Annotated in this window: 49 protein-coding genes, 1 pseudogene and 1 riboswitch; of the genes and pseudogenes, 35 read left to right on the top strand and 15 right to left on the bottom strand. The window is 40.4% G+C overall.

What is annotated here, in order from left to right; genetic code table 11:
• Window positions 1-89: 89 nt before the first annotated feature.
• Entirely contained in the window at window positions 90-467 is a 378-nt protein-coding gene (locus tag ACEE44_RS08560) for an HIT family protein (protein ID WP_449171931.1), read from the bottom strand.
• Between the two features lie 56 nt (window positions 468-523).
• Entirely contained in the window at window positions 524-1,780 is a 1,257-nt protein-coding gene (tyrS, locus tag ACEE44_RS08555) for a tyrosine--tRNA ligase (RefSeq protein WP_449171930.1), read from the bottom strand.
• A 123-nt stretch (window positions 1,781-1,903) separates the two neighbouring features.
• On the opposite strand from tyrS, the gene pbp1b reads away from it, so the two are divergent.
• The 4 genes from pbp1b to ACEE44_RS08535 all read left to right on the top strand — a co-directional run bounded on the left by pbp1b (window position 1,904) and on the right by ACEE44_RS08535 (window position 12,885).
• Window positions 1,904-4,312 (top strand): penicillin-binding protein PBP1B, encoded by a 2,409-nt coding sequence (pbp1b, locus tag ACEE44_RS08550; RefSeq protein ID WP_449171929.1) that lies wholly within the window; start codon window positions 1,904-1,906, stop codon window positions 4,310-4,312.
• Between the two features lie 661 nt (window positions 4,313-4,973).
• The gene (gene rpoB / locus ACEE44_RS08545; RefSeq protein WP_449171928.1) at window positions 4,974-8,546 is read left to right on the top strand and encodes a DNA-directed RNA polymerase subunit beta; all 3,573 of its coding nucleotides are present in this window, start codon (window positions 4,974-4,976) and stop codon (window positions 8,544-8,546) included.
• Window positions 8,547-8,723: 177 nt separating this feature from the next.
• Window positions 8,724-12,371, top strand: coding sequence for a DNA-directed RNA polymerase subunit beta' (gene rpoC, locus ACEE44_RS08540; protein WP_449171927.1), 3,648 nt, complete (start codon window positions 8,724-8,726; stop codon window positions 12,369-12,371).
• 148 nt (window positions 12,372-12,519) lie between these two features.
• Window positions 12,520-12,885, top strand: a complete 366-nt coding sequence (locus ACEE44_RS08535) for a DUF1033 family protein (protein WP_449171926.1) — start codon at window positions 12,520-12,522, stop codon at window positions 12,883-12,885.
• A gap of 34 nt (window positions 12,886-12,919) precedes the next feature.
• Here the strand turns inward: ACEE44_RS08535 and ACEE44_RS08530 are convergent, their stop codons facing one another.
• Complete coding sequence (locus ACEE44_RS08530) at window positions 12,920-13,870, bottom strand: S66 family peptidase (RefSeq protein WP_449171925.1); 951 nt, start codon at window positions 13,868-13,870, stop codon at window positions 12,920-12,922.
• A gap of 85 nt (window positions 13,871-13,955) precedes the next feature.
• On the opposite strand from ACEE44_RS08530, the gene comGA reads away from it, so the two are divergent.
• The 11 genes from comGA (at window position 13,956) to ACEE44_RS08475 (ending at window position 22,244) form a co-directional block, all read left to right on the top strand.
• Window positions 13,956-14,906, top strand: a complete 951-nt coding sequence (gene comGA / locus ACEE44_RS08525) for a competence type IV pilus ATPase ComGA (RefSeq protein WP_449171924.1) — start codon at window positions 13,956-13,958, stop codon at window positions 14,904-14,906.
• Window positions 14,818-15,855 carry a competence type IV pilus assembly protein ComGB gene (comGB, locus tag ACEE44_RS08520; RefSeq protein ID WP_449171923.1) on the top strand — a complete coding sequence of 346 codons (1,038 nt, stop codon included), beginning with the start codon at window positions 14,818-14,820 and terminating at the stop codon, window positions 15,853-15,855. Before comGA ends, comGB begins: the two co-directional genes overlap by 89 nt.
• Window positions 15,856-15,857: 2 nt before the next feature.
• Window positions 15,858-16,139, top strand: a complete 282-nt coding sequence (comGC, locus tag ACEE44_RS08515) for a competence type IV pilus major pilin ComGC (RefSeq protein ID WP_449171922.1) — start codon at window positions 15,858-15,860, stop codon at window positions 16,137-16,139.
• Entirely contained in the window at window positions 16,120-16,527 is a 408-nt protein-coding gene (gene comGD / locus ACEE44_RS08510; protein WP_449171921.1) for a competence type IV pilus minor pilin ComGD, read from the top strand. Before comGC ends, comGD begins: the two co-directional genes overlap by 20 nt.
• A complete protein-coding gene (comGE, locus tag ACEE44_RS08505) occupies window positions 16,499-16,792 on the top strand; it encodes a competence type IV pilus minor pilin ComGE (RefSeq protein ID WP_449171920.1) in 294 nt (97 codons plus the stop codon). Before comGD ends, comGE begins: the two co-directional genes overlap by 29 nt.
• Window positions 16,779-17,213, top strand: coding sequence for a competence type IV pilus minor pilin ComGF (comGF, locus tag ACEE44_RS08500; RefSeq protein WP_449171919.1), 435 nt, complete (start codon window positions 16,779-16,781; stop codon window positions 17,211-17,213). The genes comGE and comGF overlap by 14 nt, the downstream gene beginning before the upstream one ends.
• Window positions 17,191-17,709, top strand: a complete 519-nt coding sequence (comGG, locus tag ACEE44_RS08495) for a competence type IV pilus minor pilin ComGG (protein ID WP_449171918.1) — start codon at window positions 17,191-17,193, stop codon at window positions 17,707-17,709. Before comGF ends, comGG begins: the two co-directional genes overlap by 23 nt.
• A 53-nt stretch (window positions 17,710-17,762) precedes the next feature.
• Window positions 17,763-18,740, top strand: a complete 978-nt coding sequence (locus ACEE44_RS08490; protein ID WP_449171917.1) for a class I SAM-dependent methyltransferase — start codon at window positions 17,763-17,765, stop codon at window positions 18,738-18,740.
• A 25-nt stretch (window positions 18,741-18,765) separates the two neighbouring features.
• Window positions 18,766-19,953, top strand: coding sequence for an acetate kinase (locus ACEE44_RS08485; protein ID WP_449171916.1), 1,188 nt, complete (start codon window positions 18,766-18,768; stop codon window positions 19,951-19,953).
• Window positions 19,954-20,192: 239 nt separating this feature from the next.
• Window positions 20,193-20,337, top strand: a riboswitch (THF riboswitch).
• A gap of 44 nt (window positions 20,338-20,381) precedes the next feature.
• Window positions 20,382-20,933 (top strand): folate family ECF transporter S component, encoded by a 552-nt coding sequence (locus ACEE44_RS08480; protein ID WP_449171915.1) that lies wholly within the window; start codon window positions 20,382-20,384, stop codon window positions 20,931-20,933.
• Window positions 20,934-20,987: 54 nt separating this feature from the next.
• The gene (locus tag ACEE44_RS08475) at window positions 20,988-22,244 is read left to right on the top strand and encodes a bifunctional folylpolyglutamate synthase/dihydrofolate synthase (RefSeq protein ID WP_449171914.1); all 1,257 of its coding nucleotides are present in this window, start codon (window positions 20,988-20,990) and stop codon (window positions 22,242-22,244) included.
• Window positions 22,245-22,288: 44 nt separating this feature from the next.
• On the opposite strand, the gene pepA is transcribed toward ACEE44_RS08475, so the two are convergent.
• Window positions 22,289-23,350 (bottom strand): glutamyl aminopeptidase, encoded by a 1,062-nt coding sequence (pepA, locus tag ACEE44_RS08470; RefSeq protein ID WP_449171913.1) that lies wholly within the window; start codon window positions 23,348-23,350, stop codon window positions 22,289-22,291.
• Window positions 23,351-23,496: 146 nt separating this feature from the next.
• Here pepA and ACEE44_RS08465 point away from each other — a divergent pair, with 146 nt between their 5' ends.
• The 4 genes from ACEE44_RS08465 to ytpR are packed head-to-tail and all read left to right on the top strand — an operon-like array spanning window position 23,497 to window position 25,747.
• Window positions 23,497-23,781, top strand: coding sequence for a DUF4651 domain-containing protein (locus ACEE44_RS08465; RefSeq protein ID WP_449171912.1), 285 nt, complete (start codon window positions 23,497-23,499; stop codon window positions 23,779-23,781).
• Complete coding sequence (locus ACEE44_RS08460) at window positions 23,778-24,098, top strand: thioredoxin family protein (protein WP_449171911.1); 321 nt, start codon at window positions 23,778-23,780, stop codon at window positions 24,096-24,098. The genes ACEE44_RS08465 and ACEE44_RS08460 overlap by 4 nt, the downstream gene beginning before the upstream one ends.
• A gap of 44 nt (window positions 24,099-24,142) precedes the next feature.
• A complete protein-coding gene (locus tag ACEE44_RS08455; protein ID WP_449171910.1) occupies window positions 24,143-25,105 on the top strand; it encodes a DUF1002 domain-containing protein in 963 nt (320 codons plus the stop codon).
• An 18-nt stretch (window positions 25,106-25,123) separates the two neighbouring features.
• Window positions 25,124-25,747 carry a YtpR family tRNA-binding protein gene (gene ytpR, locus ACEE44_RS08450; RefSeq protein ID WP_449171909.1) on the top strand — a complete coding sequence of 208 codons (624 nt, stop codon included), beginning with the start codon at window positions 25,124-25,126 and terminating at the stop codon, window positions 25,745-25,747.
• A 34-nt stretch (window positions 25,748-25,781) separates the two neighbouring features.
• Here ytpR and ACEE44_RS08445 read toward each other — a convergent pair whose 3' ends face one another.
• Window positions 25,782-26,561, bottom strand: coding sequence for a DUF2785 domain-containing protein (locus tag ACEE44_RS08445; RefSeq protein ID WP_449171908.1), 780 nt, complete (start codon window positions 26,559-26,561; stop codon window positions 25,782-25,784).
• A gap of 54 nt (window positions 26,562-26,615) precedes the next feature.
• Here ACEE44_RS08445 and ACEE44_RS08440 point away from each other — a divergent pair, with 54 nt between their 5' ends.
• Complete coding sequence (locus tag ACEE44_RS08440) at window positions 26,616-27,011, top strand: single-stranded DNA-binding protein (RefSeq protein WP_024383180.1); 396 nt, start codon at window positions 26,616-26,618, stop codon at window positions 27,009-27,011.
• 159 nt (window positions 27,012-27,170) lie between these two features.
• Here ACEE44_RS08440 and ACEE44_RS08435 read toward each other — a convergent pair whose 3' ends face one another.
• The 6 genes from ACEE44_RS08435 to ACEE44_RS08410 form a co-directional block, all read right to left on the bottom strand.
• Window positions 27,171-28,805, bottom strand: coding sequence for a recombinase family protein (locus tag ACEE44_RS08435; RefSeq protein WP_449171907.1), 1,635 nt, complete (start codon window positions 28,803-28,805; stop codon window positions 27,171-27,173).
• Window positions 28,806-28,868: 63 nt separating this feature from the next.
• Window positions 28,869-29,021 carry a hypothetical protein gene (locus ACEE44_RS08430; protein WP_003454418.1) on the bottom strand — a complete coding sequence of 51 codons (153 nt, stop codon included), beginning with the start codon at window positions 29,019-29,021 and terminating at the stop codon, window positions 28,869-28,871.
• Between the two features lie 5 nt (window positions 29,022-29,026).
• Window positions 29,027-29,950, bottom strand: coding sequence for a phage major capsid protein (locus tag ACEE44_RS08425; protein ID WP_003454223.1), 924 nt, complete (start codon window positions 29,948-29,950; stop codon window positions 29,027-29,029).
• A 12-nt stretch (window positions 29,951-29,962) separates the two neighbouring features.
• Window positions 29,963-30,268 carry a hypothetical protein gene (locus ACEE44_RS08420; RefSeq protein ID WP_449171906.1) on the bottom strand — a complete coding sequence of 102 codons (306 nt, stop codon included), beginning with the start codon at window positions 30,266-30,268 and terminating at the stop codon, window positions 29,963-29,965.
• A gap of 12 nt (window positions 30,269-30,280) precedes the next feature.
• A complete protein-coding gene (locus ACEE44_RS08415) occupies window positions 30,281-30,517 on the bottom strand; it encodes a hypothetical protein (RefSeq protein WP_042260410.1) in 237 nt (78 codons plus the stop codon).
• Window positions 30,518-30,748: 231 nt separating this feature from the next.
• Window positions 30,749-33,019 (bottom strand): phage/plasmid primase, P4 family, encoded by a 2,271-nt coding sequence (locus tag ACEE44_RS08410; protein ID WP_003454426.1) that lies wholly within the window; start codon window positions 33,017-33,019, stop codon window positions 30,749-30,751.
• Between the two features lie 444 nt (window positions 33,020-33,463).
• On the opposite strand from ACEE44_RS08410, the gene ACEE44_RS08405 reads away from it, so the two are divergent.
• From ACEE44_RS08405 to tet(44), 3 genes are read left to right on the top strand one after another with little or no spacing between them, the layout of a single operon-like run.
• The gene (locus ACEE44_RS08405) at window positions 33,464-33,703 is read left to right on the top strand and encodes a VOC family protein (RefSeq protein WP_449171905.1); all 240 of its coding nucleotides are present in this window, start codon (window positions 33,464-33,466) and stop codon (window positions 33,701-33,703) included.
• Between the two features lie 12 nt (window positions 33,704-33,715).
• On the top strand, window positions 33,716-34,243 hold the full coding sequence (locus ACEE44_RS08400) for a PadR family transcriptional regulator (protein WP_118549566.1): 528 nt from the start codon (window positions 33,716-33,718) through the stop codon (window positions 34,241-34,243).
• 49 nt (window positions 34,244-34,292) lie between these two features.
• Window positions 34,293-36,215 carry a tetracycline resistance ribosomal protection protein Tet(44) gene (gene tet(44), locus ACEE44_RS08395; protein ID WP_449171904.1) on the top strand — a complete coding sequence of 641 codons (1,923 nt, stop codon included), beginning with the start codon at window positions 34,293-34,295 and terminating at the stop codon, window positions 36,213-36,215.
• Window positions 36,216-36,668: 453 nt separating this feature from the next.
• On the opposite strand, the pseudogene ACEE44_RS08390 reads toward tet(44), so the two are convergent.
• Window positions 36,669-37,761 (bottom strand): annotated as a pseudogene (locus ACEE44_RS08390) (IS30 family transposase).
• A 133-nt stretch (window positions 37,762-37,894) separates the two neighbouring features.
• Between ACEE44_RS08390 and ACEE44_RS08385 the strand changes: the two are divergent.
• The gene (locus tag ACEE44_RS08385) at window positions 37,895-38,458 is read left to right on the top strand and encodes a restriction endonuclease subunit S (protein ID WP_164810278.1); all 564 of its coding nucleotides are present in this window, start codon (window positions 37,895-37,897) and stop codon (window positions 38,456-38,458) included.
• Window positions 38,379-38,951, top strand: coding sequence for a restriction endonuclease subunit S (locus ACEE44_RS08380; protein WP_164810277.1), 573 nt, complete (start codon window positions 38,379-38,381; stop codon window positions 38,949-38,951). Before ACEE44_RS08385 ends, ACEE44_RS08380 begins: the two co-directional genes overlap by 80 nt.
• 68 nt (window positions 38,952-39,019) lie before the next feature.
• On the opposite strand, the gene ACEE44_RS08375 is transcribed toward ACEE44_RS08380, so the two are convergent.
• Window positions 39,020-39,310: a hypothetical protein gene (locus ACEE44_RS08375; RefSeq protein WP_044776026.1), complete on the bottom strand. Its 291-nt coding sequence runs from the start codon at window positions 39,308-39,310 to the stop codon at window positions 39,020-39,022.
• Between the two features lie 614 nt (window positions 39,311-39,924).
• Here ACEE44_RS08375 and groES point away from each other — a divergent pair.
• From groES to fusA, 5 genes are all read left to right on the top strand, one after another.
• Complete coding sequence (gene groES, locus ACEE44_RS08370; RefSeq protein ID WP_014637330.1) at window positions 39,925-40,206, top strand: co-chaperone GroES; 282 nt, start codon at window positions 39,925-39,927, stop codon at window positions 40,204-40,206.
• Between the two features lie 91 nt (window positions 40,207-40,297).
• Window positions 40,298-41,920 carry a chaperonin GroEL gene (gene groL, locus ACEE44_RS08365; protein WP_172019940.1) on the top strand — a complete coding sequence of 541 codons (1,623 nt, stop codon included), beginning with the start codon at window positions 40,298-40,300 and terminating at the stop codon, window positions 41,918-41,920.
• Window positions 41,921-42,150: 230 nt separating this feature from the next.
• Window positions 42,151-42,564: a 30S ribosomal protein S12 gene (gene rpsL, locus ACEE44_RS08360; RefSeq protein WP_002940030.1), complete on the top strand. Its 414-nt coding sequence runs from the start codon at window positions 42,151-42,153 to the stop codon at window positions 42,562-42,564.
• A gap of 16 nt (window positions 42,565-42,580) precedes the next feature.
• Window positions 42,581-43,051, top strand: coding sequence for a 30S ribosomal protein S7 (gene rpsG / locus ACEE44_RS08355; RefSeq protein WP_002940031.1), 471 nt, complete (start codon window positions 42,581-42,583; stop codon window positions 43,049-43,051).
• Between the two features lie 321 nt (window positions 43,052-43,372).
• Complete coding sequence (gene fusA, locus ACEE44_RS08350; RefSeq protein ID WP_032510536.1) at window positions 43,373-45,454, top strand: elongation factor G; 2,082 nt, start codon at window positions 43,373-43,375, stop codon at window positions 45,452-45,454.
• Here fusA and ACEE44_RS08345 read toward each other — a convergent pair.
• Both ACEE44_RS08345 and ACEE44_RS08340 read right to left on the bottom strand, forming a co-directional pair.
• Window positions 45,451-45,573 (bottom strand): hypothetical protein, encoded by a 123-nt coding sequence (locus tag ACEE44_RS08345; protein WP_449171903.1) that lies wholly within the window; start codon window positions 45,571-45,573, stop codon window positions 45,451-45,453. The genes fusA and ACEE44_RS08345 overlap by 4 nt on opposite strands.
• A gap of 112 nt (window positions 45,574-45,685) precedes the next feature.
• The gene (locus ACEE44_RS08340; protein ID WP_449171902.1) at window positions 45,686-46,849 is read right to left on the bottom strand and encodes a glycerophosphodiester phosphodiesterase family protein; all 1,164 of its coding nucleotides are present in this window, start codon (window positions 46,847-46,849) and stop codon (window positions 45,686-45,688) included.
• Window positions 46,850-47,120: 271 nt separating this feature from the next.
• Here ACEE44_RS08340 and gap point away from each other — a divergent pair, with 271 nt between their 5' ends.
• From gap to ACEE44_RS08315, 5 genes are all read left to right on the top strand, one after another.
• Window positions 47,121-48,131, top strand: a complete 1,011-nt coding sequence (gene gap / locus ACEE44_RS08335; protein ID WP_449171901.1) for a type I glyceraldehyde-3-phosphate dehydrogenase — start codon at window positions 47,121-47,123, stop codon at window positions 48,129-48,131.
• Between the two features lie 151 nt (window positions 48,132-48,282).
• Entirely contained in the window at window positions 48,283-49,404 is a 1,122-nt protein-coding gene (locus ACEE44_RS08330) for a hypothetical protein (RefSeq protein WP_449171900.1), read from the top strand.
• 7 nt (window positions 49,405-49,411) lie between these two features.
• Window positions 49,412-49,999, top strand: coding sequence for a hypothetical protein (locus ACEE44_RS08325; protein ID WP_449171899.1), 588 nt, complete (start codon window positions 49,412-49,414; stop codon window positions 49,997-49,999).
• A gap of 2 nt (window positions 50,000-50,001) precedes the next feature.
• Window positions 50,002-50,352 carry a hypothetical protein gene (locus ACEE44_RS08320; RefSeq protein ID WP_332413235.1) on the top strand — a complete coding sequence of 117 codons (351 nt, stop codon included), beginning with the start codon at window positions 50,002-50,004 and terminating at the stop codon, window positions 50,350-50,352.
• Between the two features lie 192 nt (window positions 50,353-50,544).
• Entirely contained in the window at window positions 50,545-51,744 is a 1,200-nt protein-coding gene (locus tag ACEE44_RS08315; protein WP_002938510.1) for a phosphoglycerate kinase, read from the top strand.
• Window positions 51,745-51,845: the final 101 nt, after the last annotated feature.

Here is a 51,845-nt window from a genome sequence, read left to right as displayed (position 1 = left end):
TTATCTTCATAACTTAATTTCATAAGAAAAACACCCCAATCGTTAGATTTTGTGTCTAACTTTTGGGGTGCAGTTCATCGGGCTGCTTTTTATAATGCTTTGAGGAGTTTGTTCAGGTCCAGCTGGGCTTGCGTAAGCCTAATCTGGTCCCAGAAGCCATCTGATTGAAAGCGTGGGATGAGATGAACATGGAAATGGGTACCAGCGTCAAACAAGCGGTCATTGCAAGCCATGGTCACGCCATCAATCGCTAATTCCTGACAGAGTTTTTCAGTCAAAAAAACTTCCAAGTCCGATAATTCATAGCGAACAGCAGGAGGAACTTGGCTGAGTGTATCATAGTGGTTTTTGCTGATAATCAACAGATGCCCAGTTTGAATAGGGTCAATGTCCCAGACGACCTTGAAATGCTCTGTCTGATAGAGAATGTCATTTTCGTTGAGTTGATGGCAAAAAATACAGCTCATCGCTACCTCCTTTTGATAGAGCAAAAGGAAATCACATAGGATTTCCTTGAAAAATACTAATAAGTCAACACAGAATACTTCTTCTTCCCACGACGGATAACGGTTAACTCGCCGTCGATTTTGTCGCTGTCAGAAAGAGTATAATCCAAGTCCTGCACACGCTCACCGTTGACATAAATGGCACCATTTTGCACATCTTCACGAGCTTGGCGTTTTGAGCTGACAATACCAGAGGTGACTAGAAGTTCCACGATGTTAAGGTTGTCTTCAGCCTGTACAGCGTAGTTTGGAACGTTGCTGAGACCCTGCTTGAGCTCTCTTGCGGACAGGTTTTTGATGTTGCCAGCGAACAATTGCTCGGTGATGTTAAGGGCTTGCTTATAGGCTTCTTCACCGTGGACCAATGTCACCACTTCCTTAGCCAAAATCTTTTGAGCCAAGCGTTCATGACGAGCTGCGTCAAATTGTTTCTCGATTTCAGCGATCTCATCCAAGGACAAGAAAGTGAAGATTTTCAAGAAACGAACAGCATCGTCATCCATGACATTGAGCCAGAATTGGTACATTTCATATGGAGAGGTCTTGTCGGCATCCAACCAAACGGCGTTACCTTCCGATTTGCCGAATTTCTTACCTGTCGAGTCGGTGATAAGTGGTACAGTCATAACGTGACCAGATTTGTCAGCCTTGCGGCGAAGCAACTCGGTACCTGCAGTCATGTTGCCCCACTGGTCAGAACCACCGATTTGTAGGGTCACATTGTGCTTGTCGTTGAGTTCGTAGAAGTCATAGCCCTGCATGATTTGGTAGGCAAACTCGGTGTAGGAAATCCCTGTTTCAATCCGTTTTTTCACAGAGTCCTTACTCATCATGTAGTTGACTGTGTAGTATTTACCAACATCACGGAGGAAGTCGATAAAGCTGATGCCTGAGAACCAGTCGTAGTTGTTGACCATTTCAGCCTTATTGTCGCCGTTTTCAAAATCCAAGAAGCGAGAGAGCTGACCTTGGATTTTTGTTACCCAGCCGTCCACGGTGTCTTTGGTTTGCAAGCTGCGCTCCGCATCCTTGAAGGAAGGGTCACCAATCAGACCAGTCGCACCACCAACTAGGGCGTAAGGCTTGTGACCAGCCAACTGCAAACGACGGCTGGTTAGAATTGCAACCAAGTGACCTAAATGTAAGCTATCTGCTGTTGGATCATAGCCGGTGTAATAAGAAACCTGCCCTTCTGTCAGTGCTTTTACCAAGGCTTCTTCGTCTGTCGTTTGAAAGACCAAGCCACGTGCTTTTAGTTCTTCAAAAATGTTCATGCGTTTCTCCTTAAATAGAATGTGATAAAAACCACATCTAACCAATAAAAATTCTCCCTTATTATACCATGAAATTGTGGAAAATAAACAAAATTTGGTATAATGGTAAGATAAGGAGTTACTATGACGACTAAATCAGATAAGCAAAAACATAAAGATAAATCAAATGCTCAAGGGCTCGGAGATACGTTTGGTGTTTTCCTTCGCACCTTGAAATTGTTGCTCAATTCCATTGCTGTCTTGTTGTTCCTATTTGTTCTTTTTGGTGTAGGTATAGGAGTTGGTTTTGTTGCGAGTTTGTTTGACAAGGTTGAGGTGCCTAAGACCGAGGAACTGCTGACACAGGTTTCAGAAGTAAGTCGGATTTCCAAAGTAGTCTATTCTGACGGCAGCCTAGTAGCAGAGGTTAATTCGGACTTGCTTCGTGTACCAGTTGGGGCTGGTGATGTATCGGACTACCTCAAGCAAGCAGTTATTGCGACAGAGGATGAAACTTTTGAAAGTCATAACGGAGTTGTGCCAAAAGCTGTTTTGCGTGCGGCATTGGGCTCGGTTGGTCTTGGGTCATCCAGTGGTGGTTCTACCTTGACCCAGCAGCTCATTAAGCAGCAGTTGGTCGGAGATGCACCGACTTTTACTCGAAAGGCGAATGAAATTATTTCAGCTTTGGCCCTGGAACGCAATATGACCAAGGAAGAGATTTTGACCATCTATTTGAACGTTTCACCGTTTGGGCGGAACAATCAAGGTCGAAATATTGCGGGAGCAGAAGCTGCCGCTCAAGGAATTTTTGGCAAACCTGCCAGTGAGTTGACAGTTCCACAGGCAGCCTTTATTGCAGGTCTACCGCAAAGTCCAATTGTCTATTCTCCATATGCTTCCGATGGTACTCGTAAGTCGGATGAGGATATGGTTTACGGTATCGAACGTTACCAAGATGTTCTTTTCAATATGTATCGTGCTTCGTTCTTGACCAAGGAAGAATATGAAACCTATAAGGCTTACGATATTAAGCAGGACTTCATTGCCCCAGCGCCTGTGACAGCTGATACTAAGGATTATCTCTATTATGAGGTGATGGAAGAGGCTCAGCAAGTCATGTTTGACTACTTGGTGAAACGTGATAAGGTTTCTGAGAATGATTTGAAGAACGATGTGACAAGGAGCTCTTATGAGGACTTGGCTAAGCAGGAGCTTAGTCAAGGTGGCTATACCATTAAGAGTACAGTTGATAAGGGTATTTATGATACCATGCAGTCAGTTGTTGCCAATTACGGCTCGGTGTTGGATAATGGAAATGTGTACGTTGAAACAGGCAGTGTGCTGATTGACAATTCCACAGGAGCTATTCTAGGTTTTGTTGGTGGTCGGGATTATGCGACTAACCAAAACAACCATGCCTTTGATACCCTGCGTTCGCCTGCTTCGACCATTAAACCTTTATTGGCTTATGGTATCGCCATTGACCAAGGTTTAATCGGTTCAGCAAGTATTTTGTCAGATTATCCAACCAATTTCTCAAGTGGGCAACCAATCATGTATGGAACCAGTCGAGGTTCGGGCATGATGAACTTGCAGACGGCAATCGATAGATCTGTGAACATTCCGGCATTCTGGACTTATAAGATGATTCAAAATGCAGGAGTTGATGCCAAGGCATACATGGAGAAGATGAACTATCATATTCCTATGTATGATATTGAAAGTGTGCCACTCGGTGGTGGCGTTGAAATTTCGGTTTTGACCAATACCAATGCCTATCAGACCTTAGCTAATGGTGGTGTCTATCACAAACACTATATTGTTGAGAATATTACGGCTGCGGATGGAACGGTTGTTTACCAGCATGAAGCAGCTCCTGTTCAAGTCTATTCCAAGGCCACCGCAAGCATCATGAACCAACTCTTGCGCCAAGTAGTGAATTCGGGCTATACAACGACCTTCAAGAATCGGTTGAGCGGCTTAAATCCTCAGGCAGCAGCTTCGGACTTTGTCGGTAAAACGGGAACAAGTAACGAGGTAAATGACGTCTGGCTCATGTTATCAACTCCAAAAGTAACTCTGGGGACTTGGGCTGGAAATGATGATAACTCAGAAATGTATGTTTGGACAGGCTATCACAACAATTCGCAATATGTCGCTCATATGGTTAATGCGCTCTATAATGTGAATGCAGATATGTTTGCAGGTCGCTTTGAGTTGGATGGTAGCGTGATTGCTTCGAATGTTGTTGCTTCTACAGGTCAACGTGCAGGAGCAACGCAAGTAAACGGACGCCAGATCATGATTGGTGGTGCGACGACTACCAGTTATTGGGCTAAGAATGGCGCTCCTGTTACGAGCTACAACTTTATGGTTGGTGGTACAGACAGTGATCGGGCACAGGCTTGGAATAGCGTAGTTGGTTCAGCTACGAATTCAAATCAATCTAGCAACTCTACTCGTCCAAGTTCTTCTAGTTCCTCAGCTACCAATACTAGTCCATCGTCTGAAACTCAGCCAACAACAAGTCAACAAGAGAATAATAATTAGCCTTGCTTTTTGGAAGAAGTTGTGGTATAATTTTGTAAATAATTTGTCGTGTGTCTTGTTTGAAATATTGTCCAAACAAGGCTTGCAGCAGTTAAATCAAACTTTTTGAAGGAAGATTTAGCTGCTCTTTTTGTGTCTATGAGGGATTATATTGAGAATTGTTACTTATTCTTAAAAATTCTAAATATTCAGAAAAGGGATAAATATTGGTCAATTGATGGCTATTTATAATTGAACTCGGACTAAATTCGTCGGAAAAAAGCTTTGTTAATGAATTTTTGTTTTGTTAGCTGCTTATAATGTCGTAAACGTCTGGCCTTTCTTCGACCTTCAGTCTAGAAAGTCCTAGTCGTTCTGACGAGGGTGCGTCAACGAAATCAAAGATTTCGGACTTACCGCTTATTTTTCTCTCGAATTTTACGTCCTCGTATCTTTTAATTGAACTCGCCTACAACTCTGTGAAAAAAGGTAAGGTTTGTAGATCTTTGTTTTTGTTTACTTCGTGGCGTCGTAAACGACTGAACTTTCTTCGACTATTGGTCAAGAAAGTCCTAGTCGTTCTGACGAGGGTGCGTCTACAAAATCAAAGATTTTGGACTTACCGCTTATTTTTCTTTGAGTTGTTTACGGCTTAGTATCTTATATACAAAGGAGAAAACTTTTGGCAGGACATGAAGTTCAGTACGGTAAACACCGTACCCGTCGTAGTTTTTCAAGAATCAAGGAAGTTCTTGATTTACCAAATTTGATTGAAATCCAAACGGATTCATTTAAAGATTTTCTTGATTATGGTTTGAAAGAGGTCTTTGAAGATGTACTTCCAGTTTCAAACTTTACGGATACCATGGAATTGGAATTCGTTGGTTATGAATTGAAAGAGCCTAAATACACATTGGAAGAGGCGCGTGCACACGATGCTAACTACTCAGCTCCAATCTATGTAACTTTCCGTCTTGTGAATAAGGAAACTGGCGAGATTAAAACTCAAGAAGTTTTCTTCGGTGAGTTCCCAATCATGACTGAAATGGGTACCTTCATCATCAACGGTGCAGAGCGTATCATCGTTTCTCAGTTGGTTCGTTCACCAGGTGTTTATTTCAACGATAAAGTCGATAAGAACGGTAAGGTTGGTTATGGTTCAACGGTTATTCCTAACCGTGGAGCATGGTTGGAATTGGAAACAGATTCAAAAGACATTGCCTACACTCGTATAGATCGTACACGTAAGATTCCATTTACAACGCTTGTACGTGCACTTGGTTTCTCAGGTGATGATGAAATCTTTGATATCTTTGGTGATAGCGAATTGGTTCGCAACACTATTGAGAAAGATATTCATAAAAATCCAGCGGATTCTCGTACAGATGAAGCCCTCAAGGAAATCTATGAGCGTCTTCGTCCAGGTGAACCAAAGACAGCTGAAAGTTCTCGTAGCCTTTTGACAGCTCGTTTCTTTGACCCACGTCGTTACGATTTGGCACCTGTTGGTCGTTATAAAATCAATAAAAAGCTCAACCTTCGTACTCGCTTGCTCAACCAAACGCTTGCAGAACATGTGATTAACGGTGAGACAGGCGAAATCGTCTTGGAAGCTGGTACTGTCTTGAGCCGTGATGTGCTTGAAAAAGTAGAAGCACAATTCGATGAGCTCAACTTGGTAGAATACATTCCAAATGACAATGCCGTTCTCCTTGAGCCAGTTCTCTTGCAGAAATTCAAGATTGTAGCTCCTAAGGATCCAGATCGTGTAGTCACTGTGATTGGTAATGCTAATCCGGCGGAAAACGTACGTACAGTAACGCCTGCGGATATCTTGGCAGAGATGAGCTACTTCCTCAACTTGGCTGAGGGTCTTGGTCGCGTAGACGATATCGACCACTTGGGTAACCGTCGTATTCGTGCCGTTGGTGAATTGCTTGCCAACCAAGTCCGTATCGGTTTGACCCGTATGGAGCGTAACTTGCGTGAGCGTATGTCTGTTCAAGACAATGAAGTATTGACGCCACAACAAATCATCAATATCCGTCCTGTTACAGCCGCAATCAAAGAATTCTTTGGTTCATCCCAGTTGTCACAGTTCATGGACCAACACAACCCACTTTCTGAGTTGTCTCACAAACGCCGTTTGTCAGCCTTGGGACCTGGTGGTTTGACTCGTGACCGTGCTGGTTATGAGGTTCGAGACGTTCACTACACTCACTATGGTCGTATGTGTCCGATTGAAACGCCTGAGGGACCAAACATCGGTTTGATCAACAACTTGTCTTCTTATGGTCACCTCAACAAGTATGGTTTCATCCAAACACCATACCGCAAGATCGACCGTGCAACTGGTACAGTAACGAACGAAATCGTTTGGTTGACAGCAGATGAAGAAGATGCCTATATCGTAGCTCAATCGACTTCACCACTTGATGAACACAACCGTTTCGTTGATAAGATTGTTATGGGACGTCATCAAGGTAACAACCAGGAATTCCCAGCAGATTCAGCGGACTTCATGGACGTTTCACCGAAACAGGTAGTTGCCGTTGCGACAGCATGTATTCCTTTCTTGGAAAACGATGACTCCAACCGTGCCCTCATGGGTGCCAACATGCAACGTCAGGCTGTTCCATTGATTGATCCAAAAGCACCTTACGTTGGTACTGGTATGGAGTATCAGGCTGCTCATGACTCAGGTGCGGCAGTTATTGCTCAACATGATGGTAAGGTAACTTATGCAGATGCGGACAAGGTAGAAGTACGCCGTGAAGATGGTTCCTTGGATGTTTATAGCATTCAAAAATTCCGCCGTTCAAACTCTGGTACAGCCTATAACCAACGTACCCTTGTAAAAGTAGGCGATGTCGTTGAAAAAGGCGACTTTATCGCAGATGGTCCTTCTATGGAACGTGGGGAAATGGCCCTCGGTCAAAACCCAATCGTTGCCTACATGACGTGGGAAGGTTATAACTTCGAGGATGCGGTTATCATGTCTGAGCGTCTGGTGAAAGAAGATGTCTATACATCTGTTCACTTGGAAGAATACGAATCAGAAACCCGCGATACCAAGTTAGGCCCTGAAGAAATCACACGCGAAATTCCAAACGTTGGTGAGGATGCCCTTCGTCAGTTGGATGAAATGGGTATCATACGTATCGGTGCGGAAGTTAAAGAAGGCGATATTCTTGTTGGTAAGGTCACACCTAAGGGTGAAAAAGATCTTTCTGCTGAAGAGCGCCTCTTGCATGCAATCTTCGGTGACAAGTCACGTGAAGTGCGTGACACCTCTCTTCGTGTACCTCACGGTGCCGATGGTGTCGTTCGTGATGTGAAAATCTTTACTCGTGCCAACGGTGATGAATTGCAATCAGGTGTTAACATGCTGGTTCGTGTCTACATCGCTCAAAAACGTAAGATCAAGGTCGGAGATAAGATGGCCGGTCGTCACGGTAACAAGGGTGTCGTTTCACGTATTGTACCGGTTGAAGATATGCCATATCTTCCAGATGGAACGCCAGTTGATATCATGTTGAACCCACTCGGGGTGCCATCTCGTATGAACATCGGTCAGGTTATGGAACTTCACTTGGGTATGGCGGCTCGTAACTTGGGTATCCACATTGCAACACCAGTTTTTGATGGTGCAAGTTCAGAAGACCTTTGGTCAACCGTTAAAGAAGCGGGTATGGATTCAGATGCCAAGACCATTCTTTACGATGGACGTACCGGTGAGCCATTTGATAACCGTGTATCTGTCGGTGTCATGTACATGATCAAGCTTCACCACATGGTTGATGATAAACTTCATGCCCGCTCAGTCGGACCATACTCACTCGTTACCCAACAGCCACTCGGAGGTAAGGCTCAGTTTGGTGGTCAGCGTTTCGGTGAGATGGAGGTTTGGGCCCTTGAAGCCTACGGTGCTTCAAACGTCCTACAAGAAATCTTGACCTACAAGTCAGATGATGTGACAGGTCGTCTGAAAGCCTATGAAGCCATCACAAAAGGTAAACCAATTCCAAAACCAGGTGTTCCAGAATCATTCCGCGTTCTTGTCAAAGAATTGCAATCACTTGGTTTGGATATGCGTGTCCTTGATGAAGATGATAACGAAGTAGAATTGCGTGACCTTGATGAAGGTGAAGATGATGATATCATCCACGTAGATGATCTTGAAAAAGCACGTGCAAAAGCAGCAGCTGACGCAGCGGCAGCCTTTGCAGCAGAAGAAGCAGAAGACAAAGAATAATGAGAATGGATGGAACAAGTTGGTCCAAATCTCAGAACTGAAAGAGATAAGTACCAACAGTCTTCCACCGTCTGATTTATAGAAAAATAGCTTACCAGCTATCCATTCTGCTGATTATTGTTCAAGAATTTGAGGTGTGGAAATCCAGCCTCTCACAAGAAAAGAAAGGGATTATTAGTGGTTGACGTAAATCGATTTAAAAGTATGCAAATCACGTTAGCTTCACCAAGTAAGGTCCGTTCATGGTCTTACGGTGAGGTTAAAAAACCTGAAACAATCAACTATCGTACACTTAAACCAGAACGTGATGGACTCTTTGACGAAGTCATCTTTGGTCCAACAAAAGACTGGGAGTGTTCATGTGGTAAATACAAGCGTATCCGTTATAAAGGGATTACTTGTGACCGCTGTGGTGTTGAAGTAACTCGTGCAAAAGTCCGTCGTGAACGTATGGGACACATTGAGTTGAAAGCACCAATTTCACACATTTGGTATTTCAAAGGTATTCCAAGTCGTATGGGCTTGACCTTAGATATGAGCCCACGTGCGCTTGAAGAAGTTATCTACTTCGCAGCTTACGTGGTGATTGATCCGAAAGATACACCGCTTGAGCACAAGTCAATCATGACAGAACGCGAATACCGTGAGCGTTTGCGTGAATATGGCTATGGTTCATTCGTTGCCAAAATGGGTGCAGAAGCCATTCAAGACCTCTTGAAGCAAGTGGATCTTCCAAAAGAAATCGCAGCTCTTAAAGAAGAATTGAAAACAGCTTCTGGTCAAAAACGCATTAAAGCAGTTCGCCGTTTGGATGTACTCGATGCCTTCTATAAATCTGGTAACAAGCCTGAGTGGATGATTCTCAACATCCTTCCAGTTATTCCACCAGATTTGCGTCCAATGGTTCAGTTGGATGGTGGTCGTTTTGCCGCGTCTGACTTGAACGAACTCTACCGCCGTGTTATTAACCGGAACAACCGTTTGGCTCGCCTCTTGGAACTTAACGCTCCAGGTATCATTGTACAAAACGAAAAACGGATGCTTCAAGAAGCTGTGGATGCTTTGATTGACAACGGTCGCCGAGGTCGTCCAATTACAGGACCAGGTAGCCGTCCACTTAAATCACTCAGCCACATGCTTAAGGGTAAGCAAGGACGTTTCCGTCAAAACTTGCTTGGTAAGCGTGTTGACTTCTCAGGACGTTCCGTTATCGCCGTTGGTCCAACGCTTAAAATGTACCAATGTGGTGTGCCCCGCGAAATGGCGATCGAGCTCTTCAAACCGTTTGTCATGCGCGAAATCGTTGCCCGTGATATTGCTGGTAACGTCAAAGCTGCAAAACGTTTGATTGAACGTGGGGATGATCGTATCTGGGATATCTTGGAAGAAGTGATCAAAGAACACCCAGTTCTTTTGAACCGCGCCCCTACCCTTCACCGTTTGGGTATCCAGGCCTTTGAGCCAGTTCTAATTGACGGTAAAGCCCTTCGTTTGCACCCGCTTGTCTGTGAAGCCTACAACGCCGACTTCGACGGTGACCAGATGGCCATTCACGTTCCATTGTCAGAAGAAGCACAAGCAGAAGCACGTATCCTTATGCTTGCGGCAGAACACATCCTTAACCCTAAAGATGGTAAGCCAGTTGTAACACCGTCTCAGGATATGGTTTTGGGTAACTACTACTTGACCATGGAAGATGCTGGTCGTGAAGGTGAAGGTATGGTCTTCAAGGATGCGGATGAGGCTGTTATGGCTTACCGCAATGGCTATGTTCACTTGCATACTCGTGTAGGTATTGCAACGGATAGCCTCGATAAACCTTGGAAAGACAACCAAAAACACAAGATTATGATGACAACTGTCGGAAAAATCTTGTTTAACGCGATTATGCCTGAAGGACTTCCTTACTTGCAAGAGCCAAACAACGCTAACTTGACAGAAGGAACTCCTGATAAATACTTCTTGGAACCAGGTGCAGATATCAAGGCTGCCATTGCAGAATTGCCAATCAACCCACCGTTCAAGAAGAAAAATCTCGGTAACATCATCGCTGAAATCTTCAAGCGTTTCCGTACAACTGAAACATCAGCCCTTCTTGACCGTTTGAAAGACTTGGGTTACTATCACTCAACACTTGCTGGTTTGACAGTGGGTATTGCCGATATCCCTGTTATCGACAACAAGGCTGAAATTATTGAAGAATCTCACGAACGTGTAGAACAAATCAAGAAACAATTCCGTCGTGGTATGATTACAGACGACGAGCGTTACACAGCGGTTACAGATGAGTGGCGTTCAGCTAAGGAAAAATTGGAAAAACGCCTGGTTGAAAAACAAGATCCGAAGAACCCAATCGTTATGATGATGGACTCTGGTGCCCGTGGTAACATTTCCAACTTCTCCCAGTTGGCCGGTATGCGTGGTCTGATGTCTGCTCCGAACGGACGTATCATGGAATTGCCGATCTTGTCTAACTTCCGTGAAGGTCTTTCTGTATTGGAAATGTTCTTCTCAACTCACGGAGCCCGTAAGGGTATGACGGATACGGCCTTGAAGACAGCCGACTCAGGTTACTTGACTCGTCGTTTGGTTGACGTTGCCCAAGACGTTATTATCCGTGAAGACGACTGTGGAACAGACCGTGGTCTTGATATCCGTTCGATCACAGATGGCAAGGAAATGATCGAGCCACTTGAAGAGCGTTTACAAGGTCGTTACACTAAGAAAACTGTTAAACATCCTGAAACGGGTGCCGTTATCATTGGTCCAAATCAATTGATTACGGAAGATATTGCCCGTGAAATTGTCAATGCAGGTGTTGAACAAGTAACCATCCGTAGCGTATTTACATGTAATACTCGTCACGGTGTCTGCCGTCATTGTTACGGTATCAACTTGGCAACAGGTGATGCGGTTGAAGTGGGTGAAGCAGTTGGTACAATTGCAGCCCAATCAATCGGTGAACCTGGTACACAGCTTACAATGCGTACCTTCCACACGGGTGGTGTAGCCTCAAACAGCGATATTACGCAGGGTCTTCCTCGTGTCCAAGAGATCTTTGAAGCCCGTAATCCGAAAGGGGAAGCGGTTATCACTGAGGTTAAAGGTGAAGTTACAGCGATCGAAGAAGATGCTTCTACTCGTACCAAGAAAGTCTTTGTTAAAGGTGTGACTGGCGAAGGCGAATATGTGGTTCCATTTACAGCCCGTATGAAGGTTGAAGTTGGTGACCAAGTTGCGCGTGGCGCAGCCCTTACCGAAGGTTCTATCCAACCAAAACGCTTGCTCGAAGTCCGTGATGTCTTGGCGGTTGAAACTTACCTTCTTTCTGAAGTTCAAAAAGTTTACCGTAGTCAGGGTGTAGAAATCGGCGACAAGCACATTGAGGTAATGGTTCGTCAAATGCTTCGTAAAGTTCGTGTCATGGATCCAGGTGACACAGATCTTCTCATGGGTACCCTCATGGATATCACAGACTTTACAGATGCCAATGCTGAAGTAGTTATTGCTGGTGGCATTCCGGCAACAGCTCGTCCAGTTCTTATGGGTATCACTAAGGCTTCCCTTGAAACCAACTCATTCTTGTCTGCCGCATCCTTCCAGGAAACAACACGTGTCCTTACAGATGCAGCCATTCGTGGTAAACGTGATAACCTTCTCGGTTTGAAAGAGAATGTTATTATCGGTAAGATTATCCCAGCAGGTACAGGTATGGCCCGCTACCGTAATCTTGAACCACAAGCCATCAATGAAGTTGAAATCATTGAAGACACAGTAGCTGAAGAGCTTGCTGCAGAAGCAAATCTCGAAGCTGTAACTGAATAAGATTTGAGACACATCTCTTTCTGAGGGATGTGTTTTCTTTTGTTCAAAAGTAAAACGCTTACGCAATTTGATCAGGAATTAACAAGCAGAATGTTTTCTTAAATCAGACGAATTCGGTATAATGTGTACGAAAAAGGAAGTATGTGTTATGTATCAAGTAATTAAAATGTATGGAGATTTTGAGCCCTGGTGGTTTTTAGATGGTTGGGAAGAAGATATTGTTAGTAAGGTAGCCTTTGATCGCTATGAAGATGCCTTAAAAGCATTTCAGAAGGAATGGGTACGATTGTCAGAAAAGTTCCCTAAAAAGCAGAGTAAAAATGGCACAATGGTGGCTTTTTGGGATGAGTCAGAACAGCATTGGTGTGAGGAATGTGATGAATACTTACAACGGTATCATTCGTTGATGTTGGTAGAAGCGAGGGAAAATTTACCGGCTGGTTTTATTAAGCAACCTACGCAACCTCGTATGCGCCCCTGCAAATTAAAACAAACTAATTGCGTAAATGAATAATAAAAGAGGATTGACCTTTGCGAGTCAATCCTTTTTAGCTGAATGTGATAGAAAATGCTTCCGCATCAAGCTCAACATGCCCGCCAATCCGAATGGTAAAGAGTGGCTGGGTATGGGCAAAGTCCAAATCGTAGAGCACAGGAACTTTTTTGAGAATAGGGTGCTTGTCCAAAATTGCTAACAAAATCTTCTCGGTCATCTTGGTTTCCTTAGGAAAACGCCCGAAGACAAGAGCTTGTGGATTTGGATAGGCTTGTAGAAGAGCTGTTAAATGACGAGCGATAATCAGGTAATCATCGTCTTCCGCCTCCTCTAAAAATAGGATATACTTGTCCGGTTTGGGAGCAAACTCGGTCCCAGTCAGCAGGTTGAGGGTTGAGATGTTTCCGCCGATGGCAATGCCAGAGGTCTGACCTGGATTGTAGACTTTCCATTCTGTTGGGTAAAAGGTGCGAGGGGCGTCTGGTAGGTACCAAGCATCACTAGACCATTCAGGGCTCGGAGTCAGGTCAAAGGAATCTTGTGTCACAGCTTTGAGCCAGGCTTCTGTCTGATACTCTTGGGCTTGCACCATTTTGAAACTTGAATAAGCTGGCCCCATGTAGGTTGGTATGCCTGTCTTGGCGTAGATGGCATTGAGTAAGGCGGTCGTATCCGAATAACCACAGAAAATTTTCGGATTTTGTACAATCAAATCAAAATCCAGATAAGGCAGCAGTTCGTTAGAGTTGAAACCGCCAATTGTTGTCAAAATGGCATCGACCGACTCATCCGCAAAAGCCGCCTCCAAGTCCGCAACACGACTGGTAATCGGAGCTGAATCGAAGATGTCGTTTTCAAAATAATGCTCAGAAAAGGAGAGTTTGAAGCCAAGTTCCTCTAGTCTTTCCTTGGCAGCAAGATTGGCCTCGAATCCACCAATTCTTTCAATAGACGAAGAAGGGCTGACTACGCGTATGTGGTCGCCTTTTTTTAAATTTTTCATAGGAACCTCCAAGATTTTTTATTATTTTAACAAAAAAGAATGGAAAATCAAGTTTCCTTGCGAATAGATAGGGTGAGGAGGTTTTATGATACAAGAAAAAGCAAGAAAGTTGATTGAAAAGGCGGTGGCGGATAGGGTCAGTGACATTTATCTGGTTCCTCGTGGTCAGGACTACCAAGTCTACCATCGCATCATGGACGAGCGGGAATTTGTGCAAGACTTGGCTGAGGAGGAAGTAACAGCCATCATCAGCCATTTCAAGTTTTTAGCAGGATTAAATGTTGGTGAAAAACGCCGTAGCCAGCAGGGTTCCTGTGACTATGAATATGGTAGCGGAGAGATTTCACTTCGCTTATCAACTGTCGGAGATTATCGTGGCAAGGAAAGTCTGGTTATCCGCCTGCTCTATGACAATGACAAGGAACTCAAGTTCTGGTTTGAGGCGGCCGAGAGGCTTGCAGAAGAAATCAAGGGACGAGGGCTCTACCTTTTTTCGGGTCCAGTCGGCTCTGGTAAGACCACGCTTATGTACCATCTTGCCAGGCTGAAATTCCCAGACAAGCAGATTTTGACCATCGAAGATCCAGTCGAAATCAAACAGGAGGACATGCTGCAACTCCAGCTCAATGAAGCCATCGGAGCCACCTACGATAATCTGATCAAACTGTCCCTCCGTCATCGACCGGACCTGCTCATCATCGGTGAGATTCGGGATGCGGAAACGGCACGGGCGGTCATTAGGGCCAGTCTGACAGGAGCGACGGTCTTCTCAACGGTACACGCAAGGTCTATTTCGGGTGTCTATGCCCGTATGTTGGAATTGGGGGTCAGTCCTGAGGAACTAAACAATGCCCTTCAAGGGATTGCCTATCAACGATTGATTGGGGGAGGAGGTGTAGTGGATTTTGCAAAAGGAAATTACAAAAACCATTCCGCAGACCAGTGGAATGAACAAATTGATCGCCTTTTTGCAGCAGGACATATCAGTCTTCGGCAGGCAGAAACAGAAAAAATTACCCTTGGCGCGCCAGCGTAAGGTCATTGAGCTGTTTAACAATCTCTTTGCAAGTGGTTTTCATCTGGGGGAGATTGTTGATTTCCTCAAGCGTAGTCAGCTTTTGGCAGATCCTTACACCCAGGTCTTATCGGATGGCCTTCTTGCAGGAAAGCCATTTTCAAGCTTATTAGCGGATTTGCGATTTTCAGATGCGGTGGTCACACAGGTGGCTTTGGCAGAAGTTCACGGCAATACCAGTTTGAGTTTGAGCCATATCCAGTCCTATCTGGATAACGTCAGCAAGGTTCGTAAAAAACTGATTGAGGTGGCAACCTATCCAGTTATCTTGCTTGGTTTTCTGCTTTTGATTATGCTGGGTTTGAAAAATTACCTTCTGCCCCAGTTGGAGGAAGGCAATGCTGCGACCATGCTGATTAATCATCTACCAACCATCTTTTTATCCCTAAGTGGACTTAGTTTGGTAGCGGTCTTGGCTGGTATGGTTTGGTTTCGCAAAACTAGCAAAATCAAGGCATTTTCCCGCTTGGCAGCTCTGCCATTTTTCGGAAAACTCATCCAAACCTATCTGACGGCCTATTACGCTAGGGAGTGGGGAAGTTTGATTGGGCAAGGTTTGGACCTGCCGCAGATTGTGGGATTGATGCAAGAGCAGCAGTCGCAGCTCTTTCGGGAGATTGGGCAGGACCTGGAGCAGTCGCTCTCAAATGGTCGTAGTTTTGACGAACACATCAAGACCTACGCCTTTTTTAAGCGGGAGTTGAGTTTGATTGTCGAGTACGGTCAGGTCAAGTCCAAGTTGGGGAGCGAACTGACAGTCTATGCAGCTGAGTGTTGGGAGGAATTTTTCTCTCGGGTCAATAGAGCCATGCAGCTAATCCAACCGCTGGTCTTTCTCTTTGTGGCCTTAATGGTCGTTCTTATCTACGCAGCCATGTTGCTGCCAATTTATCAAAATATGGAGTTATAAAAATGAAAAAATTGTTGAAATTAAAAAAGAAAGCTTTCACTCTGGTGGAAATGTTAGTCGTTTTGGGCATTATTAGTCTGCTCTTGCTTCTATTTGTGCCAAATTTGAGCCAGCAGAAGGATGCCATTCAGAAGAAAGGGGATGCAGCTGTCGTCAAGGTAGTGGAAAGCCAGATGGAGCTCTATGAACTGGAACATGACAAGGAAGCAACGGTGGCAGACTTGCAGGCAGCTGGCTATATTACTGAAAAACAAGCGGAGCAGTATGCTAAGGCGAAAAAATAAGGCTTTCACGCTTTTGGAAAGTCTACTGACCTTATTTGTTATCAGTTTTTTATCAGTTTCTTTTTCGGGAACGGTGCAAACGGCCTTTCAGTCAGTTCAGGAAGAAATTTTTCTCTGGGAATTTGAGGCTATCTATAAAGACAGCCAGAAATTGGCTGCTAGTTCTCACCAGTCAGTTAGCCTGACTATCGGCGAGCAAGAAGTGGCAAATGGTCATCAGATGGTGAAATTACCTAGAAGTGTAGAAGTATTAGAAGGGAAGACCATCACATTTGAAGAAAATGGAGGAAATTCCTCGCTGTCTAAAATTCGATTTAGGCTTAGTCGAAAGACTGTCACGTATCAATTATATATAGGGAGTGGTCGCTATAAGAAAACAGAAGAATAAGGCTTATATTTTGCTAGAAAGTCTGGTTGCCCTTGCGACTCTAGTGACCATTTGCAGCTTGATTTTATCAGCGGTGGATGCAGGTCGCAGGCGACAGGCTTGGGAATTGGAACAACAGGAAGTTCTCAATCTAGCACAGATGGCCGTGCAGGCCGAGCAAGATAAGCTAGCCTTAAACGGAGTTGCAGTTCAAGTTCAGCGAACAGTGGATAAGATTGTTGTTTTCCACGAGGGAAAGGAGGTTCTGTCGATTGTTAAAAAGTAAGGTTCTTGCTTTTACCCTATTGGAATGCTTGGTGGCTTTAATCATCCTATCAGGCAGCCTCTTGATTTTTGAAGGCTTATCCAAATTACTGGTCCAAGAAGCACATTACCAAGGTCAGACCGTTCAAAAGGAATGGTTGGTCTTTTCTAGCCAGTTGCGGTCGGAATTGGACCAGTCGGAATTGGTCAAGGTTGAAAATGGCAAGGTCTATGTCAATAAGGATGGGCAAGCGTTAGCCTTTGGCAAGTCACGTTCGGATGATTTTCGGAAAACAAATGACAGGGGACAGGGCTACCAGCCCATGCTCTATCAGCTGGATAGCGCAGCCATTTCCCAAGAAAACCAGCTAGTGCGCATCGACTTTAGCTTTAAAAATGGAGAGGAGCGGACCTTTATCTATGCTTTTAAAGAAAAAAGTTAAGGCTGGCATCCTACTCTATGCCCTTTTGATGCTGGCGGTTTTTAGTCTCTTGCTTCAGTTTTATCTCCACCGCCAAGAGGCTGAGAGTCGCTTGGTACAGGTGGCAAGGCAAGAAACGACTGCCTACATCATGGCTCAGATGGTCTTGGACAAGGTCGAAGAGGAATTGCAAGAGCGTGAAGCGATTGCCAAGAAGGTAGCAAGTCAAACAGATGAAATGAAGGAAGATGCCATGGCTGCTAGCCAAACTGTCGATGAAAAGGAGAAAAAGGAGGAACAACCAACTAGAGGAAGTCAAGAAACGGCTGAAAAACCAGCTCAAACTAGTTCTGAGCAAAGTAAACCAATAGAAGATAAGGGGACGGTCACTTTTCAGGAGGGTCAGGCAAACTATCATGTTAAAGACAAGCAAGTAAGGATTATCGTAGCATTAGGGAATGGAGGATCCTATCACTATCAATTTCCGGTCAAAATTGTACCCGAGGGGAGTGGCTAACTACTACTTCCCTTTTGAGTGCAAAGTTGGTGAATTTTTGATAAGATAAGAGTATGAATTTTGAGAAGATTGAACAGGCTTACGACCTGCTATTAGAAAACGTACAGACTATTCAAAACCAACTAGGCACCAATATCTATGATGCCATGATTGAGCAAAACGCAGCCTATCTGGCTGGTCAGCACGACACGGATTTGATTGTCCGCAACAATCAGACTTTGAAAAATCTAGATCTGACCAAGGAAGAATGGCGTCGAGCCTTTCAATTCCTGCTCATCAAGGCCAATCAGACTGAGCCTATGCAGTACAATCACCAGTTTACACCGGATTCTATTGGTTTTATTTTATCATTCTTGGTCGATCAACTAGTATCTACTCCTAAAGTAACAGTCTTGGAGATTGGCTCAGGAACAGGCAATTTGGCGCAGACCATTCTCAATGCCAGTCAGAAAGACTTGGACTATCTGGGGATTGAAGTAGACGATCTCTTGATTGATTTATCAGCTAGCATGGCAGATGTTATGCAGGCAGAGATTTCTTTTGCCCAGGGCGATGCGGTACGTCCGCAGATTTTGAAGGAAAGTCAAGTCATTGTAGCGGATCTGCCAATCGGGTACTATCCAGACGACCAGATTGCCAGTCGTTATCAGGTGGCTAGCCAGACAGAACATACCTACTCCCACCATCTGCTCATGGAACAGTCCCTCAAATATCTGGAAAAAGATGGCTTTGCTATTCTCTTGGCTCCAAATGATTTGTTGACTAGTCCGCAAAGCGATTTACTGAAAGCCTGGTTACAGGAGCAAGCCAATATTGTTGCCATGATTGCCCTGCCACCAAATCTCTTTGGGAAGGCTGCTATGGCCAAGTCTATTTTTGTTTTGCAAAAGAAAGCAGCTAGACCTTTAGCGCCGTTTGTTTATCCCTTACAAAGTCTTCAAGAACCAGAAGCTATTCAGAAGTTCATGCTCAATTTCAAAAATTGGAAGCAAGAAAATGCAATTTATGTAAAAATCTGTTATACTAAATAGGAAAACGCTTTTAAAGGGGAATACTATGTCAAAAACAATTGCGATTAATGCAGGTAGCTCAAGTTTAAAATGGCAATTATATCAGATGCCAGAAGAAACTGTCTTAGCAAAAGGGATTGTTGAGCGTATCGGCTTGAAGGATTCAATTGTCACAGTAAAATTTGGTGATCAGAAAGCTGAACAGGTTTTGGATATTGCTGATCATGTTCAAGCAGTAAAAATCTTGTTGGAAGACTTGCTCAAACACAATATTATTGCCGATTTCTCAGAAATTACAGGTGTCGGTCACCGCGTGGTTGCTGGTGGTGAAATTTTCAAGGATTCTGTTGTAATTACGGATGAAGTCTTGAAGCAGATTGAAGATCTTTCTAGCCTTGCTCCACTTCACAACCCAGCCAATGCTGCTGGTATTCGTGCCTTCAAGGACATCTTGCCTGAAGTGACAAGTGTGGCTGTCTTTGATACGGCCTTCCATTCGACAATGCCAGAGGTAGCTTACCGTTACCCAATCGCAAACAAGTACTATGAGGAAAACCAAGTTCGTAAGTACGGAGCTCACGGAACATCACACTTCTATGTTTCACGTGAAGCAGCCAAATTATTGGGCAAACCATTGGAAGAAACAAAAGTGATTACTGCTCACATCGGAAATGGTATTTCAATTTCAGCAATTGAAGGTGGCAAATCTGTTGATACCTCAATGGGCTTCACACCGCTTGCAGGTCCAATGATGGGAACTCGTTCAGGTGATATTGATCCAGCCATCATCCCTTACTTGATTGAAAATGTAGAGGAATTAAAAGATGCTGCAGATGTGATCAATGTCTTAAACAAGCAGTCTGGTATTCTTGGGATTGCAGAGAAATCAAGCGATATGCGTGATATTGAAGCTGGAGTGGCTGCAGGTGATGAAAAATGTACCTTGGCCTTCAATATGCTTGTCAACCGTCTACAAAAATTCATTGGTCAATACTTCGCAGTTTTGAATGGTGCAGATGCTCTTGTCTTTACAGCAGGTATCGGAGAGAACTCTGTCAAGGTTCGTGAGGCAGTTGTCGCGGGCTTGACATGGTTCGGTATGGAATTGGATCCAGAGAAGAATGTTTTTGGCAATAGCGGCGACATTTCAACAGCAGACTCACGAGTAAAAGTCTTAGTGATTCCAACAGATGAAGAGTTGGTTATCGCGCGTGATGTAGAACGTTTGAAATAATCAGAAATGAAAAGGTCAGTACTGAGTGCTGGCCTTTTATAGTTGAATGAAGTAGCCTTTAGACAAGTAATTGAGGCCAGGTTGCTAAAACAGCCAAGAGTTTGACAAGCCGAAAATAACGATGGATATAAGTTAAATTTAATGACGATACCTATAATTTTTTCAAATAATCTGCCATAGGTAGAAGCGATTGGTCAGTCTAGAAGAATTATGGTACAATAGTCAGGCAAAGAAATTTGCACAGAGTAGATGGTTTGCGTCAAGTGTATGTGGATGGGATGTTGCCACATAACGAAGCTGATCTTTGCTTGCATCTGATGTCTCCTAGAGTAGGAACATTGGTCCTGGCTGAGAGTAGCGCGGTAAATCATTGCATCCGCTGTCGAATACACACGACAGCTCCATTTTTTGAAAAAGGAGCATTTTTTATGGAAAAGAAAATTCCAAAACTAACGGTGCAGTTGTTGGCTGCTATTGCGATGACCCTTGCCTTGGTCATGATTGTGGAGAACTATTTCTCTATTCGGATTTCTGATACTTTACAGGTTCAGTTTACCTTCATTCCCAATACTATTTTGGGAGCTATTGCCGGTCCTGTTTGGGCGGCTGTCTTTGCGGCTATTTCAGACCCAATATTTGTCTTGTTTAGTGGGCAAACTGTCCTCTTCACTTGGATTTTGATTGAGGCAGTATCGGCTTTTATCTACGGCTGGTTTTTTTATCGAAAACCGCTAGACACCAAGAACAAGGCTGATTGGCTCTATGTTGCAGGGGTTGTTGTCTTGATTCAGGTTGTGATTTCCTTTATCATGACACCGATTGCCCTCCATTTCCATTTTGGAACACCTTGGATTGTTCTGTATAGCAGTCGTTTCATAAAAGCTATTTTTGAAATTCCATTACGCATTGTCGTGACTATGCTTGTCTTACCAATTTTACAAAAAATACCTGAATTGGCTAAGTTAATGGGCCTTAAATAAAACAGTATCAAGCAACAGGTCATCCCTCCTGTTGCTTTTTATAGAGAGGGAATCATGAATTATCAAGAAATTCGCCGGTGGCTATCTAGTCGTCCTGCATCAGATTTAGAAAATGGCGTTGCACGTGTCAACTGGATTTTGGAACGCTTGGACAATCCCCAGCTTCAAATTCCGACTATTCACTTCGTAGGTACAAATGGCAAGGGCTCGACCCTCAACGCCTTACAGTCTATCTTACGGTCTTCGGATTACACCGTCGGTCGCTTTACATCACCGTCTATCATTGATTTTCGAGAGCAGATTGTCTACCAGCAGGAGATGATTTCGGAGGAGGATTTTGCGAGGATTGTGACAGATTTGCAGCCTTTGATTGAAGACTTGGACCAGACGGCTGGACTGGATGCCATCTCGGAGTTTGAGATTGTAGTAGTTGCTATGTTTGTCTACTTTGCCCACTACCAGCGTCCTGATATTCTCTTGGTGGAGGCAGGCATGGGCGGTTTGCAGGATGCGACTAACGTTCTTTCTCCTTTAGCGGTAGTTTGCCCCTCCATCGGCTTGGACCATCAGGCATTTTTGGGAGAGACTCACGCTGCCATAGCTCGTCACAAGGTCGCCGTCTTGCGTGAGGGGGTTCCGCTCGTCTATGCGACCGATTTGCAAGAAGTGGTGGCAGTTTTTGAGGAGCAGGCTCGTCAGCTTCAGAGTCAGACCTATGCGGTGGGGCGGGAGATTCTTTTGGAAAATAGCAGAGCAGGTTTTGCGGTTTCAAGCACCTTCGGCCGTGTTGAGGATTTAAGGCTACAGATGCAGGGACGTCACCAGGAGGTCAATGCAGCCTTGGCAGTGACAACAGCTCAGCTCATTAAACCTCATTTTCCAAAGATTACCAATGAAACCATCCGCCAGGGCTTGTCCCAAGCCATCTGGCCGGGCCGCTTAGAGTTGATTAGACCTAATCTCATGATTGACGGAGCCCACAATAATGAAAGTATCGCTGTCCTGACCCAGCTCTTGGAAGAAAAGTATGCTGACAGGGATATTGAAATCCTCTTTGCAGCCATCAATACCAAGCCTGTGGACCAGATGTTGTCTCAACTTAGCAAATTTGGACCTGTTAGCGTTACGACTTTTGACGATTTTCGGGCGGTGAAGCTGGAGGACTATCCAGCATGTTATGAACGAGTTCAGACCTATCAGGAGTGGTTGGAGCGGGCGGACTTGGACAATTCCAAAAAACTCTACCTGATTACGGGGTCGCTTTACTTTATTACCTATGTGAGGAAGTACATTTTAGAGGAAATTTTATAGAAAAAAGGCTTTGCCGGGCATTCTACCTAGCAAAGTCTTTTGTTTTAATAGTTTTTAATCAAATCAACTGTTGAGCGGTCTAGTTTTTTAACGATAGCCTGCAGGAAGGCTTGAGCTTCTAAAAAGTCATCCATATTGTAGAGGGTTTGGTGAGAATGGATGTAGCGAGCGCAGACACCGATGGTTGTTGATGGAACACCATGATTTTTCAAATGGGCTGCACCGGCATCTGTTCCACCTTTACCGCAGTAGTATTGATATTTAATACCAGCTTCCTCAGCAGTTGTGAGGAGGAAGTCTTTCATATTTTTTAACATGATATGTCCAGGATCGTAGAAACGAAGCAGAGTACCGTCTCCGATTTTTCCTTGGTCGCCATAAATATCTCCAGCTGGCGAGCAATCAACAGCGAGGAAAATGTCTGGATTGAACTTGGTTGTAGAGGCATGAGCACCACGAAGACCAACCTCTTCTTGCACATTGGCCCCAGCAATCAACTGATTTGGCAATGCTTGACCGGATAGGCTTTCCAGTAATTCAGTCACCATAAGGACACCGAAGCGGTTGTCCCAAGCCTTAGAAATAACATTTTTTCCGTTGGCTGTTAGAATGGTTTCATTTTTGGGAACGAGGACATCCCCCGGACGAACACCGAAAGCCCAGGCTTCGTCATAATTTGCAAAACCAGCATCGAAAATAATATCAGCTATGGCAGGCATGCTAGGAGCGTTAGCCCCCCGTGAAAGGTGAGGTGGTACTGAGCCTGAGATGGCTGGAATGGTACGACCGTCCTGCAACTGAAGGGTGAAGGCTTGGCTAGAAACAACCAGAGGATTCCAGCCACCTAGCTCAACAACACGGAAAGTACCGTCAGGTTTGATTTGGCTAATCATAAAGCCAACTTCATCCATATGTGCGGCCACTAGGATACGAGGAGCATTTTCAACAGCCGTATCCTTGATGCCAAAAATTCCACCTAGTCCATCTGTATCGATGCGGTCTACATACGGTGTGATTTTTTGGCGGATATGGTTGCGGACTTGTCCTTCAAATCCTGGTAAACTTTGCAATTCAGTTACTTCTTTAATTTTTTCAAAAAGAGTCATTCTTCTTCCTCCATGACATGATTACTACTATTTTATCACGAAGAGCTAGACTTGTCCTACTATTATGTCAAAAGGATCTTCTCAGCTGTCACAAGTCCAATGGCATTTTTGGGAAAAATCCGGGGAAATATGATAAAATAGTCAACATGAAAAAGAAAAAGACAGCCTTGCTAGCAGGCTTATTGGGGGTAGGTGTGCTCACCGCTAGTGCTCAATTTTACCGTAAAATCCAGGAAGACCGTAAAAAAGCACAGGCCTTGCAGGAGGTGCGTGACTTTTTCGCTGATTTAGGAGAGATTGCCACGGTCTATGTGGATGAAACAGCCTCAAATCAAGACACTCTCATTGGAGGAGTTGTGATGGAGGCAGGACAGGTGTTTTTATTTGAAAATACCAAAGGCTCTATTCAATACAGGGAGGAAGAAAGATGATTTTTCCAACAAATCTTGAAGAAGTGGCTGCCTTGATTGAAGATGGCAAGCCAACCGTTTTTCTATATGTGACGACTTGGTGTGGAGACTGCCACTATATCAAACCGCATTTGCCAGCTATCGAAGAGGCTTTTCCGGATTTCCGTTTTGTGCAACTGGATCGAGATGACTTTATGCCTTTGGCGCAGGAATGGGCTATTTTAGGCATTCCAAGTCTGGTTGTTTTGGAAAATGGTAAGGAAATCGGTCGCTTTGTCGATAAGAATCGCAAGACCAAGGAAGAAATCATGAACTTCTTATCTGGACTGGGTAGATAAATTAGCAGAGAAGCTCTGCCATTTCCCAAAAGAAAGGAAAGAACATGAAGAAATCACTAGGAAAAATCCTGCTAGCACCTGTGGTGCTGGGCTTGAGTTTGAATTTGAATTTAGCTCAGCAGGTTCAAGCAGAAATTCAGACAGATGTCATCAATGAAAAATGGGGGAAGCCAACACTGGTTTATGGTGGCGGTTTGTCAGATACGCAGGCGACGGAGGTCAACAGTTTATTTGGTATTTCGGATATCGCTAATGTCAGTCGTCAGGTTGTTGTCGGTGCCGATATGGATCAGTTTTTAGGTACATCTGGAGCGGACACAGCCTCCCTCTATTCATCTGTCTTGGTGCAAAAGCAGGACGCTGGCAAAGGGGTTGTGGTGGATATTAAGACGCCACAGAACATCACCTTGATTACCGAAACGCAGTATGCCAATGCGGCTATTACAGCTGGTGCGACAGATGTCTTGATTGATGTAGCTTCTCCAATTCAGGTAACGGGGGAGTCTGCTCTGACAGGTGTTTACAAGGCTCTTGCAGCCAATGGTGAAACAGTTGACCCAGCCCGAACTGAAGTAGCTCAACAAGAATTAACAACTGTCAATGAAGTAGCGACAGCCCATGCGGGTGACGCCAATTTTGATAGTTCAGCCTTGGATAAGGCAGTAGCAGAAATCAAGACAGCTCTTTCGGATTACAAGCAATCCAATGGTCAGGTGGCTTCAGAGGCTGACATCAACACCATCATCAATGATGTTTTGGCCCAAAACGGTTTGGGAAATGTCATCACAGCAGATGAAATTTCTAAGCTAGTCACATTTGCCAAAGCCTATCAGGAAACCTCTGCCATTGATTCGGCGGAAGTGGCTGCCCAGCTCAACCAGTTCAAGCAACAGGCGGAGAAACAAATTTCAGAAGCCTATAAGAATTTACAAGATTCAGGGATTTTAGAAAAAATCGGTGCCTTCTTTGAAAATCTATGGAAGGGCCTGACCGGTCTATTTGCATAAAGGAGAAATGAAAAAGAAATGATTTTTACATATAACAAAGAACAGGTCGGCGATGTCCTCATGGTCATCGTTGCAGAAGACAAGGGACAAGCTGTCCAGTTTGAACGTACGGGTCAAGTGGCGCGTGTTTTCCTAGAGGAAACAGGAAAAACAGTGGCCTGGAATATTTTTGAAGCATCAAGTTTGGTTGAACTTGATGGAAATGGTCAAGTTTTCTTGACAGACGAGCAAGTTGCGACCTTGAATGCGGTTTTAGCAGAAGAAGGTTTTACTGAAAGCTTGGTTAACGACAATGCTCCAAAGTTCGTAGTCGGTCAGATTGCGGAATTGGTTCTTCATCCAGACAGCGACCACCTCAATATCTGTCAGGTCAATGTTGGTGACAAAACAGTGCAAATCGTAGCTGGTGCCCCAAATGCTGCCCAAGGATTGAAAACTATTGTGGCTCTTCCGGGGGCAATGATGCCGAGCGGTAGCCTGATTTTCCCAGGGAAGTTGCGTGGTGAAGATAGCTTTGGTATGATGTGTAGTCCGCGTGAATTGGCTCTGCCAAACGCACCACAAGTTCGTGGTATTATCGAATTAGACGACTCCGCAGTGGTCGGAGAGGCCTTTGATCCAGCTAAACACTGGAAGGGATAGAAAAAGAAGAATTGGTCGATTTTGGCCAATTCTTTTATGCTGTTTCAATTCTATTTTCAATAGCCTGTCCGATTTCTTCGGTCAAGGCCTGTTGTGATTTGAGTTGGAAGTAAAGACTAGACAGAAAATGTTGGAGATTGAGCCACCGGAAGTAGTCTACTGGTTCTTGATTTGGAAAGTCCAGCTTGCTAATCCATTCCGTCAGCTCTTGGCTGGTTACTTTTTCATTCAGTAGTAAATACACAGGAATTTGTGCCAGACGGATTTCCTCGCCAGCTGAGAAAACTTTACTTTGTCTGGTCAGACAAGTGACAATAGTTTGACAGACTGCTTTGCTTTTTTCAGCGGGAAATTGATCATGACAGCTTGCGGCCAGAAGAAAATCTGCTCCGTGGGCAACGGTATGGATCCAACCGAGTTTTTCATCGTAGCCAGACCAGTCATTTTCAATCGCCAAATAATCCAAGGCCTGCTGGAAGAGTAGCTCACGGTCGTTAGTGCTTAAAAATGCATGATAAATAGACTCTGGCTCATTATCGACAGACAGCAACAGACAGTAAAGTAAGCAAGTAAAACTTCGCTTTAGTGTGGAACTTTCTAGGGAAAGAGGATTGGTTTCTTGAGAGAATTGTAGCAGCGACTGTGCTTGCTCCCTTGTGACCAAGCCCTCCAAAAAGATGTGGCAAAAACTAGCATAAACCAGTTCGTCGCGTATAGCAGGATCAGGATGACCGATGTTTTCCAGCAACCAAGCCAGTTCGGCATTGGTATATGGTTGGGAGGTCTGTATCTTTTCCATCAAAAATTCTTTCATGATTTTCGCTCCTTTTCTAATCCTTCTACGAATAAATAAGTAGGAGGATATAAAATGTATAATAAAGTTATTGTAATCGGTCGCTTGACGGCCCAACCTGAACTCACTCAAACACCAACTGGCAAAAATTTGACTCGTGTTACTGTTGCAGTTAATCGACGATTTAAGACAGAAAATGGTGAGCGTGAAGCAGATTTTCTCAATGTCATTTTCTGGGGCAAACTGGCGGAAACACTTGTCTCCTATGGTAGCAAGGGTAGTCTGATTTCTATTGATGGTGAGTTGCGAACGCGAAAATACGAAAAAGACGGTAGCAATCATTATGTGACTGAAATCTTAGGACAATCCTTCCAGCTGCTCGAAAGTCGGGCCCAACGTGCCATGCGTGAAAATAACACAGGCGATGACCTAGCTGACTTGGTTTTGGAAGAGGAGGAATTACCGTTTTAATGTAATATCCGTCTCAAGACCGATGGAGTGTATTGAAAAATAGGCTATACTATAGTCAATCCTAAATATTTTTCATATCTCCTTAAAAAACGCTGACGAAAGGTGACTTCCAATAGGGATTTATTCCTTTTAAAATTAACGGCATAATCGTTTAATTGGTTATGCCGTTTTTTCTATGTCTAAAATTCCAATGTAATTCCAATATATCCATATAGTTTGTTTTTTTGTTCGAGTTCCCTCGATCTTTTCGGGTTTTTCTACAATAATTTTATCCACAAACATTCTGATAATTTCTGGAGTTAACTTGTTGATAGTTGTGTGTTCTCTAACTTGTTTAAGAAAAGCAGTGGTGTTTAAAGTAGTTTGTTCAGTGTCGTGTATTATCTTTTCGAGCATTGTTGCTTTCTTCTCTAGTTCACATTGTTCTGTTTCATAATTACTAGATAACTTCTGAAACCTATCTTCTGAAAGTTTTCCTTCAACCATATCTTCATAAAGTCTTTGAATTATCGTATCTAGTTTATTGATACGTTCTTTAACATGAACAAGGTCTTTTTTGCTTTCTTTAAGTGATTTATTGAGTTCATTTTGTGTTTTTGATTGTACTAGTTTTACAAAATCATCTTCATATTGCCTTGCATACTCTGTAATTTTTTTAAGTTCATGTAGTAAAAGTTCTTCTACCTGAACATTTTTTATTTGGTGAGAAGTACACAAACCTTTATGTTTTCGATAACTTGCACAAACAAAATATTCTTTCTCATGTTCCCATCCCTTACCTCTAACTTGATAGAGTTTTGCACCACAATCAGCACAATACAACATTCCAGATAAAGTAGGCATTTCTCCTAGATTATTTCTAACTCGTCTACCTTGACGTATGCGTTGTACAATATCAAATGTTTCTTGATCAATAATCGCCTCATGTGTATTTTCAAAAATCTGCCATTTTTCTTTTGGATTCTCTAATTTTTTCTTTGATTTATAGGACTTTTTATATGTTTTAAAATTAACAGTATGACCTAGATATTCCATTTTTTCTAAGATAAGCGAAATTGTTTTAGGTTGCCAATTTCCTTTTATCTCAGATAATGGCGAAGATACATTAATTCCTAATTTATCAAAATGTTCTGTTGGTGTTGGAATCCCTTCTTTGATAAGTTCAGATGCGATTTGACTTGGACCATAACCTTGAACACAAAGTTGAAATATTTTTTTGACAACTTTAGAGGCTTCTTCATCAATAACCCATTTATATTTATCTTCCTTATCTTTTAAATAACCATAAGGAGGTATAGTCGCCAGTGGTTTACCACTTTCACCTTTAGCTTTAAAAACAGCACGTATTTTCTTACTAGTATCCTTGGCATAAAATTCATTGATGATATTGATAAATGGTGTTAAGTCATTTTCAGTGCTTTCATTACTATCAATACCATTGTTTATTGCGATGAATCTAATATCTGCTTCTGGAAAAACAATATCCGTATAATAACCGACTCGAAGGTAATCTCTCCCTAGACGGCTCATGTCTTTAACGATAATGCATCCGATTTTTCCTTCATCAATGAGAGATTGAAGTCTACTCCAATCTGGACGATTAAAATTAGTTCCTGAATAACCATCATCAATAAAGAACTCTAAATTTGTAAAGTTATTATCTCGGGCATATTTTTCCAACATCATTTTCTGATTTAAGATAGAATTGCTAGTTCCTTGAAGTTCATCATCTCGGGATAGACGACAATATAAGGCTGTAATTTTACTAGAAGACTGTATATTTAATTGTTTCATTTTTTCCTCCTTTCGGACAGTCTTCAAGCGGTACTCACATATTCCCGTACTATCCCTCAATTATCAAGTTTTTATTTTGTTTTCAAGTATCTTTTTAATGATAAGTTTTATGGGCTGTTTAGCATCTGTACTTTCAAGTGATTTTACAGTAAAAATCGTGTTGCCAACTTGCTTAACATATTCTTTTATAGGGGGATTTCTTTCTTTTATTTTCATATGTGTTATCCCTCTATTTTAAGTACTTTAATCGCATCACGATTGGTTAGTAGAGCATCTAAAGTTAAATAGCCTAAGTAACCTGTTTGGTCTTTTAAATACAGTAATTCTTTAAGTACCTTTACTGTTGGTGCGAATCGTTCTAAAATCCAAAGATATGAAAAATCGCCAAAAGCAATTGGATAAGTAGCATTATCCATCGCATTAACTATCACCACAGGTTTGCCAAAGAGAGTGTCTTCCGTCCACAGATAATTGCCAAGACTATCTTTAAGTAAGCGAAGTTTAAGAAAAGTATCATCACTCATAATCCACGTACCGTTAACACGATATTCAGATTTTACAGAAGTGTATAATTGTAAAATAGCATCCATCGTTAATGTGCTAGATGTATGCCCAACTTTAGCACCTCTCGTTTCGTCAAGTAATCCTATTGGTTGATTGATACCATCACCATGAATAAACGCTTTACATTCTTCATGTGAAAAAGTTTTTGCGAAAGTTTTTAAGATATAATCCTCTAAATCAAAAGAGTGATCTTCTTTTAGACTAGTCGATACTTGAATAAAAGAAGCGAGTTGGTGGCTACTAATTTTAGTTTGCTTTGTATCTAATGGTGCTATGCCTTCATTGATTGGATAACCATTTTCATCTGTCCAGACGGTTTTAGGTTCAGATATATAATGAAGGAGCATATAATGACTCTTATCTAAAGTCATCGTTGTCGCAATTTGTCTTAGTGGATTTAACTCGTGTAGTTTTTCTCTTAACTTTTCTACACTTTTTGTTGGCATAACAAATGTGCCCAGTAGCGGTATTTTAGTTTGCTTTGGTAGGTTTAATTCCGTTGCATTATTTGGAACACGTAAATAATTCCAAAAATCTGTATGAAATTGTGGTGATTTAGTCATTAATTCTGTATCTAACATTTTTTATTCCTCCTATTGATTACATTTTGGACAGTAATACCATGAATGGTCATGTCCGTTTGATCCTAGTCGATTGATTTTTAATGTTGTATGACACTTAGGACACTCAATATCAAAAACCATAGGCTGTTGAAGTGTTGTATATTTTTTGGTATGAAATTGATAGAAAATATTTACACCACCTTTATCATTTCTAATAAAATAATCGCTAAGATAATAGTTTTCTCTTCTAGCAATCATCTCATCAGGCATAAAACTTTTTTTAGCATGTAATACTTTCCCATTTTTATGGTTAATAAATAACCCAATATTAGTCATATGTTTTCTCCTTTAATGTGATTTCGTGATGTTATTAAAAGCATTAACCGCATCTTCGTATGATAAAAAATACGCATTATATCCATTTTTCATGACGATACAATATCTTTTAGGCGAATTACTTCGGCTTTCCACTAACACAATCTGTCCTAATCGAGGATGTATTTTTACTTTCAAGCCGATATATTCATTATTACTAAAGTCCGATGCACTTAGCTTTAATGGCTCAATACTGCCATAAATTCTCATAAAATTTCCTCCGTTTGATTTTTTCTATTACCCTTTTGATTTCGCTCTTTTTGTGCGTGCGGGTGGGCACCCGTTATCCACTGTATGGGGTGCAGAGATTTCACGCCCCCTAGGTCTACACACTCATAAAACCACCTCCTTTAATATGGGGCAGTGTGGCAAGTAAATATCCTATTTTTCTATAGAGAGTATTATTCTTAAATTGACTATATTTATCTGCCACATTGCCACTTATAAAAAATCAGATACTAACCTAGCACCTACAAGCAGTGTGGTTTTGTTTCCACCGCCTTTAGGTCGCTTGCGAACAATCGAAAATTGACTCGATAATGATTGTTTAAAGTTCTTCATGCTTTCAGCAAATTGACCATTCTCTAGACACCATTGTTTATAGCGATAGTAGATATCTGATGTCTTTTCTTCAAAGCCACCAAGTTCTAAACAGTCTTCGATAAAAAGTTTTATCTTGTCGTTATCATGTTCATACTGATGGGTTGCTTCTTTCACAACTTTAGGAACAGATAAGCCTTCACGCTGTAATGCGTCATAACCTTGAATGAGCCAATTTAGAATGGCACTTTTAACAGGTTCACTTGTAAATTGTTGTTTCAAGGTAATATCACGCATCTCTTCATTAAAGTGTTTGTCAAAAGGAATAATCCATATTCGATCACTTTTAAAAATGGTTAAGTCTGTAACCGATGGTAGATAGTTAGTATTGATGTATAACTTGAATTGGGGTTTAAAATCAAAACTATTCTCATGTAGAAATCGAGCATTCAACGTATCGTTCCCTGTCATACTTTTCACTTGAGCAACATTTAGCACTAAGCCTTTTTGTGGTTCTGATATATTGACAAAGCGAACGCCTGCAAGTCTAGCAACATCTTCACTAGGGCCTTGAGAGTTATTTTGTTTCAGTGCAATTGTTTCTGAGCGTGCTGTGCAAGCATACGTCCCTAAAAGATTTAAAATCGTTTCACAGAGTGTTCCTTTACCATTTCGTGTGGTGACACCATATAGTATAAAAAGACATTCATGCCTTGTATCACCACTTAGTCCATAACCTAATATCTTTTGTAGAAATGATGACTTTTCGTTATCACCGGTCATAATTTCATCAATAAAAGAATTGAATCGATGACTTTTAGCTTGAGGCTCATAAGATACATTGGCTTTCTTAGTTAATAAATCTTTACTTTGATGGGGATAAAAGCATTTATTTTTCAAATGGTATGTGCCATTTAAACAATTCAACATATAAATATCTTTATCGAAATCTGATACTTTTATTGGGTGATAAACTTGAGCATCTTTCAGGATAGATACTCGATAACTATGAGATTGCCATTTAGAACTAAACCTTTGGAATGTTTTACGCTTATCTTCATCTGTAATATCGATGGCGCATAGGTAAATAAGGTTTGCGAGTTCCATGACTGATTTCATGGCTACTATGTTTCCTGTATCTTTTTGCCAAATACCGTCTTGATAGATAAACCAACTTTTTCTTTCAGGCACATAGCGTAAAATTTCTTGATAGAAATCAGCGAATAGTTTTCCAGCACCGATATCATTCCAGGCATACATATTTCCTAGTGGAAAGTTAAAGTCGTGTTTTAATCTTGTTAGCTCATCGTTAAATTCATCTAAGTTAATGGGCTTATAGACTGAAGTTAGAGAATTGACTGCTTTTTCAATGGTTAAATTGCCATAGGTATCATTTCCATGGATTTCATCCCATTTTTCCCTAAATAAAGATGAGTTTCTAAAGAGTCTGTCGATTTGGTTTTTATCTCCACCACAGTAAAAAGCTAGAATTGAACAAAGAGCTAAGTCTGCTTCGCTATGAGAAGAACAGTTTGAAATATCTCCAGACCATAAAGACTTAAATTTATCTGCATTTTTAGCAGAACTTGCTTTTTGAATTACAGATGCATCACTTAGGTAACTTTGTGCTTGTATAGTTTTAGAAGTTCTTTTTTCACGCTTAAGGTGTGTTGTAAGAAGCCACGTTAGTGCATCCGTACACACGTTAATGTCTCCTTCTTGATAAATATTTTCTGTCACCGTGACAAAACGATTGGTGTAACCTCCCACATAAACCTCAACATTTTTTCCTTTCATCTTGTACTGGGTTGTATCGTACTGAAAAGAATCGTTCATTAAACAGAATAGTCGTAGTCCTTTACCACTAGGGCTATATTCGATGTAACTATTAGGAAAATGATTAACAATGTCTTGACCTAAGGTTGTTAATTTACCGTCAACAACACAGTTATCGATATCTATCGCAACGAGATTTTTATCTACTCGAACACCTAAACCGTCATAATTTTTTCTAAACGGTAATACAATCTCATACGATAAAAAGTCAGATGGATTTTTGACAGAGACTGCTTTTTTTGTGATTGGGTTATAAGGGACTTTTCTTGGTTTACCTTCTCCGACATCCAAATATTTCCATACGCACCATGTCATATTTTCTTTTAAATAATTCATGTTTTACCTCCTCGATAGATATAGGACATTTTTTCTAGGTTTAAGTACTAAAAATTTTTATCCTCTAATAAGTAGCCACGAGAAAGGATTGAATCGGACGTTTTATAAAAATTTTTTTACGCTAATCCTTTTACACGATATAAAGGACAATTTTGTTTGAATTAAGTACAAAAAAATACAGCCTGAATGACAGTCTTTTTTGTACGACAGGCAGTTATACAAATAGATTAGTTCAGTGCAACTAATCTATTTTTTTATTATATATTGACTTTCAATGATAACTACTATAAAATATAGTAGTGTAGTTTATAGCAAAGAGGAGAACATTAAATATATGAAAAATTATGACAACTATTTTCTTCCTGTAGATAATATGGAAGAAGCAAAAAGATATTATGAGGAAATATTGGGGTTAAAAAGAAATTTGATTTCTCTAATAAGGGAATGGTTGCTTATAATATTGGAAATGAAGAACCTGCAATAATTTTAAAAGACAAAAATAAATTTGAGAATTTAAAGCCTACAATATGGTTTGAAGTAGAAGATGTTGCAATCTTCTATAAAGAAATGTTGAATAATGGTATAAAATTTTTGAGTGAGCCTTTTAAAATTGGAACTGGTAATGCAGTCGAGTTTGAAGATCCATTTGGAAATAGACTTGGCGTTACAGATTATATTAAGTAAGGAGTAGAGATTATGTCAAATATAGATTTGGTATTATTAGGACTTATTAAACAAAAATCACAAAGTGCTTATGATATTAAAAAAAATATAGAATATCGTAATATACCAAGATGGGTAAAAATTAGTGAACAGTCTATTTATAAGAAAGTATTACAATTAGAATCAAAAGAATATATTGTTAGCCATAAAGAGAAAGAGGGAAATATGCCAGATAAAGCAATATATACTATTACTAACAAAGGTAATGATTATTTTAATAAACTTATGAATGATATTTCAAATTCTGATGTTAGTCTATATTTGGATTTTAATATTATTATCACGAATTTAGATTTAGTAGATGATGAACAAAAAAAGATTCTTGTTTCTAATATAAAATCAAAGATATTAGAATTAAAAGAATTACTAAATGAAAGACAATCTCATAGACAACATATTCCTAATGTTGGAAAACAAATGTTTAAACAACAATTAGCATTAGTAGAAACATTAGAAAAGTGGATAATTGATTTTGAGAATAGTTTAAAAGAACAAAATTAGTAAATATTGATTTTAAGTTAAAAGATAAATTTGTAGGGAGGGAAATTCCATGAAAATAATCAACATTGGTATTCTTGCTCATGTAGATGCAGGAAAGACAACTTTAACGGAAAGTCTGCTTTATACAAGTGGAGCGATTTTAGAATTAGGCAGTGTAGATAAGGGAACAACAAGGACAGATACTATGTTTTTAGAACGTCAGCGTGGAATCACAATTCAGGCAGCAGTTACTTCTTTTAATTGGAATGACTACAAAATCAATATTGTAGATACTCCTGGACATACAGATTTTATAACAGAAGTGTATCGTTCCTTATCTGTTCTTGATGGAGCTATTTTAGTAATTTCTGCTAAAGATGGTGTACAAGCACAAACCCGAATACTATTCCATGCACTTCAAAAAATGAATATACCAACAATTATTTTTATAAATAAAATAGATCAGTATGGAATTAACTTAAATAATATTTATCAAAATATCAAAGAAAAACTTTCAAATGATATTATTGTTATGCAAAATGTAACATTAACTCCAGAAATATCAATTAAAAATATCATTGATTTAGATGATTGGGATCCTGTAATTTCCAAAAATGATAAACTTTTAGAAAAATATATTGTAGGAGAAAAATTGACTATACAAGAATTAACGTATGAAGAATCTAGGTGTGTTAAAAAAGGTTCGTTGTTTCCTATATACCATGGAAGTGCTAGAAATAATATAGGGACTCAACAACTCATCGAAGCTATTTCAAATCTTTTTTGTTCTGAAATGAATGAGAATGATTCAGAACTATGTGGAAGAGTTTTTAAAATTGAATATACAGACCATAAGCAAAGATTAGTTTATTTGCGTCTTTACAGTGGAACATTACACTTACGAGATACAATTATATTGCCATCGAAAAAGAAAGTGAAACTTACAGAAATATATATTCCTTCAAATGGGGAAATGATACAGACAAAAATAGTTTGTTCTGGAGATATTTTTATTATACCTAACAATACATTAAGATTGAACGATATTATAGGAAATGAAAAGATTTTGCCATGCAATGTATGGAATGACAAGACTGTACCAATACTACGAACAAGAATTGAACCGATAAAAATAGAAGAGAGAGAAAAATTATTGGATGCTCTTACAGAAATTGCAGATACTGATCCTCTTTTACGTTATTATGTTGATACGATAACACATGAAATCGTCATTTCTTTTTTAGGAACAGTGCAGTTAGAAGTTATCTGTTCTCTGTTGATTGAAAAATATCACATAAACATAAGAATCGAAGATCCAACCGTAATTTATTTGGAAAAGCCATTACAAAAGGCAGATTATACTATTCATATTGAAGTACCACCAAATCCATTTTGGGCATCAATTGGATTATCAATAACTCCACTTCCAATTGGAAGTGGAATACAGTACGAAAGCAAAGTTTCACTCGGTTATTTAAATCAAAGTTTCCAAAATGCAGTAAGAGAAGGTATTAATTATGGACTGGAGCAAGGTTTGTATGGTTGGAAAGTAACAGATTGTAAAATATGTTTTGAATATGGTGTTTATTATAGCCCTGTTAGTACTCCCTCGGATTTTCGCTTTCTTGCCCCAATTGTACTTGAACAAACATTGAAAAAAGCGGGAACGCAATTATTAGAGCCATATTTTTCGTTTATACTTTTTACACCACAGGGATACTTTTCTCGTGCATATAATGATGCACAAAAACATTGTGCAATAATTGAAACAAGTCAATCAAAAAATGATGAAGTTATTTTTACAGGACATATTCCTGTACGTTGTATTAATGAATATCGTAATACTTTAACTCTATATACAAATGGGCAAGCAGTTTTTTTGACAGAATTAAAAGATTATCAAATTGCTACTTGTGAACCAGTTATTCAATCACGTAGACCAAATAATCGAATAGATAAAGTACGCCATATGTTTAATAAAAAAGAAAATTAAGTTACTATTCGCTAAATTACAATTTGTTAAGTAGTTGATGATATGGATAAGTATTTAGAAATCAAAAAGATTTTTGTACTGTTTAGATGTGATTATGATAGAGAAAGGATGCTAATACAATTTGGTCTGTAAGCTATGATATTAAAAATAATAGCATTTATAGGATTGATGGAAATCCAAAAAGGAAAAAATATAAAATAGATACAAGGTTAAATTTAAAGAATAATTTTATGTTTAAGGTAAATCTAAGGCAATAGAAAATTTACTTTTTTCTGTTTGAAAATTTCAAGTTTAAGTTAGCCACTCATAGCTAACTTAATCATTTATCTTAAATTACATATTTCATCTATCTAGTAGTGGTTTGATGACGAGAGTTGATATGATAGTCTGGATTGACCGACTGGCGCTGCCTGTCGGTCCCATTCGTTAATTCATATCAACCGAAGCTCGTTGTCAAATCGCTACGTTATTTTTTAGTCCTAATCGTTTCATTTCTTTCAACATCAAACTGTGAGGTGTCTGGTAGTTTAATATTTTCCTTGGAAATTGATTCATCCATCTTTGTATTCTAAGCAATTCTTCTTTTGTGATATCCTTCAATGAAGCCCCTTTCGGCAAAAACCTTCGGATTATCTTATGTAAATTTTCACTTGTCCCTCGCTCCCATGAGGCATAGGGATGAGCAAAATATACGTCTACTTCATCTGCTAAGTATTCCGATAACGATGCAAATTCAGACCCATTATCAGCTGTTATCGTTTGAAACAGTTTCTTAAACACTTCAGGATTAGTAGTATACAGCTCCTCTATCGCTTCTTCGATGTCTTTTACTGTTTTTCCATTCGCTTTTAATAAGACTTCAAACCTAGTTTTTCGTTCGACCAAAGTCACGATGACAGGTTCATTTTTATTCTTCTTCCCAATTACTGTATCAATTTCCCAATGACCAAATGTCGTTCGACTGTCTACCTCAACTGGACGTTCATTAATTGACTTTCCGAGTATCCGTTTGTTGCTTTTCGTTCTTTGATTCTTTGTGTTGTTCTTACGCGATACCTTTTCGAGTAAATCGATGTTGCGTGTTTTTAATATCTGACGATCAATCCAATGATATAAGGTGGTTGTGCAGGGGATAAGAAAACGGTCGAATAAGCCCTCGATTCTTGCAGTGTTTACAACGACATCCGGAGACCACTTGTGTTTTAAAATCTTTTCATCTGCCCATTTAATAAATTGATCAGAAATCATCCACTTTGGTTTGCGTCCACACTTAAGTCGTTGCTTATCGTAACGAACTTGACCTGTATCAGCGAAATATTTTGATTCATAATAGGTGTATTCCTTTTTTAATTGTTTTAATGACACGCTTTTGTTGTGTAGTGCCACGTTTCACCTCATTGTGGATTGTTTGTGGTGCTCTTCCTAAGATTTTCGCGATTCTACGATTCGAGTAGCCCTCACTCTTTAGAACTTCAATTTTTGTTCGTTCATTAAACGTCAGATGTTTGCCTTTAACAGTAATTGTGCTATTATTTTTATATGCCAAGTAAATTCATGCCCTTCATTCTAGTGTGGTAACTTAATGATAACATGATTTTACTTGGTTTTTTATTTTTCATTGGGTGGCTAACTTCATTATAAAATTCACCATTCATTAATTTTAAATTTAGGGGATACAGATGAATAAAATAGATACTAGAAATTGGAAAGAATTTGATATGAGTGAATTATTTGATATTCGTCCTACGAAAAATCATAATCTAACTAACAAAGAATTAATGCAGGAAGATGGAGAAAATCCCGTCATAGTAAATTCAAGTTACGATAATGGTGTCGGAGGATTTACTCACTATGATATAACAGAAAAAGGGAATGTTATTACCTTTAGCGACACAACAACTTCTGACAGCATTTTTTATCAACCTAATGATTTTGTTGGATATTCACATGTTCAAGTATTGAAACCACTACAATATACAGAACAATGGACAAGAGAAAGTTTATTATTTTTTACAGTTGTATTTAAGAAAAAATCTTCATTAATGAATTATGATTATGTAAATAAGTTTACACGAAATGATGCGTTAAAGTTAAAAATAAAATTACCCGTAACAAACGATGGTAAACCTGATTTTGAATATATGGAAAACTTCATAAAACGGCTTGAAACTAGAGAGAGAGAGTACAAGCGATGTTTCAAGGTATTTAAAAAAGGTAAAATTAAAAAAAGTAGATACAATTAAATGGAAAGATTTTAGAATTGATGACTTGTTTAATATTGTTAGACCAAGTAGTAGAAGTGTAAAAAAATATGAAGATGGTAATGTACCTTTTGTATCATCAGGAAATTTTAATAATGGTGTTGATAGTTATAAAATTCCGTTTAATCACGAGAAATTAGATAAAGGTAATTGTATTACTGTTAGTCCTGTTGATGGAAGTTCGTTTTATCAAGAATTAGACTTTTTAGGAAGAGGTGGCGGTGGATCTTCTATAATTTTGCTATATAATGAAAATCTTAATAAATTAAATGGGTTATTTATAGCGTCTGTTATAAATAAAACATTAAAACGATTGTATGATTATAGTGATATGGGAAGTTCCGAAACTATAAAAAAAGAAAAAATAAAACTACCTGTAACAAACGATGGGATCCCAGATTGGGCATATATGGAGGATTATATTTTAAAAATAAGAAGTGAATGTTATAGAAAACTCGTTTATATGAAATATTAATTGAACGTTTTATCGTAAATGGATAATGGATGTCATATTAAGACTGGTACAAACATGTATCAGTCTTTTTACTTGTTCTTCTCTGATTTTATTGTTCTTACCGCCTGATTAAAAATCGTTAAAACTGTCTCTGATTGACAAAAAATCTCGAATTCTTCACTGGTTAAGTTTCCTTTTGTTAAGTCCCATAATTGATCATGTACTTGATTTGTACAAGTTAAAGCACATTCAGCAATATCTAATATTTGCCATGCTTTACTAATTTTTCTATCCTTTGCAAATTCAATTGCTTTGTTAGAAAAGTTGATACCTGCTCTAGTTTCAACTTGTAATCTTTCTAATAAATCTTGTTTCGTCATGTATATATCCCCTTTAATTTTCCTTACACTATATATCACTCTAAACACAGATAAAGTCAAGTAATAAAAAAAGATACAGACTAAATAAAATCTGTATCTTCTTAACCGCTTTTGAATGTCCGTCTTAGTTAATCCCTAATTGAACGCTCCAAAAGTTGGCGTTTTTTGCTATTCATTTTCTATATTTCCACCATTCTACTAGCATAACAATCAGTGACAATAGGATGACCCCATAAAAGAAAAAGATGATGTAATGAGGGTGGGAAAAGAGCAGCCACCAGACTAGCCAGAGTAGATATGCGAATATCATTTTCCCCCAAAAGCCTAATTTACGCTTTAAAAACCATTCTGCAAAACTTTCGTAGGCTGAAAATCGGCTTTCAAGGTAATCTGTTTTTAAATCTCTAAAAAATTTCATAAATCCCCTTTACTTTTTAATAATAGTATAGCATAGTTTTGCTATAATTGACAGGTTTTTGTTTCCTCAATCTTGCGACGGATTTTAGGAAAATTAAAATAGAATTCTCTTGACTATTTTTGACCAAGTGATACAATAGGAAATGTGAATTAGCACTCGCATACAAAGAGTGCTAAAAAGACCAGGAGGTAATACCATGTTGAAACCATTGGGCGATCGTATCGTCGTAAAAATTGAAGAAAAAGAACAAACAGTTGGTGGTTTTGTCCTTGCAGGTGCAAGCCAAGAAAAGACAAAAGAAGCAAGTGTCCTAGCGATTGGACAAGGGATTCGTACCTTGAACGGAGATCTGGTTGCTCCTGCTGTGGCAGTTGGTGACACAGTGTTGATTGATGCTCATGCAGGCTTGGAAGTCAAAGACGGTGACCAGACCGTTCACATCATTCGTGAAGCTGATATTTTAGCAATCGTTGAATAAGAAACTTATAGAAAAGGATTTGAACCCGCTTGTGGAATTGTAAGAAATGTGAAATAGGATTTTTTATTGATTTAGGCGGGAGGGTATAATTATGGCAAAAGAAATTAAATTTGCAGCAGATGCACGCGAGAGCATGGTCCGTGGTGTTGATATTTTGGCTGATACAGTCAAAGTAACCTTGGGTCCAAAAGGTCGCAATGTTGTCTTGGAAAAGGCTTATGGCTCACCACTCATTACAAATGATGGTGTAACCATTGCCAAAGAAATTGAATTGGAAGACCATTTTGAAAATATGGGTGCTAAGTTGGTATCCGAAGTGGCATCAAAAACCAATGACATTGCTGGTGACGGTACAACAACTGCTACTGTATTGACCCAGGCTATCGTACGTGAAGGCTTGAAAAACGTAACAGCAGGTGCCAACCCAATCGGAATTCGTCGTGGGATTGAAGCAGCAGTTGCGACTGCGGTTGAAGCCTTGAAAGCACAAGCAAGTCCTGTATCCAATAAAGCTGAAATTGCTCAAGTTGCAGCGGTATCTTCACGATCTGAAAAAGTGGGTGAATACATTTCCGAAGCCATGGAGCGCGTGGGAACAGACGGCGTAATCACTATCGAAGAATCTCGCGGTATGGAAACTGAGTTGGATGTGGTTGAAGGTATGCAATTCGACCGTGGTTATCTGTCACAATACATGGTAACAGATAATGAAAAGATGGTAGCTGAACTTGAAAATCCATTCATCTTGATTACAGATAAGAAAATTTCTCATATTCAGGATATTTTGCCACTCTTGGAAAGCATTCTTCAGACCAACCGTCCGCTTTTGATTATTGCTGACGATGTGGATGGTGAAGCACTTCCTACCCTTGTTCTCAATAAGATTCGTGGTACTTTCAACGTTGTTGCTGTTAAGGCGCCAGGCTTTGGCGACCGTCGTAAAGCTATGTTGGAAGACATCGCAATCTTGACAGGTGGTACAGTTATTACAGAAGACCTTGGTTTGGACTTGAAAGACGCGACTATTGAAGCCCTTGGTCAAGCTGCCAAGGTTGTGGTTGACAAGGATGGTACAACTATTGTTGAAGGTGCTGGCAATCCAGAAGCCATTGCCAACCGTGTCGCCGTAATCAAGTCACAAATTGAGGGAACAACTTCAGAATTTGATCGTGAAAAATTACAAGAGCGTTTGGCAAAATTGTCTGGCGGTGTTGCGGTTATCAAAGTAGGTGCCGCAACGGAAACTGAGTTGAAAGAAATGAAGCTCCGTATCGAAGATGCCCTCAATGCAACACGTGCAGCAGTTGAAGAAGGAATCGTTGCTGGTGGTGGTACAGCTCTTGTCAATGTTATTGATAGCGTAGCCAAGCTTGAATTGACCGGTGATGATGAAACAGGACGCAATATTGTCCTGCGCGCCTTGGAAGAACCAGTGCGCCAGATTGCCTATAACGCAGGCTATGAAGGTTCAGTTATCATTGATAAATTGAAGAATTCTGAGCTTGGAACAGGCTTTAATGCTGCGACAGGTGAGTGGGTGAATATGATTGAGGCAGGAATTATTGACCCTGTTAAAGTTACTCGTTCTGCTCTTCAAAATGCGGCTTCCGTAGCCAGCTTGATTTTGACAACGGAAGCAGTTGTTGCCAACAAACCAGAACCATCGACTCCAGCTATGCCACAAGGTATGGACGGAATGGGTATGGGCTATTAGAAAATACAGAAATGACACAGCTGAAGGGCTGTGTTTTTTCTTGGAAATTTCAAACATATCTATTTGACAAGGTCTTCTAGCTGTGGTATCATATTAGACGGTACTTTTTACTTTTGGTCTCTCAAGAGTGTACAGGGACGTGCTGACAATTGTTGCAAAAGTACACACAGATAGGGGTTGTCACCAATGCCTTATCACCAAAAATAAAAAATATATACAGGAGAATGTAGATGCCTACAATTAACCAGTTGGTACGTAAACCACGTAAGTCTAAAGTAGAAAAATCTAAATCACCAGCTTTGAACGTTGGTTACAACAGCCGTAAAAAAGTTCAAACAAACGTTTCATCACCACAAAAACGCGGTGTTGCAACTCGTGTCGGAACAATGACACCTAAAAAACCTAACTCTGCCCTTCGTAAATTCGCTCGTGTACGTTTGAGCAACCTTATCGAAGTTACTGCTTACATCCCAGGTATCGGTCACAACTTGCAAGAGCACAGCGTTGTTCTTCTTCGTGGTGGACGTGTAAAGGACCTTCCAGGGGTACGTTACCATATCGTTCGTGGTGCACTTGATACTGCAGGTGTTAACGATCGTAAGCAAGGCCGTTCTAAATACGGTACTAAACGTCCAAAAGGCTAAGAAGGGGGAAATATAAATGAGTCGTAAAAATCAAGCGCCTAAGCGCGAAGTATTGCCAGATCCATTGTATAACTCAAAATTGGTAACTCGTTTAATCAACCGTGTTATGTTGGACGGTAAACGTGGTACTGCTGCATCAATCGTTTACGGTGCCTTTGATCAAATCAAAGAAGCAACCGGTAACGATGCACTTGAAGTATTTGAAACAGCAATGGAAAACATCATGCCTGTACTTGAAGTACGTGCACGTCGTGTCGGTGGTTCTAACTACCAAGTTCCAGTTGAAGTTCGTCCAGAGCGTCGTACAACACTTGGTCTTCGTTGGTTGGTAACAATCGCTCGTAACCGTGGTGAGCACACTATGATCGATCGCCTTGCGAAAGAAATCATGGATGCAGCAAACAACACAGGTGCAGCTGTTAAGAAACGTGAAGATACTCACAAAATGGCAGAAGCAAACCGCGCATTCGCACACTTCCGCTGGTAAGATTAAGATACCAAGGACGAGCGTACAGGTGAAAAATAGGAAGGTGACGCTGGTTGTTTACAACCAAGGAAGCTTATCTTTTTTCACTGGCAGTACGCCGGCCGGGTTCAATTAAGATGTGAGGGCGTTAAGTCAGTTCTATATAAATCGATTGAGATTATAGTACAAACTTCTCGTTCCAACATCACAAATCGGATTGAGGCTTGCCTCATCCACTTCACACCATTAGTAAGAAATCAAGCGGGTGGGATTTGCCCACTCGCTTTTCTTAAAATATGGTATAATAAAGTATAAAACTAAAATTATAGGAGAACAAACCTCATGGCACGCGAATTTTCATTAGAAAAAACTCGTAATATCGGTATCATGGCGCACGTTGACGCTGGTAAAACAACGACAACTGAGCGTATTCTTTACTACACTGGTAAAATCCACAAAATCGGTGAAACTCACGAAGGTGCATCACAAATGGACTGGATGGAGCAAGAGCAAGAGCGTGGTATCACAATCACATCTGCTGCAACAACAGCTCAATGGAACAACCACCGTGTAAACATCATCGACACACCAGGACACGTGGACTTCACAATCGAAGTACAACGTTCACTTCGCGTTCTTGATGGTGCGGTAACCGTTCTTGACTCACAATCAGGTGTTGAGCCACAAACTGAAACAGTATGGCGTCAAGCAACTGAATACGGTGTTCCTCGTATCGTATTCGCAAACAAAATGGATAAAATCGGTGCTGACTTCCTTTACTCAGTAAGCACACTTCATGAGCGTCTTCAAGCAAATGCTCATCCAATCCAATTGCCAATCGGTTCAGAAGACGAGTTCCGTGGTATCATTGACTTGATCAAGATGAAAGCTGAAATCTATACTAACGACCTTGGTACAGATATTCTTGAAGAAGATATCCCAGCTGAATACCTTGAGCAAGCTCAAGAATACCGTGAAAAATTGGTTGAAGCAGTTGCTGAAACTGATGAAGAATTGATGATGAAATACCTTGAAGGTGAAGAAATCACAAACGAAGAATTGAAAGCTGCTATCCGTAAAGCAACTATCAACGTTGAATTCTTCCCAGTATTGTGTGGTTCAGCCTTCAAGAACAAAGGTGTTCAATTGATGCTTGATGCGGTTATTGACTACCTTCCAAGCCCTGTTGATATCCCTGCTATCAAAGGTATCAACCCAGATACAGATGCTGAAGAAGAGCGTCATGCTTCTGATGAAGAGCCATTTGCAGCTCTTGCCTTCAAAATCATGACTGACCCATTCGTAGGTCGTTTGACATTCTTCCGTGTCTACTCAGGTGTCCTTAACAGCGGTTCATACGTAATGAACACTTCTAAAGGTAAACGTGAGCGTATCGGACGTATCCTTCAAATGCACGCAAACAGTCGTCAAGAAATTGAAACTGTTTACGCTGGTGACATCGCCGCTGCGGTTGGTTTGAAAGATACTACAACTGGTGACTCATTGACAGATGAAAAAGCAAAAGTAATCCTTGAGTCAATCCACGTTCCAGAACCAGTTATCCAATTGATGGTTGAGCCTAAGTCTAAAGCTGACCAAGACAAGATGGGTATTGCCCTTTCTAAGTTGGCTGAAGAAGATCCAACATTCCGCGTTGAAACAAACGTTGAAACTGGTGAAACAGTTATCTCAGGTATGGGTGAGTTGCACTTGGATGTCCTTGTTGACCGTATGCGTCGTGAATTCAAGGTTGAAGCAAACGTAGGTGCTCCTCAAGTATCTTACCGTGAAACATTCCGCGCTTCTACTCAAGCACGTGGTTTCTTCAAACGCCAGTCTGGTGGTAAAGGTCAATTCGGTGACGTTTGGATCGAATTCACACCAAACGAAGAAGGAAAAGGTTTCGAATTCGAGAACGCTATCGTCGGTGGTGTGGTTCCACGTGAATTCATCCCAGCTGTTGAAAAAGGTCTCGTAGAATCTATGGCCAACGGTGTTCTTGCTGGTTACCCAATCGTTGACGTTAAAGCGAAGCTTTATGATGGTTCATACCACGATGTCGACTCATCTGAAACAGCCTTCAAAGTGGCGGCATCTCTTGCCCTTAAAGAAGCTGCTAAATCAGCTCAACCAACTATCCTTGAGCCAATGATGCTTGTAACCATCACTGCACCAGAAGACAACCTTGGTGACGTTATGGGTCACGTTACTGCACGTCGTGGTCGCGTTGACGGTATGGAAGCTCGTGGTAACACACAAATCGTTCGTGCTTATGTACCACTTGCTGAAATGTTCGGTTACGCAACTGTTCTTCGTTCAGCAACTCAAGGTCGCGGTACTTTCATGATGGTATTTGACCACTACGAAGATGTACCAAAATCTGTACAAGATGAAATCATCAAGAAAAACGGCGGCAACGCTTAATTGATTGCCCAAGCCTGCTCGAAAGAGCGGGCTTTTTTCATACCTTCTATCTCTCTTTCATCAAGAACAAAATGAAAACCACCAGTTAAACTGGTGGCTGCCAAGGTGTTGCAGTTCACTAAAAATCACCTCCAACAGTCTAGGGCTGAACTGTGGCACGTGGAAGTCGGACAAACCAAGTGGAAAGCAAATAATCAAGTAGACGTTTTCCCGTCCCTATTAGATATAAAATCATTGTTCTTGGATGGGGAATATTTTAAAGTATTGTAATTGTTCTTGATACAGTTTTATGTATTTGTTGGCTTGTGAAAGGCTGGATAATACTGTTTGTGTACGAGTTGGGTAGTCGGTGATGATACCATCTACTTCTAAGGAGTCTGCTTGTTGCACTCCTTCTGGAGTATTGACAGTCCATACGTAGAAAGATTTTCCCGATTTGCGAATATAATTAAGTAAATCATCAGTAAGTTGATCCAAGGGAACACTATAGCCAGTCAGGTTAGGTAATTCAATTTCCGGAGGTGCACTCATCAATAAGTAGGTTTCAAATTTTGGAGCATACTTTAGAATAGCGTTTATGAAATGAGGATCAGCAGACTGAAGTTGATGCCCCTCATTTTCAAAGCTTGCTTGGTATTTCTTCATAAAATTGTCTACCATTTGGGAACTATCTTGTGCAGAAGTTTTAAAATCAATTAAGAGTTGCTGATTTTGTGCCCTAGCTTCGGTTAGAATTTGGTCAAAACTTGCAATTTTGGCAGAGTAGCCAGCCGCATCTGTTATGATGGTTTCTGTTAGGTTTGCCAAAGTAAGATCATGGGGACGATAGTCTACACCAGCCCAATTGATTAAACTTGCATCGTGAAAAGCAATAAACTCTAGGTCAGCTGTTTCCCAAAGGTCGATTTCGATGTAGTCTGGCTGGCTCTTACTTGCTAATTGCAGTGCTTCAACGGTATTTTCAATAGCGTGGTGGTCGTTTAAAGCGCGATGAGAAATAATGAGTGGTGCTTTGGGGGTATGAAAGGAGGCTTCATATCGGGCTAATAAGAAGACCGGCACAACTGGAAGGAAGATGAAAAGGAGTGAAGAAGGCTTCCACCAAGTAAATTTTTCGTTAAAGAGTATTTTCCACCAGAACCACAAGGTAAGTGTGAGCGCAAGGACTAAACTACTGTAAAGAAAAGCGAAAAATAGGCTATAGTTCATTTGCACATGACTGGGAAAAATAGTAGAGATGACTGGCTGGATGGATATGCTGATTGTATTTAATACATACCATAATCCTAAACTGAATAAAGGAGTGAGTATGCTGAGGATGGATTTTTGAAATTTAGACCGATGTTTTCTTTTGGATAAGTGTTTCTGGCGGATTTTTGAGTATTTTGTCGGCATAGGAGTAATAACTTTCTAAAACATTACTTATGATTGTATCAAATTTTATAGGTTTTATCCAATTGCATCAGTAAGTTTTCAGAAATTCCATGCAGTTCCGACAATATTAACAATGAAACTATATGAAATTCTTGCTTTTTTATTGAATAAGTTATATAATAAAAACGTTGAAAAGATGCTTGTAGGCTTACAAGTTAATATTTTCACAAAAGGATTAAAAGGCTTGCCTTTTAAAATAAAGAACTCGATTTTCATAAGGAGGAAATCATTCATGGTAGTTAAAGTTGGTATTAACGGTTTCGGACGTATCGGTCGTCTTGCTTTCCGTCGTATCCAAAACGTAGAAGGTGTTGAAGTTACTCGTATCAACGACCTTACAGACCCAGTAATGCTTGCACACTTGTTGAAATACGACACAACTCAAGGTCGTTTCGACGGTACTGTTGAAGTTAAAGACGGTGGTTTCGAAGTTAACGGTAAATTCGTTAAAGTTTCTGCTGAGCGTGAGCCAGGAAAAATTGACTGGGCTGCTGACGGCGTAGAAATCGTTCTTGAAGCAACTGGTTTCTTCACTTCAAAAACTGCTGCTGAGCAACACATCCACGAAAATGGTGCTAAGAAAGTTGTTATCACTGCTCCTGGTGGTAACGATGTTAAGACTATCGTTTTCAACACTAACCACGATATCCTTGATGGTACTGAAACAGTTATCTCAGGTGCTTCATGTACTACAAACTGTTTGGCACCAATGGCTAAAGCTCTTCACGATGCATTTGGCGTTCAAAAAGGTTTGATGACTACAATCCACGGTTACACTGGTGACCAAATGGTTCTTGACGGACCACACCGTGGTGGTGACCTTCGTCGTGCTCGTGCTGCTGCTGCGAACATCGTTCCTAACTCAACTGGTGCTGCTAAAGCTATCGGCTTGGTAATCCCAGAATTGAACGGTAAACTTGACGGTGCTGCACAACGTGTTCCAGTTCCAACAGGTTCTGTAACTGAATTGGTTGCAACTCTTAACAAGAAAGTTACTACTGAAGAAGTAAACGCTGCTATGAAAGCTGCTGCTACTGAATCATACGGTTACACTGAAGATCAAATCGTTTCTTCAGATATCGTAGGTATCTCATTCGGTTCATTGTTCGATGCAACTCAAACTAAAGTTCTTGACGTTGATGGTGAGCAATTGGTTAAAGTTGTTTCATGGTACGACAACGAAATGTCTTATACTGCACAACTTGTTCGTACTCTTGAGTACTTCGCAAAAATCGCTAAATAATCCTTAGTGAAAATCAAAGAGGCTTCGGCCTCTTTTTTTTACACAAAGAACACATATAACTATGTTTTGTGCAAAAAAGCTTGTTATACTATGCATAACAAGTATTGACTTACCAGTCAATACTTAATCTAAGAGTAACATGGAGAAAGTTATGAAAAAATTTCTAAACCTACCCCCTAAGTTCATTCGCTTTGTTTTCTTACTTGTTGCGGTGTTGGCTTGCCTATCATTTGCTTATTCACGATATGAAAATTGTCGGTTAACTCCACGTATCAGTGAGGAAGTGAAAAATGCTCCCTTAAAGATTGATACTAGTTCAGTAGTATTAGAAGATGGTAAGTCCTATCGACTACCGAGAAACATTGCTAATTTAGTAGGTGTTTATACAGGGCTTGAGAATGGGCATGAAGTTCAAGTAAGAGTTAATCCTGACGGTACTTATGAAATAATTAGTAAGGGGGAGCGGCTTACTGAAACATATTTGGATAAGAATGGAGAGCTTCGCTATAAGCAGGAAGAAACGGTTGGATTAGAAATAGGTATTCTTGTAGAGGAGCATGGTTATGTTCGATTTTATCGGTATAAAGATACTATAGATGATGATACGCTGATGGGGCTAGAGATATTATCAAATGGCTTATATATAGATAGTGATGGTAAAGTTGATCTTTTAAAATCCATGTTCCAGAAGCTTCGGAGAGAAGCAGTTTTCCGCCATAATGAATATGTTCCGCAAGATGTGCTGACGATTGATGAAACAAATGTAGTGTTTACTCCTAATTTTTTACTGTTTGACAAGGAGAAACTGGTTAGCTATTCCTATTATCATGCACATAGTTTTAGAGATGGTCCCTTTAAGACAAGTTATACGCCAAAATCTGAATTCACAAAATCCAAAGATGTTTATGACATTTGGGAACAACCGATTGAGAAATGGGCAATTGAGGAAGTCTTGATAGAGGAAGTCACCTTATCCGACTTTTTACAAATGTATGGCTCGAGTATTCGGAAAACAGCTAAGGCGCTGTGGCAGATTGCTAATCAGACAATTAAAGAGCCTACAGATGCAGAGTTGGAGACTTATATTAAAGAAAACGGTCGAGCATTAACGGATGAGGAATTGGCTCATATCAAGAAGAAGTATGGAGTGGAGTTTGATGTTTCGTTTGGTATTGAGAATAAGGGATATTTTACGACCATAAATGTTTTCGGCTGGTCTGAGGATACTGGTTTTGACGAATTTGGGCTCCTGAAGGAGAATGGGAGGTTTTAGGAAACATATGTTATCAATAGCATCAGATATTGTCACGATTATTGGAGGTCTGACCATTGTAGGAAGTCTTTATCAGTATCTAAAAGCAAAAAGTTTTGAGAAAGAAGTATCTTTTCTGGAAATCATTGACAGTTTTAATTCTTCTATTGAAGTGATTGAAGAAAAACTAGAGCTAATTGAGGGATGGAATGATTATATTCTATATGAGGAAGGTCCGGAGGTATTTGATAAACAATTAAATCAATTACGGATGCAGGAAAGTCGTTCTCAAAAGAATATGCTTTATTTGGATCTACTAAAGACACTTTTTACCTATTCAGGTTCAATGCCTTTGCATGATATTTTTGAAAGCAATCCGTATATTGTCGGAGAATTGGTAGAGTTGCTTGTTCAAAAATCCGAGTCTCTTCTGTCTGACTATAAGACAGAACAGATAGTCAGGTTTCGAAAGTATTGTTTGCAACTATCGGACGACTACCTTTCTATTCATAGAGGTGATCTAGAAGAAGAGGATGTTATGAGATATAAGGAGTTACACTTAGATATTCTCGAAGATATAAAACGTTGTTTAGAAACTTATTTAAAGGAGAAATAATTATGAAAAAGTATTTATCGGCTACAGTATTGGTTTTGGGAACCCTTTTCTTGGTTGCTTGCAGTAAGGCTGAGGAAGTTGTTGTAGAAACTATTAATAATGTAGATGGACGTTACATTGCCAATGCCTATGGTTTCGAGCTCGACTTTGAAATCGATGGTGAAACCATTACAGGCGAGGCTAGTATAGGTATTGTGGATAGTGACATTACTGGCAGTGTAGATTTGCAGGGGCAAGAGATAGATATCGATCTTTCAGAGAGCAAATCGATTTCAGGGACCTATGAAAAATTAGAAAATGGAGATTTAGAGGTCGATTTTTCAGGGAAGATGATTGTATTTGAAAAGCAGTAGTCGCTATCTAAGGTGGAGCAGGACAAGAGTTTTAGGATGAGGAGGACGGAACTGCTAACCAAGAGGCTTCGGCCTCTTTTTTTATTATTCGTTCTTTTTGTAGATTTGTGAAAAAACTATCTTTATGAGAGAAAAAATACAGAAAATATGGTACAATGGTAGGGTAAATTTAAATTAAGGAGTTCTTATCTAATGGCAAAATTGACTGTTAAAGATGTAGAATTGAAAGGCAAAAAAGTTCTTGTCCGTGTGGACTTCAACGTGCCTTTGAAAGATGGCGTTATCACTAACGATAACCGTATTACAGCAGCTCTTCCAACTATCAAGTATATTCTTGAGCAAGGTGGACGTGCAATTCTTTTCTCTCACCTTGGTCGTGTGAAGGAAGAAGCTGATAAAGAAGGTAAATCATTGGCTCCTGTAGCAGCTGATTTGGCAGCTAAATTGGGTCAGGAGGTTGCTTTCATTGCTGGCGCTACTCGTGGTGCTGAATTGGAAGCAGCTATCAATGCTTTGGAAGATGGACAAGTTCTCCTTGTTGAAAACACTCGTTTCGAAGATGTTGATGGTAAGAAAGAATCTAAAAACGACGAAGAACTTGGTAAATACTGGGCTTCACTTGGTGATGGTATCTTCGTTAACGACGCGTTTGGTACTGCACACCGTGCGCACGCATCAAACGTTGGTATCTCAGCAAACGTAGAAAAAGCTGTAGCTGGTTTCCTTTTGGAAAACGAAATTGCTTACATCCAAGAAGCTGTTGAAACTCCAGAGCGTCCATTCGTGGCAATCCTTGGTGGTTCAAAAGTATCTGATAAGATCGGTGTTATCGAAAACCTTCTCGAAAAAGCTGACAAAGTTCTTATCGGTGGTGGTATGACGTACACATTCTACAAAGCTCAAGGTATCGAAATCGGTAACTCACTTGTAGAAGAAGACAAGCTTGATGTGGCAAAAGCACTTCTTGAAAAAGCTAACGGTAAATTGATCTTGCCAGTTGACTCAAAAGAAGCTAACGCATTTGCTGGCTACACTGAAGTTCGCGATACAGAAGGCGAAGCAGTTTCAGAAGGCTTCCTTGGTCTTGACATCGGTCCTAAGTCAATTGCTAAGTTTGACGAAGCTTTGACTGGTGCGAAAACAGTTGTTTGGAACGGACCTATGGGTGTATTTGAAAACCCAGACTTCCAAGCGGGGACAATCGGTGTAATGGATGCTATCGTGAAGCAACCAGGCGTGAAATCAATCATCGGTGGTGGTGACTCAGCAGCAGCAGCTATCAACCTTGGCCGTGCAGACAAGTTCTCATGGATTTCAACAGGTGGTGGTGCATCTATGGAACTCCTTGAAGGTAAAGTCCTTCCAGGTCTTGCGGCATTGACTGAAAAGTAAAAACTTGCGACGAAAAGAGTTGGATTTCTGAACTGCACCCCAAAAGTTAGACACAAAATCTAACGATTGGGGTGTTTTTCTTATGAAATTAAGTTATGAAG

It is taken from the genome of Streptococcus sp. 32226D021BW, from assembly GCF_053545015.1.
Note: the sequence above shows the minus strand (reverse complement) of the source record. Positions and strands in the feature narration are given on the sequence as shown.

Bases quoted from the DNA above. Each gene is read 5' to 3' on its own strand.
- ACEE44_RS08490 (WP_449171917.1), top strand. From the start codon at position 17,763: ATGAATTTTGAGAAGATTGAACAGGCTTACGACCTGCTATTAGAAAAC.
- comGC (WP_449171922.1), top strand. From the start codon at position 15,858: ATGAAAAAATTGTTGAAATTAAAAAAGAAAGCTTTCACTCTGGTGGAA.
- comGD (WP_449171921.1), top strand. From the start codon at position 16,120: ATGCTAAGGCGAAAAAATAAGGCTTTCACGCTTTTGGAAAGTCTACTG.
- ACEE44_RS08425 (WP_003454223.1), bottom strand. From the start codon at position 29,950: ATGTTAGATACAGAATTAATGACTAAATCACCACAATTTCATACAGAT.
- pbp1b (WP_449171929.1), top strand. From the start codon at position 1,904: ATGACGACTAAATCAGATAAGCAAAAACATAAAGATAAATCAAATGCT.
- comGA (WP_449171924.1), top strand. From the start codon at position 13,956: ATGATACAAGAAAAAGCAAGAAAGTTGATTGAAAAGGCGGTGGCGGAT.
- ACEE44_RS08435 (WP_449171907.1), bottom strand. From the start codon at position 28,805: ATGAAACAATTAAATATACAGTCTTCTAGTAAAATTACAGCCTTATAT.
- rpsL (WP_002940030.1), top strand. From the start codon at position 42,151: ATGCCTACAATTAACCAGTTGGTACGTAAACCACGTAAGTCTAAAGTA.
- pepA (WP_449171913.1), bottom strand. From the start codon at position 23,350: ATGACTCTTTTTGAAAAAATTAAAGAAGTAACTGAATTGCAAAGTTTA.
- ACEE44_RS08430 (WP_003454418.1), bottom strand. From the start codon at position 29,021: ATGAAAATAAAAGAAAGAAATCCCCCTATAAAAGAATATGTTAAGCAA.
- ACEE44_RS08440 (WP_024383180.1), top strand. From the start codon at position 26,616: ATGTATAATAAAGTTATTGTAATCGGTCGCTTGACGGCCCAACCTGAA.
- ACEE44_RS08325 (WP_449171899.1), top strand. From the start codon at position 49,412: ATGTTATCAATAGCATCAGATATTGTCACGATTATTGGAGGTCTGACC.
- ACEE44_RS08405 (WP_449171905.1), top strand. From the start codon at position 33,464: ATGGTTGCTTATAATATTGGAAATGAAGAACCTGCAATAATTTTAAAA.
- ACEE44_RS08385 (WP_164810278.1), top strand. From the start codon at position 37,895: ATGAATAAAATAGATACTAGAAATTGGAAAGAATTTGATATGAGTGAA.
- groES (WP_014637330.1), top strand. From the start codon at position 39,925: ATGTTGAAACCATTGGGCGATCGTATCGTCGTAAAAATTGAAGAAAAA.
- ACEE44_RS08535 (WP_449171926.1), top strand. From the start codon at position 12,520: ATGTATCAAGTAATTAAAATGTATGGAGATTTTGAGCCCTGGTGGTTT.
- ACEE44_RS08315 (WP_002938510.1), top strand. From the start codon at position 50,545: ATGGCAAAATTGACTGTTAAAGATGTAGAATTGAAAGGCAAAAAAGTT.
- comGB (WP_449171923.1), top strand. From the start codon at position 14,818: ATGAACAAATTGATCGCCTTTTTGCAGCAGGACATATCAGTCTTCGGC.
- ACEE44_RS08400 (WP_118549566.1), top strand. From the start codon at position 33,716: ATGTCAAATATAGATTTGGTATTATTAGGACTTATTAAACAAAAATCA.
- comGG (WP_449171918.1), top strand. From the start codon at position 17,191: ATGCTTTTAAAGAAAAAAGTTAAGGCTGGCATCCTACTCTATGCCCTT.
- ACEE44_RS08375 (WP_044776026.1), bottom strand. From the start codon at position 39,310: ATGACGAAACAAGATTTATTAGAAAGATTACAAGTTGAAACTAGAGCA.
- ACEE44_RS08460 (WP_449171911.1), top strand. From the start codon at position 23,778: ATGATTTTTCCAACAAATCTTGAAGAAGTGGCTGCCTTGATTGAAGAT.
- ACEE44_RS08415 (WP_042260410.1), bottom strand. From the start codon at position 30,517: ATGAGAATTTATGGCAGTATTGAGCCATTAAAGCTAAGTGCATCGGAC.
- groL (WP_172019940.1), top strand. From the start codon at position 40,298: ATGGCAAAAGAAATTAAATTTGCAGCAGATGCACGCGAGAGCATGGTC.
- ACEE44_RS08445 (WP_449171908.1), bottom strand. From the start codon at position 26,561: ATGAAAGAATTTTTGATGGAAAAGATACAGACCTCCCAACCATATACC.
- ACEE44_RS08320 (WP_332413235.1), top strand. From the start codon at position 50,002: ATGAAAAAGTATTTATCGGCTACAGTATTGGTTTTGGGAACCCTTTTC.
- ACEE44_RS08410 (WP_003454426.1), bottom strand. From the start codon at position 33,019: ATGAATTATTTAAAAGAAAATATGACATGGTGCGTATGGAAATATTTG.
- ACEE44_RS08560 (WP_449171931.1), bottom strand. From the start codon at position 467: ATGAGCTGTATTTTTTGCCATCAACTCAACGAAAATGACATTCTCTAT.
- tyrS (WP_449171930.1), bottom strand. From the start codon at position 1,780: ATGAACATTTTTGAAGAACTAAAAGCACGTGGCTTGGTCTTTCAAACG.
- ACEE44_RS08485 (WP_449171916.1), top strand. From the start codon at position 18,766: ATGTCAAAAACAATTGCGATTAATGCAGGTAGCTCAAGTTTAAAATGG.
- ACEE44_RS08480 (WP_449171915.1), top strand. From the start codon at position 20,382: ATGGAAAAGAAAATTCCAAAACTAACGGTGCAGTTGTTGGCTGCTATT.
- ACEE44_RS08530 (WP_449171925.1), bottom strand. From the start codon at position 13,870: ATGAAAAATTTAAAAAAAGGCGACCACATACGCGTAGTCAGCCCTTCT.
- ACEE44_RS08455 (WP_449171910.1), top strand. From the start codon at position 24,143: ATGAAGAAATCACTAGGAAAAATCCTGCTAGCACCTGTGGTGCTGGGC.
- ACEE44_RS08420 (WP_449171906.1), bottom strand. From the start codon at position 30,268: ATGACTAATATTGGGTTATTTATTAACCATAAAAATGGGAAAGTATTA.
- rpsG (WP_002940031.1), top strand. From the start codon at position 42,581: ATGAGTCGTAAAAATCAAGCGCCTAAGCGCGAAGTATTGCCAGATCCA.
- ACEE44_RS08340 (WP_449171902.1), bottom strand. From the start codon at position 46,849: ATGCCGACAAAATACTCAAAAATCCGCCAGAAACACTTATCCAAAAGA.
- ACEE44_RS08475 (WP_449171914.1), top strand. From the start codon at position 20,988: ATGAATTATCAAGAAATTCGCCGGTGGCTATCTAGTCGTCCTGCATCA.
- ytpR (WP_449171909.1), top strand. From the start codon at position 25,124: ATGATTTTTACATATAACAAAGAACAGGTCGGCGATGTCCTCATGGTC.
- ACEE44_RS08330 (WP_449171900.1), top strand. From the start codon at position 48,283: ATGAAAAAATTTCTAAACCTACCCCCTAAGTTCATTCGCTTTGTTTTC.
- fusA (WP_032510536.1), top strand. From the start codon at position 43,373: ATGGCACGCGAATTTTCATTAGAAAAAACTCGTAATATCGGTATCATG.
- gap (WP_449171901.1), top strand. From the start codon at position 47,121: ATGGTAGTTAAAGTTGGTATTAACGGTTTCGGACGTATCGGTCGTCTT.
- ACEE44_RS08465 (WP_449171912.1), top strand. From the start codon at position 23,497: ATGAAAAAGAAAAAGACAGCCTTGCTAGCAGGCTTATTGGGGGTAGGT.